This is a genomic window from Streptomyces regalis, from assembly GCF_001509475.1.
Lineage (GTDB): Bacteria > Actinomycetota > Actinomycetes > Streptomycetales > Streptomycetaceae > Streptomyces > Streptomyces regalis.
In genome coordinates, this window is the sequence record NZ_LLZG01000069.1 from 114,205 (window position 1) to 170,106 (window position 55,902).

Below are 55,902 nucleotides of genomic sequence, written 5' to 3' on the forward strand. Positions count from 1 at the left end.
GGCCTCGGTCGAGCAGAACCAGCGCGTCACGATGGACGCCACGCAGTCCAGCGCCCCCTGGGGCCTGGACCGCATCGACCAGACCTCGCTTCCGCTCTCCGGCACCTACACCTACCCGGACAGCGCGGGCAGCGGCGTGACGGTGTACGTCATCGACACCGGCGTCCGCATCACGCACCAGCAGATCAGCGGCCGCGCCTCCTACGGCTACGACGCCGTCGACGGCGACACCACCGCCTCCGACGGCAACGGTCACGGCACCCACGTGGCCACCACGATCGCGGGTTCGACCTACGGCGTCGCCAAGAGCGCGAAGATCGTGGCGGTCCGGGTGCTGAACAACAGCGGCTCGGGCACCACGGCGGGCGTGGTCGCGGGCATCGACTGGGTGACGGCGAACCACTCGGGTCCCTCGGTCGCCAACATGTCGCTCGGCGGCGGCGTCTCCACCGCTCTGGACACGGCCGTGCGCAACTCCATCTCCAGCGGCGTGACCTACGCCCTCGCGGCCGGAAACAGCTCCACCAACGCCTCGTCCACCTCCCCGGCCCGGGTCACCGAGGCCATCACGGTCGGCGCCACCACCAGCTCGGACGCCCGGGCCAGCTACTCGAACTACGGCTCGGTCCTGGACATCTTCGCGCCCGGCTCCTCGATCACGGCGGGCTGGTACACCAGCGACACCGCGACGAACACCATCTCCGGTACGTCGATGGCCACCCCGCACGTCGCGGGCGCGGCCGCGGTCTACCTGGCGGGCCACACCTCGGCCTCCCCGGCCGCGGTCGCCTCGGCCCTGACGAGCGGCGCCACCGCCAACGTGGTCACCAGCCCCGGCAGCGGCTCGCCCAACCGGCTGCTGAAGCTCGTCCCGTAACAGCACACCGCACGATCTGAGCAAACCGTTCCCCGGAGACGCCCGCCGTCTCCGGGGTACGTCTTGACGGCCCCCACGGAGCTGAGCCACATTGAAGCCCGGCATCCGGCGCTTCGGGGGGCAAAGTCGCCAATGCAGACCTTACGTATCAAGACAGCTTCATCCAGAGCCGAGGCTCAGGACACCGAGCGTGCGCGGCCAGGACCGGGGAGGGACCTGACGCCGCTGCTCGCGGGCGCCGCCACGGCGGTGGGGGGATTCGGCGCGGTGGTCGCGCTGGTCGACTCGGGCTCGCCGCTGCGCGGCCCGTTCACGCTGTTCTTCCTGCTCGCCGCACCGGCCGCGGCGATCGCCGCCGCGCTGCGCGGGCTGGAACCCTTCGGCCGGACCGTCGCCGCGGTTGCGGGCGCGGTCGTCGTCAACATGCTGGTGACCCAGGGCATGCTCGCCGTGCACCGGTGGTCGGTACGCGGCGGGATCGTGGCCGTGACCGCGATCAGCGCCGTCATTCTCCTGCTGGTTCTGCTGCGGCGGCTGCGCGGCCGTACGACGCGAAGGCGGACTGACTGACGTGGACATCAGCGTGTACCGTCCCGGCGAGCTCAGCTCCGCCGACCGGGCGGCGTGGACATCGATGCAGTCCAAGGCCCATCTGCAGGGTTCGCCCGAGCTGGGCAACCCCTTCCTGTCCCCCGAGTTCGCCCTCGCGGTCGGCCGCTGCCGGCGCGGGGTGCGGATCGCGGTCGTACGGGAGAGCGGCCAGCCGACCGCGTTCTTCCCGTTCCAGCGGACGGCGGCCGGTGTCGGCCGGGCCATCGGCCTCGGTGTCTCGGACGCCCAGGGGCTGGTGCACCGGCCCGGCTTCACCTGGGAGGCCCGGGAGCTGCTGAAGGCGTGCGGGCTCGCCGTCTGGGAGTTCGACCACCTGGTGGAGGGCCAGGCGGCGTTCGAGGCGGGGGCCTCCGGCACGTTCCCGTCCCCGGTCATGGACGTCGACCAGGGGTACGAGGCGTATCTGAAGCAACTCCGCGAGCAGTCACCGAAGTTCACGCGGACGACGCTCGCCAAGGAGCGCAAGCTGGGCCGGGACCACGAGGGCGTGCGGTATGTGCACGACGAGCGTGATCCGGCCGCGCTGCGCACGCTGATGGCCTGGAAGTCCGCGCAGTACCGCAGGACCGGGCGCAGCGACCGCTTCGCGCACGAGTGGATCACCCGGCTCGTGGAGCAGCTGTTCCACACGCGCTCCGAGCCGTTCGCGGGGATCCTGTCGGTGCTGTACGCGGACGGCAAGCCGGTCGCCGCGCACTTCGGGCTGCACACCGAGCGGGTGCTGGCCTGCTGGTTCCCGGCCTACGACCCGGCGTTCTCGAAGTACTCGCCGGGCCTGGTCCTGCATCTGCGCATGGCCGAGGCGGCCGCCGCCGACGGCATCGCCTATCTGGATCTCGGCCGGGGGCAGAAGGAATACAAGGACTCCCTGAAGACACGCGAGCTGATGGTGTCGGAGGGGTGGGTGACCCGGCGTCACCCGGTCGCGTTCGGACACCGGGCACGCCGTGCCCCGGTCCGGGCGCTGCGCAACACCGTGCAGACCCGGCCGGAGCTCTTCGAACCGGCGGACCGGCTCCTGAAACGTATGGGGAAGATCCGCTCGGTAGGCAGGTAACTCCGGTCAAACCAACAAAAACGTGAGGGCTCGTTCCAGCTCTTGCCATACAGGCTCAATCATCAATACCGTCGTACATCTCACGCGCAATCGGACTGTCGAAGCGGCTCTAGGGGAGGGCTCAAGGACCGCGACAGTCCCGGCGCGGAGCGCGGTAGGGGGGTGCTCGGTGACGGTGTCCGCATGTGTGACCGAGTCGTGCCGCGCGACCGGCTGCCGTTTTCCCGGTGGTCGGCCAGATTTGCCAGCTCACTACACGTACACGGAGAGACAGTTGTCCGTGCCGTGAGTGAGAACCCCCCTTTCGAACCGGACAAAGAGCCGGGCCGCCCAGGGGCGGGCGGTCCACCGGACGAGAGGGACCAGACTCATGAGTTCTGTTCTGCGCCCGGCGGTTGCCGAACAAGATCCGTCAACAGCCGGAAAGTACCGCCCTGTCTCCTCACACATGGCCATCGCGCCGCCGGTGAGCGTGGTGATTCCGGCCATGAACGAGGCCGAGAATCTTCCGTACGTCTTCAAGACGCTTCCGGACTGGATTCACGAAGTCGTCCTGGTGGACGGCAACTCCACCGACAACACCGTCGAAGTGGCCCGTGAGCTGTGGCCGGAGGTCAAGGTCGTGCGGCAGCGCGGCAAGGGCAAGGGGGATGCCCTGATCACCGGGTTCGAGGCGGCCACCGGCGACATCATCGTGATGGTCGACGCGGACGGCTCGGCCGACGGCCAGGAGATCGTGTCGTACGTCTCCGCGCTGGTCTCGGGCGCGGACTTCGCCAAGGGGTCCCGCTTCGCCAACGGCGGCGGCACGGACGACATGACGCCGATCCGCAAGCTCGGCAACTGGGCGCTGTGCACGGCCGTCAACCGCAAGTTCGGCGCCCGCTACACCGATCTCTGCTACGGATACAACGCGTTCTGGCGGCACTGCCTGGACAAGATCGACCTCGACTGCACCGGCTTCGAGGTGGAGACCCTGATGAACATCCGGGTCGTCAAGGCGGGACTGAAGGTGCAGGAGATACCCAGCCACGAGTACCTCCGCATCCACGGCACGAGCAATCTGCGGGCCGTGCGGGACGGGCTGCGGGTGCTCAAGGTGATCCTCAAGGAGCGCTCCAACCGGCGTGCCCTGCGCCGCCGCAGCGCCGAGGCGCACTCCCCGATGCTCGACTCGGTGCCCTCCGTGCACTCGGGTCACTCGGTCCGAGGAGAGGCGTCTTGAGCGGTCCCGACATCTCCGTCGTGATCTGCGTGTACACCGAGGACCGCTGGGAGGACATCCTCGCGGCGGTCTCCTCGGTACGGGCGCAGGCGTATCCGGCATTGGAGACTCTGCTGGTCGTCGACCACAACGAGGCGCTCCTGGAGCGGCTGACCAAGGAGTACAAGGACGCAGGGGACGAGGTGCGGGTGCTCGCCAACGCGGGCCCCCGCGGCCTGTCCGCCGGCCGCAACACCGGTATCGCCGCCTCGTACGGCGAGGTCATCGCGTTCCTCGACGACGACGCCGTGGCCGAGCGGGACTGGCTGCGGCACTTCGCCGCGGGGTATGCCGACCCGCGTGTCATGGCCGTCGGCGGGCGCACGGAGCCGATCTGGGCGTCGGGGCGCCGGCCTGCCTGGTTCCCGGAGGAGTTCGACTGGGTCGTGGGCTGCACCTACCGGGGCCTGCCGCGCGGCCGGGTGAAGGTGCGCAACGTCCTCGGCGGCAACGCCTCCTTCCGGCGTACGGCGTTCGACTTCGCGGGCGGCTTCGCCTCCGGCATCGGGCGCGACGGCGACCGGCTGCCGCTGGGCTGCGAGGAGACGGAGCTGTGCATCCGGCTCACCCGGGCCAGGCCCGACGCGGTGCTGCTGATCGACGACCGTGCGGTGATCCACCACCGGGTGCCCGGAGCGCGCGAGCACTTCCGGTACTTCCGCACGCGTACCTACGCCGAAGGTCTGTCGAAGGCGCTCGTGGCCCGAAGTGTGGGCGCCGACAAGGGACTTGAGTCGGAGCGCCGGTACACCACCCGGGTCCTGCCGGCCGGGGTGGCGCGCGGGCTGCGGGACGCCGTGCTGGCCCGGCCGGGCGGTGCGGGGCGGGCGGGCGCGATCGTCGCGGGGGTGCTGACGGCGGCCGGTGGGTACGTCGTCGGGAGTGTCCGGGCGCGCCGGGGCGGCGTTACGTACTCGGTGGCGGGGACCGACAGGGAAGCCGGCGAGGGGGAAGCCGGCAGCGAGGGGGGCATCAGATGAGCGACACGCGCGTGCCGATTCTCATGTACCACGCCGTCTCCACCGCGCCGAACGACGCCACCCGTGATCTGTCGGTGGCGCCGGAGGCGTTCGCGGAGCAGATGGCGCTGATCGGCGATCTGGGCCTGACTCCGGTCCGCACGGCCGATCTCGCGGCGCGCTGGCGCTCGGGCAAACCGCTGCCCGAGCGGCCGGTGCTGATCACCTTCGACGACGGCTACGAGGGCGTGCACCGGCACGCCCTGCCCGTGCTGGCCAAGCACGGCTTCCCGGCCACGCTGTTCGTCTCCACGGGCTGGCTGAAGGGCCCGCACGACACCGGCGGCGGCCTGGACACCATGCTCGACTGGGGCCAGGTCCGTGAACTCGCCGAGGCGGACGTCGAGATCGGCGGCCACAGCCACACGCACCCGCAGCTCGACCAGCTCCCGGACGGCCGGTTGCGCTCCGAGCTGATCCTGTGCAAGGAGATCATCAGCGACGAACTCGGCACCGTCCCGGCCTCGTTCGCCTACCCGTACGGCTACTCCAGCCGCCGGGTGCGCGAGGCGGTGCACGAGACCGGGTACGCCCAGGCGCTCGCCGTCAACAACGGCCTCGCGCGGCGGCGGCAGGGGCCGTACGCCCTCACCCGCCTCACCGTGCGCCGAGGCACCGGCATCGAGGAGTTCCAGCGGATGGTCGAGGGCCGTGCGATCAGCCGCACCTTCGCCAGGGACCGCGCCCTGACCAAGGGGTACGCCGTGGTCCGCAGAGCCCGACAGGTCCGCCGGAAGGCCATCCGTTCCCGTGTCTGACACGACGACCACGACCGAGCCCGCATCGACCGACGCGGCGGCGCCCGAGCAGTCGGGGCGCCGGCTTCGCCTGCCCGGCATGGGCGGGCCCTCCGGGGGCAGTCAGCTGTTCCGCAACGCCTACGCCCTGATGATCAACACCGGCATCTCCGCCGTGCTGGGGCTGGGTTTCTGGCTGGCCGCCGCCCGCTACTACTCCGAGTCCGCGGTCGGCCAGGGCTCCGCCGCGATCGCCGCGATGAAGTTCCTGGCGGGTCTGACCGCGGTGACGCTGACGGGCGCGCTGGCCCGCTTCATCCCGGTGGCGGGACGCAGGAGCTTCCGGCTGATCTTCCGGACGTACGCGGGCAGTTGCGTGGTCGTGGCGCTCGCCGCGGGCGTGTTCCTGCTGACGCTGGACCTGTGGGGGCCGTCGTACCGGTTCCTGGACGGGGCGCGGGGCGGGCTGTTCTTCGTCGTGGCCGTCGTCGCCTGGAACCTGCTGACGCTGCAGGACGGCGTGCTGACCGGGCTGCGCAGCGCGGTGTGGGTGCCGGTCGGCAACACCGTGTTCTCCGCGGTGAAGCTGGGTCTGCTGGTGGCCTTCGCGGTGGCGATCCCCACCGCCGGTGTCTTCGTGTCGTGGGTCGCGGCGATCGCGGTGTCGGTGCTGCCGCTGGGCTGGCTGGTGTTCCGGCGTCTGGTGCCGCGCCATGAGGAGGCGACCGAGGACCACGCCCGCCCGCCGTCCCTGAAGGAGATCGGGAAGTTCCTGGCGGGCGACTACACCGGCTCGCTGTTCTCGCTCGCCGTGGTCTATCTCATCCCGGTGATCGTGGCCGCGCAGGTCTCCGCCGAGGACAACGCGTACTTCTACATCACGGCCACGATCGGCGGCACGGTCAATCTGCTCGCCATCAACATGGGCGCCTCCCTCACGGTCGAGGGCTCGCACGACCCCGGTCGGCTGGCCGCCAACACCCGGGCCGCGCTGCGCCGCATGGCGCGGATCATGGTGCCGGTCGGCGCGATCCTGTTCTTCGGGGCGCCCTGGATCCTCGGCGTCTTCGGCCAGGGGTACGCGGACGCGGCGACCCCGCTGCTGCGCTGGTTCGCCGTCGGCGCGCTGCTGCGGGTCGTCATGGAGACGTACTTCGCGGTCCTGCGCGCACAGAGCCGCACCGCCGGACTGGCCTGGCTGCAGGGCCTGCTGTGCGCCCTGGTGCTCGGCCTGACGCTGCTGCTGCTCCCCCGCATGGGCCTGACCGGCGCCGGTGTCGCCGAGATCGTCTCCCTCGCGGTGATCGTCGCGATCGCCGCGCCCAAGCTGTACCGGACCGCGCGGGCGACGTCGGCCGAGGTGCCCGAGGACGCGGCCCCCGACGGTGACCTCGCCGACCTGGGGGCGCGCGAGGTGCCCGCAGGGGCGCGCAAGCGCATGCCCGGCTGGGCGCTCGACACCGACACCCTCACCCTCGGCATCCACGTCGACTTCGACCACCTGGAACGCCGGCCGGACGTCCGCCCCGGCCCGGGTACGCCGCCCACCGGCGCCCCGCCGGTCCCCCCCGAACGCCGGCCGGCCTGGGCCCGCAAGCCCGAGGTCGGGCTGCCGGTCGAGGACCGTGAGCCGGGCTCGGAGGCGTCGCTGGGGCCCGCCGAGGTGGACGCGCCGTTCGAGGCCGGGTTCGACGCGGGCATGGGCGACGAGGCCGTACCGGAGGAGCGCGAGGAGGCTGCCGTACGGGAGGAGGCCGTCGTACGGCAGGAGGCTGCCGTACGGGAAGAGCCGCCCATGCCCGAAGAGGCCGTACGACAGCCCGAGGCGCCCTCGCTCACCTGGCGTGAGCGCCTGCTGCCCACCCGCCTCGGGGTCGTCCTCGGCTGTCTGCTGATCGCCGCGCTGCTGCTGTACTGGGTGCCCGCGCTGCGGCTCGGCGAGAGCGATCTGGACGGGATGGGCGGGCTCGGGCTGATCTCCGTGCTGCCGCTGCCCACGCTGGTCGGGGCCGCGCTGCTGGCGGTGGTGTTCGCCTCGCTGCTGTGGCTGGGCCGCGAGCACAGGGCGCTGCTCCTGGTCACCCTGCTCGCGACGGTCGTGTCGCTGCACGCCCTGCCCGCGCTGATCGAGACCGAGCCGCGGTTCGCGACGGCCTGGCAGCACCTCGGCTTCCTCGACTACATCGACCGCACCGGGTCCGCCGTGCCCGACCTGGACGCCCGCTGGAGCTGGCCGGGCTTCTTCGCGGTGGTCGCGTTCGCCGCGAAGGCATGCGGGGTCAGCGACCTCACCGAGGTCATCCGCTGGTGGCCACTGGCCATGCAACTCCTCTACCTGGTCCCGATGTTCCTGCTCGTGCGCTCGATGCGGGCGAGCTGGCGCGCCAAGTGGACCGGCATCTGGATCTTCGTGCTCAGCGGCTGGGTGGGCCAGGACTACTTCTCGCCGCAGGGTTTTACCTACCTGCTGTATCTGACGTTTGCGGCGATCCTGCTGGTCTGGTTCCGCGCGCCGGGCGTGATCTGGACGAAGCGGCGGCCCGGCGAGGTCGAGGTCGAGCCGACGGACCGGCGCCAGCGGGCCGTCCTGCTGATGGTCGTGACGGGCCTGTTCGCGGCGAGCGTCCCGGCCCACCAGCTCACGCCGTTCGTGATGCTGGGCGTGCTGACGGCGCTCGTCCTGATCGGCAAGTCCGAACTGCGGGGCCTGCCCATCCTGTTCGGCGTCATGGTGACGGTCTGGATCGGCTTCCTGGCCGAGCCGTACTGGTCCGGGCACTTCGACGAACTCTTCGGCGGGGTCGGCGGCGTCGGCAGCAACGTGTCGTCCTCCGTCTCCGGCCGTATCGAGGGCGGCAGCTCCACCCACAAGCTCGTGCTGTACACGCGCGTGCTGCTGGCCGGCGGTGTGATGGCCTTCGCCTGCTGGGGCTGGTGGCGGCGGCGCTTCCACCGCTACCGGGAGCGTTCGCTGCTCGTCCTCACCTTCGTGCCGTTCCTGGGCTTCGGCATGCAGTCGTACGGCGGCGAGATGGCGCTGCGCGTCTTCATGTTCGCCCTGCCCGGCGCGGCCCTGCTCACCGGTCTCGCCTTCTTCCCGCGCACCGGCGTCACCGCGAAGGAGCGCGACAAGGACCGGGTGAGCCTCGCCCCGCTGGCCGCGCTCATGGCGGGCCTGGTGCTCATGGGCGGCTTCCTGGTGGCCCGTTGGGGCAACGAGCCGTTCGAGCGGGTGCGGCCCGGTGAGGTCGCCGCCATGGAGTACGTGTACGCCCATGACGACCCGAGCCTGCGGCTGCTGTGGCTGAGCAGCGACCCCGTCAACGACGTGACGCCGGCGATGCCGTGGGGCTCGCGGGACATGGAGAAGGTCGCGTACGTGCCGACGTTGGCGCCGACCGACCCGGTGCTGGTGTCGGGCCTGGTGAAGGCGCTCAAGGACGCGGGCCCGAACTCGTATCTGATGATCAACCGCGGTCAGGTCACCTATCTCCGGCTCGACGTGGGCTACTCGGCGACCTGGGAGACACGCCTGATCCAGAACCTGGACAAGCGGCAGGAGCTGAAGAAGGTCTTCGTCAACGCCGACGTGACGATGTACGCGCTGAAGAAGCAGGCGGCGGGTGAAGTCCCGAAGGCCGATCCCGGACCGATCGGGCCGCAGGTGACCTGGACGCCGTGGTCGGTGGTCGGCGGGCTCGCGGCTCTCGCGCTGATCGTGCTGCTGATGGCCCGCGAGGTCGTCAGGGTCGCGATGGCGCCGAGTGTGCGGCAACTGCGGTGGCTGCAGAGCAGCTTCTGGTTCTCGCTGCCGCTGCTGGCGGTGCTGTTGGCTTCATTGGTGCAGCGGTTCCTGACGATCAAATAGACGATCGCGCAGGCGATCACCCAGCGGTCAAGTGGCTCAGCGCTTGAGCCACTTGACCTCGTACGCCTGCAGCTCGACCTTCCTGCCGTCGACTTTCGCGCCGGTCTGCCGGTCCAGGGTGTTCACGACCAGGACCACCTTGCTCGTGCCCAGAACCCGGACCTCGGGCTTGTCCACGGACACCTTCCTGTACTCGGTGCCCGGCCGGAACTCCTTGCCGAACCGGGAGACCAGGTCGTACATCGGCAGCTTCTCGCCGCCCCCCGCGGTGTCGGTCGGCGTCCAAAGACAGCCGGCACACTCGGTGCCCGTCTCCTCCTCCGGGTTCCAGTAGAAGGCGGAGGAGGCGCCGCCCTCGGCCAACGCAATCAGTCCGGCGGCCTGGACGGCGACGCGGCGAGACTCGGACCAGCCCTTGCGGTCGTCGTTGCCGTCGGCGGGCTCGACGTAGTACTCGGCCCACCACAGCGGCAGGTCACCGGTCTGCCGCCGCACCCACTGTCCTACGTCCGTGAACTTGTCGGTGGCCGTGAACTCGTCGGGCAGCAGCTCGTCGTCCCGGGTGTAGCTGGAGCCGTCCACGACGACGAAGTCGGCGCCGGTCCTGTGCTCGTTCCAGTACGCGAAGGCGTCGACGGTGCGCTGGTCCAGGGCGCCCCAAGGGCCGGTGAGGGCCGTCGAGGCCTCCTCGGCGCGCGGGTCGACGCTGTCCATCACGAGGTAGGGCCCGCCGACCATGATCTCCGGGTTGACCTTCTTCAACGCCTTGTAGACGAGGTTGTACAGCTGGGTGTAGCCCTCGTGGTCCCAGCGGCCCTCGGCGTCGTTCCAGAAGCCCTTGAACTCGTTCCAGACGATGAAGTGCCGTACGTCCGGATAGCGCTTGGCGACGGTCACGGCCAGCGCGGCGAAGTCCTCGAAGTGCTCGGGCTCGGGCGCCGTCTCCAGCGCGGCCTGGCTCCAGTTCGTGTTGTCGACGCCGGCCTTGCCGCCCTTCATCCAGTCGGGGGCGCAGCACAGGGTGACGACCGGGGTGCTGCCGGAGGCGCGGATGAAGTCGATGCGCCGGTCCATGTCCTCGAAGTCGTAACGCCCCTTGACCGGCTCGGGGTTGTTCGCTCCCCAGCCCATGATGTGCTGGATCTGCGGCAGTCCCCCGGCGTCCGCGAGCCGCCCCTCGACGCGCTTCACGGCTGCGGCGGCGCCCTCGTCGGCGCTGTGCTGGGTGTGGGTGAACCCCCAGCCCACCTCCGGCTTTGTGGCGTCCGGCGTGGCGGTCGGGGTGCCGTGCACCTTGTCGCCGTCGCGTGAGGTGCCGTCGGTGTTCACGCCGTTGCCCGGAAGTGTGGCGAGGAGGGTCACGATCAGGGCCAGAGCCGTCGCGCCCACGCCGAGCAGCGCGGTGAGCCGCCACCGCCGTGCCCCCGAATTCCACCCATGACGTCCCATCAAGGACAACGGTAACGGGGGTGACAGCCGCTCGGGCGGGTTTCGCAACTACACGGTCCTGCAACAGGACGGAGGGGATACCACGGAAGCTTCGGGCACGGCACGCGTCGGGCCGGGCCCTGGCCCCAGGCATGGCCCGTTGGCGGGATGGACCACGGAAAGCGGGTGCACGGGCCCGCCGCGTGACGGATCATGGCCGCATGTCTGCGAACCCACACGACGCTCTGCCGATCCGGCTCAACGTCGACGACAGCGACTCGCCGTCCGACGTCGTCGACGCGCTGTTCCTCGGCCGCTTCGCGACGGGCGAGCAGCCGTACTCGCACGCGGCGAACATCGACCGCGTACGGTCCGGGGCGACGCTCCTGCCGCCGGGCGCCCGCGTGCTGCGCGCCGCCCGCGACGACGACCGCAGCGCGACGCTGGCGGAGGGCGAGGGCTGGACCCTGCTGATCTCCCGCTGGAACCGGGGCGCCGACGTCACGGTGACGGCGACCAGCGAGGAGCTGGCCGCGCGCGTGCTGGGCGAGGCCACGGACGGCGCGGAGGACGAGCCCGAGCCGCAGCCGGAGAACGTGACCATGGGCTTCTGGTACGTCTCCCCCAGGCGCGGCCCGCACCGCACCACCCGGCAGATCTCGGCGGGCACCTGGGACGAGGTTCGGGCCAACTACACCGCGCCGGTCGCGGACGCGATGGACCGCCTGATGAAGACGACGCCCGAGGACATCGCGGGCCGCTTGCTCCTGCTGCACGGCCCGCCGGGCACGGGCAAGACGTCGGCGCTGCGGACGCTGGCCCGCTCCTGGCGGGACTGGTGCCAGGTGGACTGCGTCCTGGACCCGGAGAGGCTGTTCAGCGACGTCGGCTACCTGATGGACATCGCGATCGGCGAGGAGGACTCGACGGGCAAGGGCCGCTGGCGGCTGCTGCTCCTGGAGGACTGCGACGAGCTGATCCGCGGCGAGGCGAAGCACACGGCGGGCCAGGCGCTGTCGCGCTTGCTGAACCTGACGGACGGCCTGCTGGGCCAGGGCCGCAACGTCCTGGTCGGCGTGACGACCAACGAGGACCTGGAGCGCCTCCATCCCGCCGTCGTCCGCCCCGGCCGCTGTCTGGCCCGCATCGAGGTGGGGGCGCTCACGCGCCGGGAGGCGGTGAACTGGCTGGGCACCGACGAGGGCGTCGGCCGGGAGGGGGCCACCCTGGCGGAGCTGTACGCGCTCAAGCGGGGCACCTCCCCGACGTCGCTGCCGGAGCCGCGGGACGAGGCGGACGCGGGGCTGTACCTGTAGCCCTCCGGTGCTTTCATGGTCGTATGACCCTGTTCGTCGGGACATCGGGGTGGCAGTACAAGGACTGGCGGGGTGCCTTCTACCCCGCCGATGTGCCCATGCGGCTGTGGCTGGAGGAGTACACGGAGCACTTCGCCACGGTGGAGATCAACAACGCGTTCTACCGGTTGCCGACACGGGAGAACTTCGAGGCCTGGCGCGACCGGGTACCGCGGGATTTCGTGGTCGCGGTGAAGGCGAGCCGCTACCTCACCCACATCAAGCGCCTCAAGGATCCCGAGGAGCCGGTCCACCGTCTGATGTCCCACGCGGCGGGCCTGGGCGACCGCCTGGGGCCGGTCCTCCTCCAACTGCCGCCGACCCTGCGCGCCGACCCCGACCTCCTGGATGCCTGCCTGGCCTGCTTCCCGTCCGGAACGCGGATCGCGGTCGAGCCCCGCCACGAGTCCTGGTGGGCATCCGAGACCCGCAAGGTTCTGGAGTCCCGGGGTGCCGCCCTGTGCTGGGCCGACGTCCAGGCCCGCCCGGTGACCCCCCTGTGGCGCACCACGGACTGGGGCTACGTCCGCTTCCACGAGGGCCGCGCCCACCCCTGGCCCCGCTACGGCCGACGCTCCCTGGAGACCTGGGTCGACCGCATCGCGACGACCTGGTCCGACGCCGAGGACATGTACGCGTTCTTCAACAACGACCCGGGCGGGGCGGCGGTGGAGGACGCGGTGGTCTTCGGGCGGGCGGCGACGCGAGCGGGCCTCACGGTCACCCGCACGCCGGAGATCACTGCACGCCGCTGACTACTCCCCGTAGGCCGCCCGCAGGGCATCCCGCACGGCCGCCGCCGCATCCGCCTCCGTCAGGCCGAGCCTGCGGGCCTTCTCCGCATACGCCTGCGCAGCCGACGCCAGCTCACGCTCCGCGGCCGAGCCCGCCGCGGCCACGAACGTGCCGTTGCGGCCCCGCGTCTCGATCACCCCGTCGCTCTCCAGCGCCCGGTACGCCTTGGCGACCGTGTTGGCCGCCAGCCCCAGCGACTGCGCCAGCCCTCGCACGGTCGGCAGCCGGTACCCGACCGGCAGCAGGCCCGATCGCGCCTGCTCGGAGATCTGCGCCCGCACCTGCTCGTACGGCGCGGCACTGTCGTCGATGTGGATCTTCAAGGTCACGCAGCGATTGTCCCGTACCTGCCGGAAAATAAGAGGCACCCCGGCGGATCTCCCCCGTAGCGTGCGCCGTGATGACTATTACCGTGCGCCCCCTCCGTCCCGAAGTCCGAGCCGACGTCGAGGGCTTCTCTCACGTCCGGCACCTCGCCCTGCCCTTCTTCGTGGTGACCCCGGACTCCATCGCCTACGACGTCGCCCACATCCACCCCGACGCCCAGTACCGGCCGCTGGTCGCGGAGGAGGACGGCGAGGTGATCGGCACGGCGCAGGTCGGGCTCGTCCACGACAGCCCGGATCCCGGCCAGGGCTATGTCAACGTGTACGTGCACCCGGAGCGCACCCGCCGCGGTGCGGGCACCCTGCTGGTCCGCACCGCCGAGGAGTACCTGGCCGAACGAGGAGCGACCAGGCTGTTCGCCTGGATCCTCGACGCACCGGGCAACCGCGCCTTCGCCGAACGGCACGGCTACCGCGAGGGCCGCTCCGCGCACTTCCTCCGCCTGGACCTGGCACACGGCACGCTGCCCCCGCTCCAGACGCCGCCCCCGGGCGTCGAGCTGCGCACGGCGGCCGACTTCGCGGACGATCCACGCCCACTGTTCGAGCTGGACGCGGAGACGGCGTCGGACGAACCCAGCGACGTCGCCTACGAGTTCACGGACTACGAGGCCTGGCTGGAGGAGACCTGGAACCACCCCCTCCTCAACCACGAGCTGACCTCCGTCGCCGTCGTCGACGGCCGCCCCGCCGCCTTCAGCGCGGCCCGCACGGACGGCGGCACCCGGTACGGCACCGTCATGACCGGCACCGCCCGCGCCTTCCGCGGCCGGGGCCTGGCCAAACTCGCCAAGAACGACGCCCTGCACCGCGCCCGCGCCGCCGGCCTCACGGAGGCGTTCACCGGCAACGACACCGGCAACGGCCCGATGCTCGCGATCAACAAGTGGTTCGGTTACGAGATCTGCGCGACGGAGGTGCGCTATGTCCGCGAACTCGGCTGACCAGGGACGTCTACTGGACGTGGTCCTGGTCAAGGGCGGCCGGACGAAGATCCGTTACGAGGCGGAACTGCTCTCCGACGACGGCACCCGCATCGCCGTCCGCGCCCCCTGGTCCGGCGCCGGGGTCCGCGACTTCGGCTTCGTCCGCTTCGAGCCGGGCGACGTCTTCACCGAGCACTACTGGCGCGACCGCTGGTACGCCGTCAAGGAGGTCCGCGACGCCACGGGCGCCCTCAAGGGCTGGTACTGCGACATCACCCGCCCGGCCACGCTGTCCGGCGCGGAGCTGGTCGTCGAGGACCTCGACCTGGACCTGTGGTGCTCGGCCGACGGCTCGGACGTACGCCGCCTGGACGAGGACGAGTTCGCCGAGAGCGGCCTCGGGCAGACGGATCCGCAGGCCGCCGCGGCCGCCGTATCGGCGCTGGACGCACTGGAGGCGCTGGCGCGCGGGGTCGGCCTCAGAGGGCTGCTGGAGTAGCCCCGCCCTGGTCAGGCCACCCCCGCCACGACCGCATACCGCTCGTCGTCCACCTCCTTCCCCCACAGCCGCGCGTCACCGGACAGTCGCTCCACGCGCACGTCCCGGGCGAGCGGTGCAAGGAGAGCGGTGAGCCGGTCCGCCGGTATACCGACCGTCGGCACGGTCGACCCCCACACGCCCTCGACCAGCACGAATCGTCCTCCCGGGCGCAGCAGCCCGCGCCAGTGCCGTAGGACACGGCCCGGGTCGGGCAGCGCCCACAGGACATGCCGTACGAGCACCACGTCGAACCGCTCCTCCCCCACCGGCGGCGCCGCCGCGTCGCCGACGAGGAACGCCGCGTCCCGCCCGGCGAGCTTGGCGCGGGCGAGGCCGACCATCGCCGGCGACCGGTCCACCCCCGTGACCCGGTGACCCTGTTCGGCCGCGAGGAGCGACAGGCTGCCGGTGCCGCAGCCGAGGTCGAGCACGTCGCAGGGGCGCTCGGGCAGCCAGGACCGCAACCGGGAGGCCCAGGCCTGGCGCACCTCGGGGTCGCGCAGGCCGTGGTCGGGCTCGTCGTCGAAGGAGCCGGCCTCCGCGTCCCAGTCCACATCCATACCCGCCCCTGTGATGGCGTGTTCACCGTTCGTCATGAGCCAAGAGTGACACCCGCCACTGACAGTCGAATCGTGACAGCCACCACTGACAGGACCAGCGGCGATGAGGAACTCTCGCCAAAAGGGTCTACCTCCGTGACACCGCGGAACTCGGTGGCCCTGAAGGAGGCAGCCATGCGCCGTGTGACCGTGCAGAAGCCCCTGAAGAGGAAGACGGACGCCCGCCGGCTCCGGGAGGAGGCGGACGAGTCCGCCTCGGGACGACCGGAGGTCCGCAAGGACATCGCGCGAACATGGTGGCCGGAGGGCTGAGACGCCCTGCCGGCCGCATGAAACAACTCAGCCGAGCCGCTTGCGGTAGTGGATGCGGTCGTACGGGCCCTCCACACGACGCTCGACGACCTCGTAGCCGTACCTCGGGTAGATCTTCTGGTTCTCCCACATCAGCGCGTTCGTGCAGAGCCTGACCTCGGGCAGACCGAGCGCACGCGCGCGTGCGTCCACGAAGTGCAGCAGCCGTCGCCCCACGCCCCTGCCGTGCGCGTCGGGGTGGACGGCGATGCTGTCGAGGAACAGATGGTCCTCGTGCACCTCGAGCACGACGAGCCCGATCACGGGCTCGCCCGTCACGAACACCTTCCCCTCGGCCACGTTCGCCGCGTGGTCCGCCTCCATGGGCACGGGCGCCCGTCCGATGCGCTCGATGTAGTGCCGGTAGGCGGCATCGGTCACGGCCTTCACTGCGCGTACGTCGGCGGCGACCGCCGGCCTGATGTCGTCGTCCGTCATACCGCGACGGTACCTACCTGATCGCAGTCCGAACACTCCCTTAAGGCGACCCTAAAGATCGCCATCACCCGCCTCCAGCAGGCGATTTCGCGGTTTCCTCGGGCTAGTTTCTGATCGCCCCCACGGGATTCACCCCACGCATCAGGACCCCCTTGAGGAGATCTTTCATGCCCGCACGCCGCAAGGCCGCCGCTGTCGCCACCCTCGGCCTGACCCCGCTCGCCCTGACCGCCCTCGCCACCGCCCCGGCCGCGGCGCACGGTTCGATGGGCGACCCGGTCAGCCGGGTCTCGCAGTGTTACGCGGAAGGCCCCGAGAGCCCGAAGTCCGCCGCCTGCAAGGCAGCGGTCGCGGCCGGCGGCACCCAGGCCCTCTACGACTGGAACGGCATACGCATCGGCGACGCGGCCGGCCGGCACCAGGAGCTGATCCCGGACGGCAAGCTGTGCAGCGCGAACAGCGACGAGTTCAAGGGCCTCGACCTGGCCCGCGCCGACTGGCCGGCGACGAGCGTGAGCAGCGGGTCGTACACCTTCAAGTACCGCGTGACCGCCCCGCACAAGGGCACCTTCAAGGTCTACCTCACCAAGGCCGGTTACGACCCGGCGAAGCCGCTGGCCTGGGACGACCTGGACCTGGCGAACCCGGTGGCGACGGCCACCGACCCGGCGGCCTCGGGCGGCTTCTACACCTTCTCCGGCACCCTGCCCCAGCGCTCCGGCAAGCAGTTGCTGTACGCCGTCTGGCAGCGCTCGGACAGCCCGGAGGCCTTCTACTCCTGCTCGGACGTCACGTTCGGGGGCGGTAGCGGTGGCGGCAGCTCGGACGGCGGCGGCAACAGCGGCGAGGCCGCCCCGGCGCCGAGCGCCTCCGCGCCCTCCGAGGAGCAGATCGAGGACGGTGCCGACAACTCGACGATCGAGCATCACGGCCACGGGGACCAGGACGCCAGTACGTCGGCGGAGCCGGTCGCCGCGGCCGACGAGGCGCAGTCCACCCCGGCCAACCGGCCGAAGGCGGCCGGCGCCACCGAGAACCTCGCCGAGACCGGCGGGGACAGCAGCACGGCGTATCTGGCGATGGGCGGTGCGGCGACCCTGGCGCTGGGGTCGGCGGTCCTGTTCGCGTCGGTGCGCAGGCGAGCGGCCGGCGCCGGTCGCCACGGCCGCTGAGCCAGGGCTCCGCGGCCGCCGGCATTCCGGGGCCTGACCGGCGGCTCAGGCCGGTCAGGCCCCGGAGGCGTGTTCCGCACTCATGCACTCACGTGCTCACGTGCTCACGTGCTCACGTGCTCAACTGATCACGGACGCACAGGTGGTGGGAGTGGCGCGGGCCGGGTCGAGCGCGTTGGCCACCTCGTGGAAGGCGATCCGGTCGGTCAGCCCCAGGAACGCGTGCTCGGATATGTCGACCGCGCACAGGTCCTGGATCAGGACGTTCTTCACGTCGGGCCCGTTCAGGAACTGACTCCGGTACGGCGTGACCACCTCGTCGTACTTGGTGGCGATGACCGTGTAGCGGACGCCGGGGACGGTGTCGCCGCCCGCGTTCAGCTTGTTCATGAACTCGGATCCGACGACCTGCTGGGCGAGCGCGGGAGTGGCGGTGCTGAGCAGGTCCTCCGCACCGGGGAAGTACGGCAGCAGGTTGGTGAGCCCGCCCAGGGTGGTGCCGTGGTTGTTGGGTGCGATGCCGACGAGGGCGTTCACCTTGGCGGCACCGCCGAGGAACTTGAGGTAGTAGCGGGGCATCATGCCGCCCTGCGAGTGACCGACGAGGTCGGCCTTGGCGGCGCCGGTCGCGGTGAGCACCTTGTCGACATAGGCGGAGAGCTGTTCCGCCGACTTGTCGATGGGGCCGAGGGCGTGGAAGAACGGCACGCCCTGCAGCTGGCCGTAGTCGAGGGAGAAGACGCAGTAGCCGCGGTTCTCCAGGTACGGCGCGAGTCCCAGCCAGTTGTCGACGGAGTTCGCGAAGGTGCCGTGCACGAGGACGACGGGCCGGGGATGGGCGGCGGACGGCTTACAGGAGTAGTCGTTCCATCCACTGTTCGAGGTCGCCGCCGCCTCGGCCGCCTGGGCGGTGGTGGCGGCGGGGACGACGGCGACCGCGGTGGTCAGCAGCAGTGCGGCGAGTGGTCTGAGCGCTCGTTTCCAGGGCAGCATCGTGTGATCTCCTTGCGGCTCAAGGGAGGTGCGACGGCCTTACGCCCTGTGATCCGGATCACGAGGATGCTGTTCACTCGTCAAGTTACGGGCGAGTAGCACAGGTGTGAAGTTACGCGTCAGTAAAAACTTCCAGTGATAGTAAAGGGCGGTTCACAACCGCCGACGAACCGTCACCAGGTAGGCCTGATGGGCCCACAGGGTGCGATACGCGCCAACTGCCCGAGCATCGCCCGCACTTCACCCTCACCGAGCACATCGACCCAAGCCCGCACGGCATCGGCGGCAGCCTCCTCGGCCGCACGGGTGCAGGCCCACCCCCGCCCGGTCAGCACGACCAGCCGGGCGCGCGCGTCATCGGGATGCGGCCGGCGCTCGGCATAGCCCTTGCGCACGATCTCGTCGACCAGCTGACTCGCCGCCTGCTTGGTCACGCCGAGATGGGCGGCGAGGTCGGTGACCGTCGCACCGTTCGGTGCGAGCCGGGCGAACGCGAAACCGTGCGCGGGCCGCATCCCCTCGAAGCCCCGGGCGACCACACCGTCATTGATGCGTTGCGTGAGCTCACCGGCGACGGCGAGCAGGGCGGCGGACAGGGCCATGGCTTCGGAGTTCTGCACGGAGGCATTGAAACACCCTTGACGAAATGGTCAAGCAGGTTGACCATAGCTTCACGTAGTCAAGCCACTTGACCATCTCGTCCGTCCGCACACGCCAGGAGGCACCCGTGCCCGTGATCCGCGCATCCGAAGCCGTCACCCACGAAATCCACGGCGCCCGCTTCGTCTCGTACGCCACCCCCCGCACCGGCAGCAAGGAGCTGTGCGCCTGGCGCGGCGAGATCCCGGCAGGGACCAAGGCACCCGCACACACCGTCAACCGGGAGGAGATCCTCCACCTCCTCGACGGCGAGCTGCTGATCACCCTCGACGACCGCACCGACCGGATCAGGGCCGGCGACACCCTGATCATCAACCCCGGCGCGACCCTGGCGGTCGAGAACCCGACCGACCGGACCGCCGTCACCTGGGTGACCACCTCCATCGGCCTGGCCGCGGAGCTGGCCGACGGTACGCGCATCACGCCGCCGTGGGCCAACTGACGTACGTGTAAAGGGAATTACGCCGCCAGCGCCCCCGGCATCACCGCATGCTGGTGGGAGGCGCGCTCGGCAGGGTCGAGGCCCTCGGCGCGCAGGGCGAAGGCGCGGACGCGGGCGCGCTGGAGGCCGAGGGCGTCGTACATGCCGTAGGCCGCCCTGGTCAGCGCCGCCGAGTGGGCCGTCGGCTCCTTCAGCGTACGGCTGCGGGTCGTCGAGATGGGGGTCCCCCCGCTCGAGCCTGTTCGAGAGTGGGGGAGGTCGGCGTAGCGGGTGGTGAGGGTCAGGGTGCGGCAGACCGTCAGAAACCGTGGGCGCCGCCTACGCGGAGCTCATACAGGAGCTACGCAGGACGGCGGAGCAGCGATGCACGCCGCCTGGGAAGCACCGGCCATCGAGACCGACACCGCTGTGAACATCCCGCCGGCCGTGATCGATCTCAGTGCGCTGCAGCACCTCGAAACTGCGTGCATCGATGCCGTCCGGGCACACCTGCGTGCCCTTACACCGTGGTGGTATCGATAAGGCCCGATCAGGCCGACCGCCTTGAGGGTGGTACCGCTCTCGGGAAGCGTCTGATCATGCGACATGGATCGCCGCCGCTCCTGCCGGCTGCACCGCCTCCGTACCGAACCGGTCTCGGGCGCGATCGGCGGCGGCCTCGAGGCGGCGGGCTTTCTCGTCGGTCGGCTCGAAGAGCAGTTGACGGGAGGCCCGTTCGGCGGCGATCAGGTTCTCCGCCCGTAGGGAGATCGTTCGGACGCGGGCGCGCTGAAGAGCGAGTCGGTCATGGAGGTCATAGGCGAGTGCTGTCAGAGAGCGTGTGTGGGCGGTTGGTTCGTGCAGCTTGCGGGTGCGAGTTGTCGTCGAGCGGTCTGCGTAGCGGATGGTGAGAGTGAGGGCGCAGGCCACCTGGGACTCGCCGCGCAGCCGTAGGCCGAGGCGGTCGGTGAGTGCGAGCAGGGCGGCGCGCTGCCGGTTCCGGTCCAACTCGTCCTGGGTGAAGTGGTGTTCGACGCTCATCGAGCGGGGCGGGGCCGAGGGGATCACTGGAGTGGGATCGAGGCCGCGGGCCACGTCGTGGAGGTGGCGTCCGGCGGTGACGCCCAGGATGCGCTGCAGCGTGCCGAGTGGTGCGGCGGCGATCCTGCCGACGCTGTCCAGGCCGTACGAGGACAGGGTGCGGGCGGTCGCCGGTCCCACGCCCTGCAGGGCGGCGGTGGGCTTCTTCGCGAGGAAGGCGGTGACTGTGTCGATGTCGTCGGGCAGGGTGCGGACTGCCGAGGGCGGACCGTCGGCCGCGACCATGCGGGCGAGCAGTGGGTTCGCAGCGACGCCGACCGTCGAGCGGAGCCCGTACAGCCCACCGGTGCGCGCTCGGATGCGCTCGGCCAGTGCCGTGGCGTCCGTACCGAAGTAGCGCAGGCTGCCGGAGACATCGGCCAGTGCGGCATCCGGTGGCAGTGCCTGCACCAGGGGGGTGTACTCGGCCAGCAGGGTGAGAAGACGGCTGTAGAGCTGCTCGTCCTGGAGATCGTGGAAGTGGATGTAAAGGATGTTCATCCTGCGCTCCCGGGGCTCTGGTGCCACAGCTTGCGGCTCTGTTTGACGGATTCGCCGGGCGGCTGCAGATCCGCCCAGGGATGCAGTGCGTAGCCGGTTTCCAGTTGGAGGCTGCGGCTGCCCGCGGCTCTGCCTGATGGTGAATCGGCCTGGGTGAGTCGTTCCGTCACCGCCGACAGGCCGTCTTCGCGGCGCAGCTCGGCCAGTTCGGTGAGATCCCAGGCGGCGGAGCCGGTCACCGACAGCGCCTTCCCGCTGCCTCCACCACGGCGCTGTACCACTCCGCGTACGAGCAGCAGCCAGGAATGGAAGACGGTGTGCGCGCAGGCCTCGTGGCTGTCCTCGAAGAACGCGCAGTCCACCAGGCCTGTCGTATCGTCGAGCGTGGTGAAGATGACACGTTTGCCGGAGCGGACCGGCGGGGTCTGAACGGCTCCTTTCGCGCCGGCGACCAGCACTACCTGGCCGTGTGGCAGGTCTTTCAGCCGCTTCGCGGAGGTGACGCCGAGTTCCTCCAGCAGCTCCCGGTGGTCGCCCATGAGGTGGCGGGAGGCGTCCATGCCGAGCACCCCGAGCTCGGCTCCGAGCCGTTCGGCGTCGTCCAGGTCGGGCAGACCGACGGGGGCGACCGCACTGTGGGCCGCGCCCACCTCTCCCAGTGTCAACTGGCCCTGCGCAGAGCTCCGCTGGCTGCGATGCAGCTCGGCAAGGTGCAAAAGCAAGTCGCGACGGTTGCGGCCGAAGGTGTCCAACGCACCGACCTGGGCGAGGCGTTCGGCGACGGGTCGGGATGGCCGGGCCCGGGAAGCGAAGTCCTGGAGCGAGCTGTAGGGGCGCCCCGTGACGATTCGCGCTGCTTCGCTCTCGCTCATCCCCCGCACGTCACAAAGAGCGAGCCGGATCCCGTGGACGGGTCGACCACCCTCCACATCAGACACCAGTTCGATTCGATAGGCGGCATCCGACGCATTCACATCCAACGGCAGGATCGGTACGCCCCGCCGCCGGGCATCCGCGAGCAGCAGCCGCTTCGGATACATCCCCGGGTCGTGCGTAAGAAGCCCTGCGTAGAAGGCGGCCGGATGATGAGCCTTCAGCCAGGCCGACTGGTACGAGGGCACCGCGAAGGCCACCGCGTGCGCTTTGCAGAAGCCGTACGCCCCGAACGCCTCGACGATCTCCCAGGTGCGCTCGACGACCTCCTCCTCGTAGCCGCGCCTGCGTGCCTCCTGCGCGAACCACGCCCGTACTCGTCCGACCTGGTCGGCGTTCGACAGCGCTCGCCGCGTGTAGTCGCCGAAGGCCGGGGTGCAGCCGGTCATGACCGACAGGATCCGGATGATCTGCTCATGGAAGACCACGACGCCGTACGTCTCCCGCAGCGCGGGCTCCAGGTCAGGGTGCGGACAGCGGGGTGCCTGGCGCCCGTGCCTGGACTTGATGAACGGATCCACCATGTTGGCCGCAACAGGTCCTGGCCTGAAGAGCGAGATGTCGACGACGAGATCGTGGAAGGTCTCGGGCTGCAACCGGGCGATGAGGTCGCGCTGGCCGGGTGACTCGGTCTGGAAGCAGCCCAGGGTCTGCGAGGACTTGATCAGCTGGAACGTCTTCGGGTCGTCCGGCGGCACTTGGGCGGCGTCGTCCAGGTCGATACGACGCCCGGTGGTCCGCTCGATCTCGGCGACGGCGTGCGCCATGGCGGACTGCATGCGTACGCCGAGCACGTCGAGCTTGAGCAGCCCGAGGTCCTCCACGTCCTCCTTGTCGAACTGGGACATGGGGAAGCCCTCGCCGCTGGTCGGCACGACCGGGGTGCGGTGCAGCAGCGTCGCGTCGGAGAGCAGGACACCGCACGGGTGCATGGCGATGCCGCGCGGGAGCGCATCCAGAGCCTCGACCAGGTCCCACATGTGCGGGCCGTACGACTCCGGGTCAATGCCGCGCAGCTCCGGCAGTTCCTGCAGGGCGGCGCGGGCGTCCCGGGCCCGGATATGAGGAAACGATTTTGCAAGCTTGTCCACCTCGGCTGGGTCCAGACCGAGGGCAAGGCCGACATCGCGCACAGCGTGCCGCACCCGGTAGGTCTCCGGCATGGACACGGTGGCCACCCGCTCCGGGCCGAAGCGGTCGAGGATCGCCCGGTAGACCTCCAGGCGGCGGGCGGACTCCACGTCGATGTCGATGTCGGGCAGTTCCGTGCGCCGGTCGGACAGGAAACGCTCCATGAGCAGACCATGCTCGACGGGATCGGCAGTGGCGATCCCAAGGAGATGGTTGACCAGGGAACCCGCGCCGGAGCCGCGGGCGGCGACCCGGATGCCGAGTTCACGGGTGTCGGCGACGACCTGGGCGACGGTGAGGAAGTACGAGGCGTACCCCAGTCTCTCGATCAGACGCAGCTCGTCTTCGAGTCGCTCCCAGCGGTGGCGGTCGCGGTCGTAGCGGTGCAGCAGCATGGCGGCGGCGCACTTCGAACGCAGCACCCGCTCGGGAGTGCGCCGGTGGGCGCCGACGAGCCCCGGCTCGGGGAAATGCACACGCCCGAGTCCCAGGTCGTCTTCGGGGTCGACACGGCATGCGGCGGCGGTCTCTTCGGTGACCTCGAGCAGTCGGCGGGCGGTGTTCACACGGTATCCGGCAGCCTCGGCGACCTGCTCGGCGAGGCGCGCCATGTCCGTTGCCGGCTTGAGCCACCGCTCGCCACAGTCGCGCTCACCACGCGGATCGATCGGCACGAGGCGGCGCGCGGAATCCAGGACATCCGCGACCGGGCCCTGACCTGGGTCGACATAACGTACGGCGTTGCTCAGGACGGGCGTGATCCGCTGGTCGGCGGCGAAGCCGAGGGCACGGGCTGCGAGCCGCAGCGAACCGGAGCCGGTGCCACTGCGGCCATGGCAGACGACCTCGATGCGCAGCGCCGCGTCCCCGTACCGCTCCCGCCAGGGCGCGAGCAGCTGGGCGGCGCGGTCCGGACGCCCAGCAGCCAGGGCGCGGCCGACGTCCGAGGTGGGGCCGAGCAGCACGGTGAGATGCTCCCCGCCAAGGGCGTCCCAGAGCAGCAAGGGACGCCGGTCTCCGGCGGTGTCCGCGTGCGCGGCACTCACCAGCCGGCACAGCTCGGCCCAGCCGCGGGCACCGTCCCGGGCAAGGAAAATCACGCGCTGGGCCGACTCGTCGACGAAGGCGCCGCCGCGAGCCGGTGTGCGTCGCCGCTCTGTGCGTCCAGCCACTTCGGGAGGCGCCTCCACCGCGAGATCCACTCCGAACAGAGGGCGGACACCGGCCCGACCTGCGGCCTTGGCGAAACGAACGGCCCCGCCGAGGGTGTCCCGGTCGGTCAGAGCGACCGCGTCCATTCCCCGCTCGGCGGTCCGCTCCGCAAGCTGCTCGGGGTGCGAGGCGCCGTACCGCAGGGAGAACCCGGAGACGGCGTGCAGATGCGTAAAACCGCGCACCTGGACCACCTCGCCACTGACTGCCCCCTATCCCGCATTGCCACTCCGGTCCCTCCGGGGTGATGACACCACCTTAGACCAGCATCGAACATTTATACGATTCGAAGAGGATGCCGTCGCCGAACACCCGGGAGGCCTGTGCACCCCCACGCGGAGCCGGGCCGACGAGTGCCAGGCGTCCCTCACCTGCCGGGATCAGGAACATGTGACCAGCGATTATCACAGAGTGTAACGATGCCTTCGGGCTACTTGTCGTGCGGTCACTCGTCGGTGTCGCAGGTGATCCAATGCTCAGGAACGAGCGCTTCGCCGTTGCTGCGCCTCCGACATGCCCGGACAGCGCTGCGGAAGGGCTCGTCGTCGAGGTCGGCGTGTTCGACGACTATGACCTGAAGGCCGCCCCGGAATGCCTCGACGCTTGCCTGGATCGTCTTGTAAAGGTCGAGGAGGGTGGCGCGGGCGGTTCCGAACCCACCGTCGCGTGTCTCATCGGGAAATCCGGCTTGCGAGGGCTGGTCGAGGATGAGGAAGCGCGCGGGACGGGGCTATTGATCTCGGCGAACCACTCGTGCAGGCTCAACATGGTCGCTGGTAGCCCAGATAGTTCTGCCCGCTTCCATCTCGGACATCTTGGTGGGCCGCGGTCGGGTGTCGGCGATGAGCGTCAGCGCCTGCGGATCGAGTCGGAGCTGCTGAGCAGGTCCTCCTGGACGGTGCTGGCGAGCGCGCCATCTCACCAGCACCCTTGAGCCAGGCCTCACCGGAGTCCAGCTCCTTGGTGGAGTCGATGGGCACGAGCGGGCGCGCGGCGTCCAGCACATCGGCGACCGGCCCCAGACCAGGATTCGCGTACCGGACGGCATTGCTCAGCACGGGCCACACCCGCTGCTCGGCGGCGAAGCCGACGGTACGGGCGGCCAGCCGCAACGACCCCGGACCGGCGCCCTGCCGCCCATGCCATACGGCCCCCAGCCGCAGGGAGTCCCCGTAGACCTCCCGCCAGGACCCGAGCAGCCTGGCCGCCCGATCGGGACACCCCGCGGCAAGCGCACGCCCGACATCGGACCCGGGCCCGAGCAGGACGATCAGCCCGTCCCCCGGTTGTCCCCCGGGACAGCATCGGCGGCCCCTCCCCACCATGCACAGCTCCCCACCATGCGCAGCCGAAACGATTCGGCACAGATCGGCCCACCCCGGGCCCCATCCCGGGCAAGAAAGGTGACACGAGGCATCGACTCATCGACAAAGGTGCCACCTCGCACCGGAACCCGACGCCCCCGCCCCACAGACTCCCCCACCTCCGAGAGCCCGAACTCCTCCACGGCCGGCTCCACGCCGAACAGCGGACGCACGCCCGTCGCCGCACAGGCCTTGGCGAAACGCACCGCACCCCCGAGCGAGTCCCGGTCGGTGAGCGCCAGCGCATCCATGCCCCGCTCGGAGGCACGCTCGGCCAGCCGCTCCGGGTGTGAGGCGCCGTACCGCAGGGAGAACCCGGAGACGGTGTGCAGATGCGTGAAACCAGGCACACGCACCTCCCGACTCATGAGCCCGAGGCCGGCCGAACACCAGCCCTCGAACATCTGCTCCCAACCCTCCCACCCCCACCACAGACCATTTCCGGACCGCTTCTCGAACATCCGCACGACATCCGTTCGGCCGCCTCCCACCTGCACAAACGCCCGACGGCCCGGACCGTGGGGGCATGACGCAGACCACGGGCGCCAACCCCCCACACCGCTCCTTCATGGCCGAGGTGAAGGACGCCGTCACCCCCCGAGCCACGCTGCTCGTGACCGGCGTGGTCGCCCTCGCTCTGCTCTTCATCGCCTCCTACGTGGGCGCGCTCCACGACCCGAAGCCCAAGGACGTGCCCTTCGGGGTCGTGGCACCCGAGGTGGCCGCCCGACAGACGGTGGACCGACTGGCAAACCTGCCCGGCGACCCCCTGGCCCCGCGCACAGCGGCCGATGCGGCAACAGCCCGCAAGCAGATCCTGAACCGCGACATCGACGGCGCCCTGCTGGTCGACCCGACCGGCACCACGGACACCCTCCTGGTAGCCACTGGAGGCGGCAGAGTCCTGGCCACCACCCTGGAAACACTCCTCACCACCCTGGAGAAATCCGAGGCCCGCACCCTCCGCACCATCGACGTGGCCCCCGCCGACCCGCACGACGCCAACGGGCTCACGTCCTTCTACGTGACCGTGGGCTGGTGCGTAGGCGGCTACCTCTGCGCGTCGATCATGACGATCAGCTCGGGCGCCGGCCGCCCCACCCCGAGACGCTCGGTGATCCGCCTCCTCGCCATGGCCCTCGTCGCCCTCATCGGCGGACTCGGCGGCGCCCTGATCGTCGGCCCGATCCTGGGCGCGCTACCCGGCAGCATCGCCGCCCTCTGGGGCGTCGGCGCCCTGATCATCTTCGCGGTGGGCGCGGCCACACTCGCCTTCCAGGCCCTCTTCGGCCTGGCCGGCATCGGCCTGGTCATCCTGATCATCGTCATCCTGGGCAACCCGAGCGCAGGCGGCGCCCTCCCACCCCCACTGCTCCCCCCGTTCTGGAGAGACATCGGCCCGGCACTCCCCCCGGGCGCGGGAACATGGACAACCCGCTCGATCGCCTACTTCAAGGGCAACGACACGACCGGCTCGCTCCTGGTCCTCTCGGCCTGGGCAGCGGCAGGAATCGCGATCACGCTACTGGCGGCCCGACTACGAGGCAGGACGCCCAAGGCGCCGTAGAGACACACGGCCGAACGCACCCGCACCCGCGTACGGCGGCCCCAACGCACCCGCAGGCGCTACGCGCACCCCCACCGGACGGCAACGGGCCGCCGCAGGCATACGACCACAACCCGCACCCGGCAACAACGCACAGCCAACGCGAAAGTCCCGCCCCTCACACACGGGGCGGGACTTCACAAAGCGACGAACCGTCAGCCGATCTCAGTACCCGTGGCCGACAGCGCCTCGGTCACCGGCTGGAAGAACGTCTCCCCACCGGAGGTGCAGTCACCGCTGCCACCAGACGTGAGCCCGATCGCCTTGTCACCGGAGAACAGCGAGCCACCACTGTCACCGGGCTCGGCGCAGACGTCGGTCTGGATCAGCCCGTTGACGATGTCACCGTTGCCGTAGTTCACCGTGGCGTCCAGCCCGGTGACCTTGCCGTCGTGCACCTGAGTGGTCGACCCGCTGCGGGTGACCGACATGCCGACGGTGGCCTCGGCGGCACCGCTGATGGCCTGCGAGGAGCCGTTGTAGAGGTTGACCTCGCTCGGGTGGTCGACCTCGGCGGTGTACTTGACCAGCCCGTAGTCGTTGTCCGGGAAGCTGGACGTCTCGTTGGTGCCGATCTCGTTGCCGCTGGAGTCCGACCAGGTCGAGATGCCCTCGGTGCAGTGCCCGGCGGTCAGGAAGAACGGCTCACCGCCCTTGACGACGTTGAAGCCGAGCGAGCAACGCCCACCGTTACCGGTGATGGCGTCACCACCCGCGATGAAGGGCTTGAACTCCCCCTTCGTCCGCTTGAGTTCCGCCGTGGCGCCCAGCCCGTCGACGACCTTGTCGAGCTTGGCCCACTCGGCGTCGGACACCGTACGGTCGGCGGTGACGACGACCTTGTTGGTCGCCGGGTCCGTCACCCAGGCGGTGCCGGGGATGGTCGCGTCCTGCTTGAGCGTCGTACGGGCGCTCTTCAGCTCGGCGAGGGAGTTCTCGACGACCCGGGCCTTGGCGCCGGCCGCCTCGACGGCGTCGGCGGCGGCCTGGTCGAGGACATTCACGACAAGGTTCTTGGTCTGCGCGTCGTAGTAGGTGCCCGCGGCATCGGCGCCGAGGTCCTTCGCCAGCGTCGAGGCGAGCTTTCCGGCCGCGCCGATCGACAGGGTCTTCGGCGCAGACGTCTCAGGCGTCTCGCTGGCGTTCGCAGTCTGCAAGGTCACTCCCGCGGCAACCAGTGCGGCGATGCCCGCACCTGCCACGGCGGCACGCCGCTTGGGTATGCGTCGGTGCTTCAACTTACGTCCTCCTGTGGGGGGTCGGTCCGAAAGGTTGTGGGGACCTCACGAACCGGAAGGCGTACGGCAACGAAGGCGGCTCACAACAAATGCCGCGTCCGGGCCGGTTGAACAACGCTCACTATTCCGATGCCTACAGGGAGCGCACAAGGTCGAGTTCCGGACGCGCGTAGAACACGGTTGCACGCCCCCACTGCCTTGACCGTGCACAGTCAGACCCCAGTTCTTCGCACAGCAAACACCGCGAGCAAGCAATCCATAGGCAGCGCGTAAGGTCTACTCCTGTCTTGAATTCGACCCTTCGCGGCCCGAATCCAAGCGGGGCCCCAGAGGCGGAGGTTCCTCCCGAACGGCCTGCGACCGCCCGGAACCGGGGGCCTCGACCTGCGCCCCTTTCTCCAAAAACCGCAACAACTCCACCGGAATCGGCAGCACCAACGTGGAGTTCTTCTCGGCCGCCACCGCCATCACCGTCTGCAGCAGCCGAAGCTGAAGAGCAGCGGGCGCTTCGGCCATCTGATGAGCGGCCTCGGCCAGCTTCTTCGACGCCTGCAACTCCGCGTCGGCGTTGATCAGCCGCGCCCGCCGCTCCCGGTCGGCCTCCGCCTGCCGGGCCATCGACCGCTTCATGGTCTCGGGCAGCGACACGTCCTTGATCTCCACCCGGTCGATCGTCACACCCCACTCGACAGCCGGGCTGTCGATCATCAACTCCAGCCCCTGGTTGAGCTTTTCGCGGTTGGACAGCAGATCGTCCAGCTCACTCTTCCCGATGATGGACCGCAGTGACGTCTGCGCCATCTGCGAGACCGCGAACCGATAGTCCTCCACCCGCACGACCGCCTCGGCCGGCGAGGTCACCTTGAAGTAGACGACGGCGTCGACCCGCACGGTGACGTTGTCCCGCGTGATCCCCTCCTGTGCGGGCACGGGCATCGTCACGATCTGCATGTTCACCTTGCGCAGCTTGTCGACGCCCGGAACGATCATGGTGAACCCGGGCCCGCGCACCTGGGGCCGGAGCTTCCCGAGACGGAAGACCACGCCCCGTTCGTACTGCTTGACGACCCGCGCGGCCGCCGTCACATACACCGCACCGGCGGACGCGAGCGTCACTCCCGCCGCCACCAGCTCCTCGACCATCACGACCCCCCGGGGTCCGACGTGGGCGCGCTACAGGGGCGTACTGCCTGCACTTCGACGGTAACCCCACGACGCGACCAAGGGCGAGCCCCCGCACGACAGTTGCGTGCGGGGGCTCACATGCTGCTGACTGCAGGTCAGGCCATACAGATCAAGCCAGGCAGATCACGCCGGCCGGGTACCGGCGTCCGACCGACTGTCAGTAGACGCTGACGCCATAGGCGCTCAGGGCCTCCGTGACCGGCTGGAAGAAGGTCGTGCCGCCGGAGGTGCAGTTGCCGCTGCCGCCGGAGGTCAGACCGTAAGCGGTGCCGTTGCTGCCGTAGAGCGAACCGCCGGAGTCGCCGGGCTCGGCGCAGACGGTGGTCTGGATCAGACCGCCGACGACGTCGCCGCCGCCGTAGTTGACGGTCGCGTTCAGGGCGGTGACCCGGCCGCTGTGCGTACCGGTGGTGGAGCCGTCCCGGATGACGGTGGTACCCACGCTCGGCGTGGCCGCGCGGGTGATGTCCACACCGTTCGCGGTGCCGGGCCGGCTGACGGACCCGGAGTACCGCACGATGCCGTAGTCGTTGCCAGGGAAGCTGGAGCCGGCGGTCGAGCCGATGACCGTGGTGCGGCCGGAGTTGGAGTACCAGGTGCCGGCGCCGTCGGTGCAGTGGCCGGCGGTCAGGAAGTACTGGTTGCCGCTGCTGTCCTGGACGTTGAAGCCGAGCGAGCAGCGCCAGCTACTCGCATAGATGGCGTCGCCGCCCTGGATGAACTTGCTGAACTTGCCGACGGTCCGCTTGATCGTGAGCGCGTCGGCATTGCTGCCCGCCTGCTCCTTGATCTTCGCGATCTCCGCCTGGGAGACCGTGCTGTCGACGGTCACGGTGACGCGGTTGGTCTTGCTGTCGACCGCCCAGGCGGTGCCCGGGATGTCGGCCTTCAGCACTGAGCCGCTGGCGCTCTTGAGCTCGGCGGCACTGAAGGTGGTGGGAGAGTCCGCGGCGCTCGCGTTGGGGATCGCGATCGCGGCTGCGGCCACGAGGCCGGTGGAAACGGCGATCAGCCGGGTCCGTCTCGCAATGCCACTGCGGGGGGTGGTGCGCTTGATCCTCACGTTTCGTTCCCTCCAAGGGAAGTCGGGGGCCCGCGTGGGGTCGGGGCCCGTGAGGCGCAGTCAGACGGCCGCACGTCCGGATTCCGAACATGCCGTGCCCCTGACAAGCGCTGAGGGGGAGTATTCGGCCGAACGGCGGGTAGCCGCAAGGGCGCCTTTCGGCCGTCAATCTTTGAACGACCTGTGCGAGTTGGCCGTCTCTGCCCCTGTCAGCGCCCTTGCCGACGCCCTTGGGGAAGGGAGAGGCCGATTGAAGTCGGCCATCACGCGGCCCTCGACGTCGGGCGCGGCGGGCCGCAGGAACCGGAAGCGGTAACTGCCGTCGCCGCTGGTGGCATCGGTGAAGACGGCCCGCGGACCACGGCGTTCCCGACGCGCACGGTGCGGTGCACGCCGTACGGCGCGGCCTCACTACCCGGAACGCCCGGCGTGCCTCGGAAGCGGGGTCGAAGTCGCGCGCGCCCCACGCCCCCTCGCGCACCGACACGACCATCCGGAGCTCCCCGTACGCCACCCACCGCCCGGGGATGTCCGGAAGTCGCCTCTCCGAAGCCAGGGCCTAGCAGCCGTCGCAGGGGCATCAGCAGTCGCAGCCGTCACAGTCGCAGTCGCAGTCGCGACAGCAGCCCTCGCGCTTCTTGCGGGACCACGGGCCCTCGTACTCCTTCGCGCAGCACAGCTTGCAGGTGCAGCACAGCAGCCAGAACATCCCGCAGCCGGCCCAGAACCCACGCCGCCCCTTCGGCGGCTGTGCGGCCGGCCCACCATCGAACCCCCCGAAGTCACCACCGCCACCGCCACCACCATGGCCGCCATGGCCGCCACCACCGGGCGCTCCCCCACCGCCCGCGTACGGGTTCCCGCCGACATACGGGTTCTGGCCGGCATACGGATTCTGCGGCGGCTGCCCCTGCCGTGGCGGCTGCCCATAGGGCCCCGCCTGATGCGACGCACACATCGGCACCGTGCCGAACGCCCGGTCCACCGACCGTCGCAGCTCGTGCACGAGCAGCAGATGCGCGAGCTTGGCGCCCGTGCTGTGTTTTTCTGGGGAGACCCCAGACCCCCAGGCGACCTCGCGCAGCGCCAACCGCACCCCCTGCACGGCATCGTCGGCAAGCCGCCGCGCCTCGATCAGCGAGGTCCCCGTCGCGGTGAGCGGGTTCCACGCACCCGAGGCGGCGTCGGCCGCCTGGTCCTCCACGGCGTCCAGGAGGTGCGCCAGCCGTCCGAACAGGCGCCCGGCCTCGGCGAGCGGCTGGGCGTTGTGCGGCCGTCCGGCCAGGATCGCGGTGTGCGCGAAGGCGGCGGCGGTCGCCGTCTCGGTCGGTTCGGTGACCGCGAGGATCGGCGTGCCGGGCCCGGCGAGCGCCTCGATGCCGACCTGTCGGTCCACGGCGTCGACGAGTACGGCAGTGTCGAACCCGACGGCCGACCCGGTACGGGCACCTGCCGCACCCCAGCCGGCGGCCACCCGGCGCGCAGCAAGGGCCACCGGCTTACGGGCCAGCAGCCCGTCCCCGTCGGCCACATGGTCACGCACCTTGGCCGAGGCAAGCACCAGCGAGACGGCCGCGGCGAGCCGGGCGCCCTCACCCTGTGCGACGGACGCGGTCCGCATCCCGCGCAACGCGCACGGTCCCGCCGTACGCCGCAATCCACTGCTCTTCTCTGCCTGAGCCTCCGCCAGAACGGAGATGAGGAGCCCGTCGTAGTTCGTCACGATCCGCGCGAACTGACCGTGGTCCCCGCGCAACGAGAGGCACAGTCCGCACAAATGCGCCATCCATTGACCGGCGAGCTTCTCTCCGAGCCGATGACGACAGGGCCTGACGATTCCGAACACGACGTTCCCCCGAGGTTCTTACGACGTTCCTGCGACGCTTCCTGTGACGCTGAGCTGCCGCATCGTACCGACCGGGATACCGGCCGGGGTATCGATCGCGAGGACCGCCTCGTTCACCCGTACGCACCCCGCCTCACCCATACGCCGCGAAGAATCATATTTCACTCACAGTCAGCAGCCGTACGTGGCATGCCCCTTGGGGGACACGGGCTCTCGACGGATTCGCTGTGCACCAGTACCGTCACAAACCCCCCGCGCGGCGTCTATCCACTTGGCACGACGTCCGCATCATGGATGACCATAGGGATGCGGAATGTAAGAGAGACCGCTGTGAGAGGAGGCGTCCATGGGATCGGTGCGCAAGGCGAGTGCCTGGCTGGGCCTCGTTGACGACAACGATGACGAGCGTTACTACGACGACGACTACTCTGAAGGGACCGAGCCCGGGGATGCCTGGGTCACCGACCCGCGGGTCAAGGTGGCCACGGATGTCGCCGAGGAGAAGGGCCGCCGCATCGGCACGGTCACTCCGGACAGCTTCCGGGACGCCCGCGCCATCGGCGAGCTCTTCCGGGACGGGGTTCCGGTCATCATGAACCTCACGGCCATGGAGCCGGCCGACGCCAAGCGCGTCGTCGACTTCGCGGCGGGGCTCATCTTCGGTCTGCGCGGCTCGATCGACCGCGTGTCCAACCGCGTGTTCCTGCTGACTCCGGCCGACACGGAGATCATCAGCGGGGAGGCGTCGCAACACCGCACGGACGGCTTCTACAACCAGAGCTGAGGCAGGGCCGCTCGCCGGCCCTGCCCCCTGGTGGGGATCAGCGGAAGGCGTCGAGCCCGGTGAGCGCCTTGCCCAGCACGAGCTGGTGCATCTCGACGGTGCCCTCATAGGTGAGCACCGATTCCAGGTTGGTCGCGTGCCGCATCACGGGGTATTCGAGCGAGATCCCGTTGGCACCGAGGATGGTCCGCGCCGTACGGCAGATGTCGATGGCCTCGCGGACGTTGTTGAGCTTGCCGAAGCTGACCTGCTCGGGACGCAGGCGGCCGGCGTCCATGCGGCGCCCCAGATGATGGGCGAGCAGAATCCCCTTGTGCAGTTCGAGGGCCATGTCGGCGAGTTTGGCCTGGGTGAGCTGGAAGCCACCGATCGGCCGACCGAACTGCTCCCGCGACTTGGAGTAGTCGACGGCGGCCTCGAAACAGGAGCGCGCCGCCCCCATGGCACCCCACACGATCCCGTAGCGGGCATGCGAGAGACAGCTGAGCGGCCCCTTGAGTCCGACCACCTCGGGCAGCACGGCATCGGCGGGCAGCCGTACGTCGTCGAGGACGAGTTCACTGGTCACGGAGGCGCGCAGCGACAGCTTGTGCTTGATCTCCGGGGCGGAGAACCCGGCGCTGTCGGTCGGCACGACAAAGCCGCGGATCCCGTCGTCGGTCTGCGCCCACACGACGGCGACCCCGGCCACGGAGCCGTTGGTGATCCACATCTTCCGTCCGTTGAGCACCCAGTCGGAGCCGTCCTTCTTGGCGTACGTCCGCATGGAGGCCGGGTCGGACCCGTGGTCGGGTTCGGTCAGCCCGAAGCACCCGATGACCTCCCCGGAGGCCATACGGGGCAGCCACTCCTGCTTCTGCGCCTCACTCCCGAAGCGATGAATGGCGTACATGGCGAGGGACCCCTGCACGGAGACCAGGGACCGGATCCCGGAGTCGGCGGCCTCCAGCTCCAGACAGGCGAGCCCGTACTGCACCGCGGACGCACCGGCACACCCGTACCCGTCGAGGGACATCCCGAGAGCGCCGATCTCCCCGAGTTCCCGGGCGATCTCACGAATCCCCGGCAGCTCGCCCTTCTCGTACCACTCGGCGACATGGGGCACCACCCGATCCGAGGCCCACTCCCGCACGGTGCTCCGAATCGCCAGGTCCTCGGGGTCGAGGAGATCGTCGATGCCGAGAGGGTCGGCGGGATCGAACGGGGGCAACTTCGAGGACGCGGACATGGGACACCCTCCGGCTCCGGCAACGATTAAAACTAGCGCCGCTAGTTACGGCTCGGGGCTGACGCTACGACGCGGTGCCGCGCACGTCCAGTACAGCCCCCGCGCACCGCAAGCTCGTCAAGCGGAGACGCGGGACTCCGCGACTTCCCTGGGCTTGGGCAACTCCACCGCAGGCGCCTCACACTGCATGACCCGCGGCAACCGCAACGCCATCAGCGCACCCAGCAGCAGCAGAACCGCACTCACCAGCAACGTCACATGCAGCCCGTGCACAAAGCAGTCCCGGGCCGCCCGCTGCAGAGCAACCCCCGCGGGCCCGCCCAGCTGCGCTGCAACGTCGTAGGCCTCGCCCAACGAGTGCGAAGCCGCCGCGGAGGCCGACGCCGGAACACCCGACACGTTCGCCAGCCCGGGGGCATACGCCGCGTTCATCACGCTGCCCAGCAGCGCGATGCCGATGCCCGCGCCCAGCTGGTACGACGTCTCGCCGATCGCCGCCGCCCCACCGGCCTGCTCCGGCGGAGCCTCGCTCAGCATCGACTCGTACGCCCCGAAGAGCGTCGTCTCCAGGCCGAAGCCCAGCAGCACGAACCCGGACAGCAGCAGCGCGGGATTGTCCTCGCCGCCCATGGCCGTCAGCAGCAGCACCGCGACAGCCGTCAGACAGAAACCGAAGCACACCATGCGCCGTGGCCCGAACCGCCGCAGCATCCGCGCGCCCGCGAGGCCGGACGCCATCGCCGCGAACGTCAGCGGCAGCAGCCGTAGCCCCGTCTCCAACGGCGACAGCCCCAACACCAGCTGCAGATACTGCGCCGCGATCAGCTCGAGCCCCACGAGCGCGAGCATCGCCAGCACGATGCACCCGACGGACGTACTGAAGGCCGGCCGGGCGAACATCCGCAGGTCCACCAGCGGATACTCCCGGCGCCGCTGCCGTCGCACGAAGAGAATCAGCAGCACCGCACCGATCACCAGCGGCGCCACGGTGAACACGCTGGCCACCGCCTCGCCGCCGCCGAGCCGCTTCACGCCCAGTACGACGCCGAACAGACCGGCCGCCGCCATCAGCGCGCCGACCACGTCCCAGGGTCCCTTGCCGTCACCCTTCGACTCGGGCAGCAGCAGTCGTCCCACCGGGAGGCTGACCAGCATCAGCGGGATGTTGACCAGGAAGACCGAGCCCCACCAGAAGTGTTCGAGGAGGAAGCCGCCGAGCAGGGGCCCGACCGCCGCGCCCACCGCGGCCACCGCGCTCCAGATGCCGATCGCGAGGGCCCGCTCGCGCCGGTCGGGGAAGACCTGGCGCAGGATCGACAGGGTCGCGGGCATGATCATCGCGCCGCCGACGCCGAGCAGGGCGCGGGCCAGGATCAGTACCTGTGGGTCGTGCGCGAGGGCCGCGAGGCCGGAGGCCAGACCGAAGAGGCCGTATCCGAGCAGCAGGACCCGTCTGCGGCCCACGCGGTCACCGAGCGTGCCGAAGAGGATCAGCAGCGAGGCGCAGACCAGCGGATAGATGTCGACGATCCAGAGCAGTTCTATCGCGCCGGGCCTGAGGTCCTCGGTGACGGCGGGCACCGCTACGTGCAGCACGGTCGCGTCGACGGCGACGAGGAGCAGGCTGACGCACAGGACGACGAGGACGACCCAGCGGTTGGCACCGGCCCCGGCCGCCCGACGGCGCAGCGCAGCGGCGGCCGTGGTCGTCCCGGACATGTACGTACCTCCCAGATGTTCCCTCGCCCCGGCGGGCTCACAGGGTGGGGACTCCCCGTGACTCGGCCGGAGAGGAGCGGTGGTCTCCGGCCCGCGCAACGAAGGGCGAGTGACTCGTCAGAGTACGCGAGTCCGCGTCGGTGCCGAGTGGCGGACCTCTCAGACTCCGCACAGAACGCGTGTGGCGTACGCCACGTCCAGCCGGGCCCTCGCCACGTCCGCCCCTGCTCGGACCCGCGCCGGCGCGGTGAGCTCCAGGGGAATTCCATCCCATGATTCGGTTAACGAATTCATAAGCAGTGAAAAACGAACCGTCAGAATGATCAAAGGAATTGAAGGATACAGCGCCCGACGATTACGGATTCCTTGGAAATAAACCTCCTCCTGAGAGGAATCCCACATCACATCGTCATCACAAAGCCGTGGAATCGCCCTTGAACTGCGCTCACTCGCTGTAACGTCGATTGGGTGTGTACCGAACGAAAGCTGACCCGTCTGGACCGGGTCTTCGCCAGGCTGGACCGGGAACCAGAACGTCCGGCCCACATCGATGTGCCGCGGATGACTCCGCACAGGATCGTGCTGCTCGCCGCGACCCTGGCCTTCTACGGGGCCATCGTGTGGGCCGTCGTCATCACCTCGTGGCTGGTCCGGCTCGACTGGCAGGTCATGTTCTTCCGTCCGTACCAGCAGTGGGCGGAGATCCACGCGTTCGTCGACTACTACGTGGTGCTCGGCCAGCGCGGCCCGACCGCCGTGATGGTCGCGGCCTGGCTGGGCTGGCGTTCCTGGCGGCAGCACACGCTGCGGCCGCTGCTCGCGCTCGGCGTCTCGCTGCTCCTGCTGAACATCACCGTCGGCGCCGCCAAGCTCGGCATGGGGCGCCTCGGACCGCACTACGCGACCACCATCGGCTCCAACGAGATGGGCCTGGGCGGCGATATATTCCCCAGCGGCCACACCGCCAACGCCGTGGTGACCTGGGGAATTCTGGCGTATCTGGCCTCGACTCCGAGAGCGCGCCGCTGGCTGTCGGCCCTGTCGGCGGTGACCTCGCTGGGCGTCGGCCTGTCCACCGTCTACCTCGGTACGCACTGGCTGAGCGACGTTCTGCTCGGCTGGGCCGCCGGCCTGCTGATCATGCTCGCCCTGCCGTGGTTCGAGCCGCTGATCGCCCGCTCCGAGAGCTTGATCTTCGACCTGCGCGACCGCTTGCGCGAGCGTCGGGCCGGCGCCGTTTCCGTGCCGACCGCCACCCCGGTCGGCGCCCCGGTGCTGCTCAAGCCGCGTGCCACGCCCGCCGACGACGAGGTGGCGGCACGCGAGGCGACCTCCGCGCCCCGCTCGCCCCGGGCGCCGGTCTATCTGGCGCCTGGCCCGCACACGACCCGCGCGGAGCGCACTCCGGTCACCCCGGTCGGCAGTCGACGCCCGCCGCACACGGACCGCACCACCCGCGGCGCGGCCCCGGCGGCCCGCCCGCTGGCGGGCGGCTGACTCTCCTGGACAGCGGGTTCGGTACGCACGACCACCCCGCAGCACGACGGCCCCGGTTCCTCGACAGGAGCCGGGGCCGTCGCCCTGTGTCAGCCTTTCGTCAGCCCTTCCAGGCCCGCGCCACCTGGCCGTCCTTGACCTCGAAGTTCAGCCGTCCGGCGCGGTACTCCATGGTGATGATCGCCCCCGGCGGCAGCGAACGCACCGTTGACCATCCTCGGTCACGGGCCAGTCGCTCGGCCCGGTCGGCGTCGAGACCGACATATGCGTCCGGGCTGTCCTGGGGTTCGGCAGGGGGTTTCGGAATGGGTGCCATGTCGCCACGCTAGGGCCTGAGCGAAGGATCGGGCCAGAGCGGACCGGGAACCCTTGTAACGACCATCCAGGTCACACGTCCCCCTCCGGTCACGCTTTTGTCACAGAATCACGACACGCGTTTCGGCTAATCCTCGTCACACGGACGGGCGGTTCCGTAGGCCTTCCGCAGGCATTCGATCGTAATTTCCGCGTGTCGCACCGACGGGGCCAATAACCCGCCGGAAAAGTTCCCGGGGAACTGCCCCCGGACCCTTTTCCGCTCCGATTGCGCGTGGCCTTCGGGAGCCGGTGGCGCACAGAAAGTACATGGTCCTGCCACAGAACCTCCATATGCCCCCTGTCGGAGCGCTGCCGACGCGAGCATCATGGCGTGAGCTCGCGTCGGGGCGTGCGGCGCGGGCTTTCAGCGGGCCCGGGGCGCTACGAGCGAAGGGGCGAGCGATGGGGACGCAGACCGTACGGGCGACGGCACGGCCCGAGCGGACCAAACAGCCCGGACGAGTGGTCGTCGACTGGTTGACCACCACCGACCACAAGAAGATCGGCCATCTCTACCTGATCACGTCGTTCGTGTTCTTCCTGGCCGGCGGGGTGATGGCCCTGCTGATGCGGGCCGAGCTCGCCCGCCCGGGGCTGCACATGCTGAGCAACGAGCAGTTCAACCAGCTGTTCACCATGCACGGCACGATCATGCTGCTGCTGTTCGCGACCCCGAGCTTCGCGGGCTTCGCCAACGAGCTGATGCCGCTGCAGATCGGCGCCCCGGACGTGGCCTTCCCCCGGCTGAACATGTTCTCGTACTGGCTGTTCCTGTTCGGCGGCCTGATCGTGATGGGCTCGCTGATCGTGCCGGACGGGCCGGCCGCCTTCGGCTGGTTCGCCTACGCCCCTCTCAACAGCCTGGAGCGCTCGCCCGGGATTGGCCCCGACCTGTGGATCATGGGCCTCGCACTGGCGGGCTTCGGCACGATCCTCGGCGCGGTCAACTTCATCACCACGATCATCGGGATGCGCGCCCCCGGCATGACGATGTTCCGGATGCCGATCTTCGTGTGGAACACCCTCTTCACATCGATCCTGATCCTGATGGCGTTCCCGGTGCTGGCCGCCGCCCTGCTGGTGCTGGAGGCGGACCGCCGGTTCGGCTCGGTGGTGTTCGACGCGGGCAACGGCGGGGCGCTGCTGTGGCAGCACCTGTTCTGGTTCTTCGGGCATCCCGAGGTGTACATCATCGCGCTGCCGTTCTTCGGCATCATCAGCGAGATCATCCCGGTCTTCTCGCGCAAGCCGATGTTCGGCTATCTGACGCTGGTCGCGGCGACGATGGCGATCACCGGTCTGTCGATCGTGGTGTGGGCGCACCACATGTTCGTGACCGGCGCAGTCCTGCTGCCGTTCTTCTCCTTCATGAGCTTCCTGATCGCGGTGCCGACGGGCGTGAAGTTCTTCAACTGGACCGGCACCATGATCAAGGGCTCGCTGTCCTTCGAGACCCCGATGCTGTGGGCGACCGGCTTCCTGGTCACGTTCCTGTTCGGCGGGCTGACCGGGGTGATCCTGGCGTCGCCGCCGATGGACTTCCACGTCTCCGACTCGTACTTCGTCGTCGCCCACTTCCACTACGTCGTCTTCGGCACCGTCGTCTTCGCGATCTTCGCCGGGTTCCACTTCTGGTGGCCCAAGTTCACCGGGAAGATGCTCGACGAGCGGCTGGGCAAGATCCACTTCTGGACGCTGTTCGTCGGCTTCCACACCACGTTCCTGGTGCAGCACTGGCTGGGCGCGGAGGGCATGCCCCGCCGGTACGCCGACTATCTCGCCGCCGACGGCTTCACGGCGCTGAACACGGTCTCGACGATCGGCGCGTTCCTGCTCGGCATGTCGACGCTCCCGTTCCTCTACAACGTCTGGAAGACCGCGAAGTACGGCAAGAAGGTCGAGGTCGACGACCCCTGGGGCTACGGCCGCTCCCTGGAGTGGGCGACCTCCTGCCCTCCCCCACGGCACAACTTCAGCTCGCTGCCGCGGATCCGCTCCGAATCCCCGGCGTTCGATCTGCACCACCCGGCGCACGCGTGGGAGGCTCCGCAGCCCGAGCGGCCCTGAACGCCAGGCGTACGCGCGCGTGGAGACGCCCTGGGAGTCAGTCGCCTGATGACTCGGGGCTGCGGGCATCGCGGGCGAGTGCGGGTTCGTCGGGGTTGATCGCGCCCGCGCGGCGGAGCCGCACATGTCAGAGCCCCGCGGCCCGAGGGCCTGTCCGGCGGATCAGGCCGGCTGCAAGAAACAGTGCAGAACGGCCGAGCCTAGCCGTGCCTGGTGCGTGCAGCTGCAAGACGGAGGAGCCGTGTCGATCAGCCGCTACCGCGGCGGGCGACGCGATGGGGGTCCCCCTCTGAGGGAGCGCGTGCCAGGCACCGCCCAACAGGCCGGACATGCAGGCCCGGACCGCATCCACCGGATGCTGAACCGAATCGAGTGGGACGCCGACGAGGTACTCGATGACGTGCGCGACTACGTCGTCGAGCACCTCGGCGATCCCGAGGCCGTCCTGACCGTGGACGACACCGGCTCCCTGAAGAAGGGCATGCGGTCGGCCGGAGTTCAGCGACTCACTCCGGAACCGCCGGGCGGGCGGAGAACTGCCAGATCGGCGTCTTCCTCACCTATGCAACCCCGCGTGGACGGACGCCGATCGACCGACGGGTGTATCTGCCCACGTCCTGGATGGAGGACCGCGAGCAGTGCCGCCGGGCCGGCATCCGTGACGAAGTCGCCTTCGAGACGAAGGTGGCCATGGCCAAGGCCACGAAGTGCTGCCGAAGAACGTCGAAGGCACCCGGGCCAAGCTGAAGCGCCTGGTCAGACTCGGCATCCTCACGGGGCAGGGCGCGGCGTGGCCGTGATCAAGGTTTTCCCTTCATCGGGGCGGGGCCTCCGGGCCGGGAAGTGTGGCCAGGTACCCCCTCCAGCCACCGAATGAGGTGATGTCGCGGGCGCCCTCGACGGCTTCGGGTTCGCAGAGGAAGCCGGTCACGAAGCTTCCGTCCGCGAGCTCCAGGCTTCCGAGTGCCATGGGGCGGGGCAGCGCCGCGAGGAACGCGCCGAGTCCCTCGGCGGGCAGTTGCCACACCTCGGCCTCGATCGCGCCGCCGCCCGCGCCGGCCCGGACCAGCCCTGGCTTGGCAGGCGTGGTGTTCAGCGCGTACAGCCGGTAGGCGGGTGCGGTCGTGGTCCTCCGTACCAGCCGTCCGCCCAGGGAGAGCAGTTGGCCGTTCAGGGGCTGCCCGGACAGATGGGCACCGACCACGGCGAGCCGCAGGGGTGGGGCGGTGAGCAACTGGGCGATGTGTGCGAGCCGTTCGTCCGTGAACGCGCTGCCGATCAGCATGACCCCGAACGGCCGCCCCTTCACCTCACCCGCGGGGACGGCGACCGCCGCCAGGTCGAACAGGTTCGTCGAGTTGGTGAACCGGCCGAGCCGGGCGTTGGCGCCCAGTGGGTCGGCGGCGACTTCGGCGATGGTCGGGTGACCCGGTGCCGTGGGCAGGAGCAGCGCGTCCGCGTCGCCCAGTGAGGCCAGGGCCCGGGAGCGGAGGGAGGCCAGCTTCTCCTGGTCGGCGTAGAGCCGGTGGGCCGGGATGTCCCGGGCCCGGGAGATGATCCCGGCCACGGTCGGGTCGAGGTCCTCCGAGCCCGCGTGCGCGTCGATGAAGGAGCCGACGGCGGTGTAGCGCTCGGCGACGAACGCGCCCTCGTACAGCATCGTCGCCGCTTCGGTGAACGGCGCCAGATCGACGGGCAGCAGTTCGGCGCCCGCGTCGGCGAGCCGCAGCGCGGCCGCCTCGAATGCCTCGCCCCAGCCCTTGTCCAGCTCGCCGAGCTGTTCGAGCCCGGGGACGGCGATCCGCCACGGGCCGGGGCGGCGCTGTTCCAGCGGCGGGAGGTCGCGCCCCGCCGGTGCCGCCATGACCGACAGCGCCCGCTCGGCCTCCAGGAGCGTACGGGCGAAGACCGTCACGCAGTCGAGCGATGCGCAGGCCGGGACGACGCCCTGGGTGGGGACCAGGCCGCGCGTCGGCTTGATCCCGACGATGCCGTTGAACGCGGCGGGGACGCGGCCGGAGCCCGCCGTGTCCGTGCCGAGCGCGAAGTCGGCGATGCCGAGCGCGACCGAGACCGCCGAGCCGGCCGAGGAGCCGCCCGACACATACGCGGGGTCGATGGCGTTGCGGACCGCGCCGTAGGGGCTGCGCGTGCCGACCAGGCCGGTCGCGAACTGGTCGAGGTTCGTGGTGCCCAGGACCACGGCGCCCGCCGCCTTCAGACGGGCCACCGTCTGGGCGTCGGCCTCCGGCTCGTACGCGTAACCGGGGCAGGCGGCCGTTGTCGGCAGGCCCACCACGTCGATGTTGCCCTTGACCGAGAACACCGTCCCGGCCAGCGGCAGCCGTTCACCGGCGGCGGCCCTTGCGTCGACCCCGGCGGCGTCGGCCTCCACATCGGCCTGCGGGCGCAGGCCGATCCACATCTCGGGCCGGTCCACCTGTGCGATGCGCGCGTACGCGGCCCGTACCCGCTCCACTGCGGTGATCATGCGGCTGCCTCCACGGTCTCGACGGGAGCGAGTACGACGAGCGCGGTGCCCGCCTCGACCTGGCTGCCCGGCTTGGTCAGGATCTCGGCGACGACGCCGTCGGCCGGCGCCGGGACACGGGACTCCATCTTCATCGCTTCGAGCACGGCCAGCTGCTGGCCCGCACGGACGCGCTGCCCGATCTTGACGTTGACCTGCCACACCGAGGCGGCGAACTCGGCCTCGACCAGGTGGCCGCCCTCGGGGACCTCGATGTCGGTGGCCGGAGGGGCGACGTCGGCGACCGCCTCCGCACGCGCGAACTCGCCCGCCGCCTCCCAGGCCTCGCGCTCGGCGCCGAAGGCGGCGCCCTGCCTGGCCCGGAACCCGGCGATCGACTCGGCGTTCTCGCCGAGGAACTTCTGGTACTCCGCGAGGGAGAAGGTGCCGTCCTCGGTTCTCGGCATGAAGCGGCCGGACGTGATGTCCGCGCGCAGCTGAAGGAGTTCGTCCGCCGCTACGGGGTACCACCTGATCCGGTCGAAGAAACGCAGCAGCCAGGGCCTGCCCGGCTCGAAGGCGCCGCGCTGCTGCCAGGGCGACCACACCTGCGTGGTGCGGCCGACGAACTGGTAGCCGCCCGGGCCCTCCATGCCGTAGATGCACAGGTACGCGCCGCCGATGCCGACCGAGTTCTCCGCGGTCCAGGTGCGGGCGGGGTTGTACTTGGTGGTGACCAGCCGGTGCCGCGGGTCCAGCGGCGTGGCGACCGGCGCGCCCAGGTACACATCCCCGAGACCCATGACCAGGTATTCGGCGTCGAAAACCGTGCGGTACACCTCGTCGACCGTCTCCAGGCCGTTGACGCGGCGGATGAACTCGATGTTCCACGGGCACCACGGGGCGTCGTCGCGCACGCCCGCCATGTAGCGGGCGATGGCCTCGCGGGTCGCCGGGTCGTCCCAGGACAGCGGCAGGTGCACGATCCGGCTGGGCACCACCAGTTCGTCGGTGGCGGGGAGTTCCTCCTCCACGCGCAGCGCGATCTCGAGGAGCTTCTCCTGCGGCAGGACGTCGGGGTCCGTCTGGACCTGGAGCGAGCGGATGCCCGGGATCAGGTCGACGATGCCGTCGACCTGCCGCCCGGCCAGCGCCTCGGCGAGCGCGTGGATCCGCATGCGCAGCGCCAGGTCGAGCTGCATCGGCCCGTACTCGATGAGGAGGTTGTCGTCGCCGCTGCGCCGGTAGGTGACCGACGGGCGGGCCTCGCTCTCGCCCAGCCGGGCGAGGATGCCGCCGTCGACGATGGCCTCGCGGTCGGCACTCGGGTGCGCGGCCGGGTTCCGCCGCAGCCGGGTGGCGGCCTGTGCGGTCACGGGGACGAAGCGGACGGTGTCGCCGGGCCGGAGCTGTCCGAGCTTCCAGCGTTGTCCGGTGACGACCGTCGCGGGGCAGACGAAGCCGCCGAGGGAGGGCCCGTCGGGGCCGAGGAGGACGGGCATGTCGCCGGTGTAGTCGACGGCGCCGACGGAGTACGGCGTGTCGTGGATGTTGGACGGGTGCAGGCCCGCCTCGCCGCCGTCCGTACGCGCCCAGCGCGGCTTGGGGCCGACCAGACGGACGCCGGTGCGCGCCGAGTTGAAGTGCACCTTCCACTCAGCGGCGTAGAAGTCGCGGATGTCGTCCTCGGTGAAGAACTCGGGGGCGGCGTGCGGGCCTTCGACCGCGCCGATCCGCCACTCGCCTCCGAAGAGCGGACGCCGGCCGAGGGGGACGACGGAGGTCTCGTGGCGCTGCTCGCCGCCGTGCAGGACATCGCCCGCGCGCAGGGCGCGGCCGCCGTGCCCGCCGAACCGGCCGAGGGTGAAGGTGGCCGCGCTGCCCAGGAACTCCGGTACGTCCAGGCCGCCCGCGAACAGCACATAGGTACGCAGGCCGTGTTCGTCGGGAGCGCCGACGGCGAGGGTCTGCCCGGCCTCGACGGTGACCGGTTCCCACTGCGGCACGGTGGTGCCGTCCACCGTCACCTGTGCGGGGGCACCGGTGACGCAGATCGTGGTCGGGTGGGTGAACCGGAGGGAGGGGCCCTGGAGGGTGCATTCGAGGCCGGGCGCGCCCTCGTCGTTGCCGAGCGCGGTGTTGCCGAGCCGGAAGGACAGGTCGTCCATCGGTCCGCACGGGGGGACGCCGACCTGCCAGTAGCCGGTGCGTCCGGGCCAGTCCTGCACGGTGGTCAGGGTGCCCGGCGCGATGATGTCGATGCGTGGTGTCGGGTCGCTGATCGTGGTGAGCGAGGCGGTGGAGTGGGTCGCCTCGCGCATGTCGGCGTCCCTGAGCGCGGCACGCACCAGGCCGAGGTTGGTCTCGATGCCGTCGACGTGGGTCGCGGCGAGCGCCACCTCCAGCTTGCGATGCGCCTCGGCGCGGTCGGCGCCATGCGCGATGACCTTCGCGAGCATCGGGTCGTAGGCGGTGGTGACCTCGGTGCCGGTCTCCACCCAGGTGTCGACGCGGACGCCCTCGGGGAAGGCGACGCGGGTCAGCAGGCCCGCGCTCGGGCGGTGGTCGTGGGAGGGGTCCTCGGCGTAGATGCGGGCCTCGACTGCGTGGCCCTTGGGGGCGGGGGGCTCGGTGACGACCGCGGTGTCGCCCTGCGCGAGGCGCAGCATCCACTCCACGAGGTCGACGCCGTAGATCTCCTCGGTGACCGGATGCTCGACCTGGAGGCGGGTATTGACCTCCAGGAAGTACGCCTCCTGGCGGGCCGCGTCGTAGACGAACTCGACCGTGCCGGCCGAGCGGTACTGCACCGATGCGCACAAGTCCCGTGCGGAGGCGGCCAGTTCGTGGCGGACGTGATCCGGAAGGCCGGGTGCCGGGGCCTCCTCCAGGACCTTCTGGTTGCGGCGCTGCAGCGAGCAGTCGCGGTCGCCGAAGGTGACGACCTTGCCCTGGCCGTCGCCGAAGACCTGTACCTCGACGTGGCGGGCGCGCTCGACGAGCCGCTCCAAGAAGACGCCTGCGGAAGAGAAAGAGGCCGCGGCCACGCGCTGCACCCGCTCCCATGCCTCGGTGAGGTCGTCGGCGCCGTGGCACGCCTGCATGCCGATGCCGCCACCGCCACCGGTCGCCTTGAGCATCACCGGGTAGCCGATCTCCTCGGCCGCTGAGAGGGCAGCGGTCACATCGGGCAGCAGCCCGGTGCCGGGGGCGAGCGGCACGCCCGCCGCCTGCGCGGCGGCGCGCGCGGTGTGCTTGGCCCCGAACAGTTCGAGCTGTTCGGGTGTGGGGCCGACGAAGACCAGACCCGCGTCGGCGCAGCGGCGTGCGAAGTCAGCGTCCTCGGACAGGAAGCCGTAGCCGGGGTGGACGGCTCCGGCGCCGGTGTCCTTGGCGGCCTTCAGCACCAGACCGGCGTCGAGGTAGGACTCCTTGGCGGGCGCGGGGCCGAGTCGTACGGCCTCGTCGGCCAGCCGGACGTGCTCGGCACCGCGGTCCGGGTCGGAGTAGACGGCGACCGTGCGCAGGCCGAGTGCACGGGCGGTGCGGATGATGCGCGCCGCGATCTCGCCGCGGTTGGCGACCAGCAGGGTGTCGAACGTCATGGCTCAGCTCTCGTCCGGCTCGGTGATCGTCATCTGCACGGCGCTGGGGTCGAATCCGTTGCAGGGGTTGTTGATCTGCGGGCAGTTGGACAGCAGCGCGATGACGTCGGTCTCGGCGCGCAGCACGACCTTCAGGCCAGGGGCCGATATGCCGTCGACGATGCCGAGGGTGCCGTCCTTCTCGACCGGCACGTTCATGTACCAGTTGATGTTGGAGACCAGGTCGCGTTTGCCCAGGCCGTGCTTGCTGCCCTCGGCGAGGAAGTTCTCCACGCAGGCGTGCTGCGAGAAGGTGTGGTGGCCGTAGCGGAGGGTGTTGGACTCCTTGGAGCAGGCGCCGCCGACCGTGTCGTGCCGCCCGCAGGTGTCCTCGACGACGGTCATCAGCGGGGTGTGCTCGTTGGACAGCAGCACCGAGCCGGTGGTCAGGAAGATGTTGCCCTGGGCCTGGATGGTGTCGGGGGCGCTGTAGCGCACGGAGGTGTCGTGCGCGTCGTAGACGAGGAAGTCCGCTGCCTGGTTGCCGTGCAGGTCGGTGATGGTGAGCAGCCGGCCCCTGCGGACGATCGCGGACCAGGCGGCGCGGGCGGGGACGGTCTCGTCGGAGACGACGCGGCCTGCGGCGTACGGGCTGGTGGTGGCGGTGGTCATGCGATCCCCCGGACGGTGAGGTACTCGGCGGTGTTCAGGAAGGCGCGGCGGCCCTCTGGTGTGGCGTCCCACAGCGCGTCGCCGGCAGCGGTCGGCCCGGCTCGGTACGCGAGGACCTCGAGACGTCCGCAGCTGTATGCGGGGCGCGGGTCCAGCGGGTGCGGGACGTTCGCGAGGAGGACGGTGACGTCCTGTTCGGCGCGCAGTGTGACGGCCTTGCCGGCGCCGGCGGACCCGGTGAACTCGGTGGTGCCGTCCTCGGCGATCCGCACGCCCTGGAAGAAGGAGACGGACGGCGGGAGGTCACGCGGGGCGAGGCCGTTCTTGAGGGCGGCGAGCTTGAACAGCTCACGCCCGGCGGGGGAGGCGGACTGCGGGGTGCCGTCCCCGTACCGCTCGACGTTGCGCGCAAGGGTGGAGGTGCCGGTGAGGGCGTCGTGCCGGCCGGAGGTGTCCTCGGTGACGGAGGCGAGGACCCGGCCCTGGTCGGACAGGAGCAGGTGGCCGGCCCCGAGGTAGGCGTTCCAGAGCACCTTGACGGTGTCGGCGGCGTTCAGCCGCTCCCAGGGGCGGTCCGCGCTGTACAGCAGGACGTGCGCGCACGCGTCGCCGGAGAGGTCGGTCAGCCGCACTTCGGTGCCGCGGGCGAGGACCTTGTGGGTGTAGTTGCCGCCCGCCACGGTCTCGGCCCACACGATGTCCTCGCCGGCGATGCCCTCGGGCGGCGCCGGCCAACTGCTCGCGGGGAGTACGGGCATGGCGTCGACCGTCGTGCCCTCCTGGGCGCGGGCATGGTCGCGGGCGCCATAGGCCGACGCTGTCACTGACGCTGTCGCCACGGCTGCGCACCTCCTGCTGATGGGTAATTTCTGTCGTGCGATAGAAATTACTGCCCGGCCGAGTCGGGGTCATTGCACGTGCATTTCGGGGCAGTTACCGGAAACTCACCCCGGGAGCTCGCCTCGAAGCGGGCCCCCGGGCCTGTGCGATGATCGTTGGGTGAGCACCACCAGAAGAGTCGGCCGCCCGCGCGCCCAGAAGCGTCCGGAGAGCGGGCTCCAGCCGCGCGAAGAGGTCCTGGCCGCGGCGGCCGAGCTGTTCACCACCCACGGCTACACCGCCACCACCACCCGCGCGGTCGCCGAGCGGGCCGGCCTGCGCCAGGCCTCGATGTACCACTACTTCGGCGGCAAGGAAGCGATTCTCGCGGCGCTGCTGGAAGGAACCGTCCGTCCCTCGCTGGAGATCGCACAGGAGCTGGTGTCCCGTACGGAGGCGGCCGCGGAGGCGCGACTGTGGGCGCTGTGCCACTCCGATGTGATGCTGCTGTGCAGCGGCCCGCACAACCTCGGGGCGCTCTACCTGCTGCCCGAGGTACAGGCGGAGCGTTTCACCGACTTCCACCGGTTCCGCAGGGAGCTCAAGGCGTCCTACGGTGAGCTGCTGACGGCCACGGAGCCGGGGGCGGCGCTCGGCGCGGAGGACCTGGCGCTCCGCACGGACCTGCTCTTCGGCCTCACCGAGAGCGTGATCCTCATCCGCCGGACCGGCCCCGACCGGGATCCGCAGGCCCTTGCACCGGCGACGGCCGATGCGGCGCTGCGGGTGGCGGGAGTTACGGAGCATGCCCTGACGCGGCTGCGTCGCGAGGGCGGTCGACTCCTCGCGACGCAGCAGGGCTGACCAGCACACATACGCCGGCGTGGCCGCGCCGGGCGGGTCAGGGTGCCGGAGCCGGGGCTGCGGGGCCGTCGGCCTGCGGACTCGTCTCCTCCTTGGCTGCCTCGTCGCCGTCGAGCGCGGCGGCGTCGGCGGCGGGCGCGGGTCCGCTCAGCAGCGCGGTCACGACATAGGCGAGCAGCGAGGCAGCGGGCGCCAGGAAGGTCGGCCAGCCGTCGAAGTCGGCACTGATCAGGCTGTTGCGGATGTGGAGCAGTTCGTTGTCCGCGCCGTAGATGGTCGGGGTGAGCACAAAGAGCGACAGCCGGACCACCGTTCCGGCGCAGATCGCCGCCAGCGCGGCGACGCCCGTACCGCGCCGCCAGAAGTGCCCGAGCACGAAGGGCACCAGCAGAGCCGCGAGCATCACATCGAAGGCGAGGCTGAGCAGGATGCCCGTCTGCGGCACCCGCAGCGCGACGACGACCGCCAGCAGCACGACCGGGAGCATCGCCAGCCGAGTGGCGCGCAGCAGCACGTCCTTCCCCCCGGGGGCCGACCCTCCGGGGGCCGAGTGGCCGGTGGAGCGGATGCCTGCGATGTTGCGGGCCGCCACGGCGCCGGTTCCCAGGATCGCGCCGTTGGCGGTGGAGCACGAAGCGGCGACGATCGCGGACAGCACCAGAATCGCCAGCCCGGTCGGAGCGTAACTGTCCAGCAGGGTGAACAGCACCGGCCCCTCACCCGCGGCATCACCGAGGATGCCCACCGCGGCCAGGGCCACCAGCGAGAACGGAATTCCCACCAGCAGCGTCCCGGCCGCGCCCAGGTAGCACGCCCGGCGGGCGGTCTGCGGGGAGCGGGCAGAGAAGATCCGCTGCATGAAGTCGATGGCCACGATGTCACCGACGCCCAGCGCGAGGAGCGTGGCCCAGTTGATCACTGCGCCGTTCTCACTGGAGGTGAGCTGCGCGAGGTCGAAGGCGCCCATGCCCTCGGGAATGGTGATGCCGTAGTTGACCGCCACCCAGAGGAAGAGGGCCGCCGTGGCCACGAGGGTGATCACCATCTGTACGGCGGCGGTGTAGGCGTCGGAGAACATCCCGCCGGTGACCGTGTAGGTCAGCACGATGCCGACGATGAGCAGCACGCCGACGGTGTAGCTGGTGCCCAGGAAGCGCTCGAAGAGGAAGCCGCCGGCGACCAGGTTGCCCGCAAGGAGAATGACGTAAGCCACGATCATCATGTACGAGGAGGCGACTTCCACGGCCCGGCCGAAGCGGCGCCGGTAGAAGTCGGGCAGCGTGAGGAGCTTCGCGCGGTTCATCGGCTCGGCGAAGAACAGGCCGGTCAGCAGCAGGCACACCGCCAGACCGACCGGCAGCGCGGCACCGGCCCAGAAGCCGAACTGGAAGCTCAGATCCGTATTGCCGAGCGTGGCGTTGGTGTCGACGGCCTGGCCCATCAGGCCGGCGGCGACGAGCGGCAGTCCGAGCGTACGCCCGGCCACCAGGTAACGGGCGCTGTCCCCGTCGACTTTGCGAGCCGCCAGCAGCCCGATCAGCATGACGATGAGGACGCTGGCGCCCACACCAAGAATGATCATTTGCCGCGCCTTCCCGGGAGGGGAGCCTAATTTCTGTCGTTCGGCAGAAATTAGGGGCGTGGTGTGAGAAGCGGCGTACCCAAACGGTTTCGCGGCCGTTACGGTGTGCTCACCGCGGCGTTGTTGCCAGCTGTAGGACGTTGATGGGACGCGTGCGCAACTCACCGGCGCGGGGTGGAAGTTCATCGAGCCGTTCTTGCCCATCGGCAGGTCCGGTCCGTATCCCGAGCGGCTGCGTGAGCAGCTCGAGGGGGATCTGGACAGGTCCTCCTCGAGGCACGCGCTCAGATACAGCCGTCGGTCGATCGGCGTCCGTCCACGCGGGGTTGCATAGGTGAGGAAGACGCCGATCTGGCAGTTCTCCGTCCGCCCGGCGGTTCCGGAGTGAGTCGCTGAACTCCGGCCGACCGCATGCCCTTCTTCAGGAAGCCGGTGTCGTCCACGATCAGGACGGCCCCGGGATCGCCGAGGTGCTCGACGACGTAGTCCCGCACGTCATCGAGTACCTCGTCGGCGTCCCACTCGATTCGGTTCAGCATCCGGTGGATGCGGTCCGGGCCTGCATGTCCGGCCTGTCCGGCCAGCGTCCAGCCGTTCTTCCGTTCCAACGGAGCGATCAGCCTGACATCAGCAAGGTCCCCACCCACAACCACACCAACGACCAACCTGGCCAGCAGTCAGGACAAGCACCGTTGCAGCGCTAAGGGGGTTGCCGGTACTCGGCATTCGACGCTGAGGTTGCCCTGGCGGGTCTCGTACGGGACTCGAGAAGCGAGCGAATGCACTTTCATGGCGCCCGGCGCCAAGCGATGAGGTTCCCCCTCCGTCACGCGCGCGTACGCGTCCCAGTGGCCCTCCGGCAGGGCGACGCTGCTGGGGAGTGCGGCGCGTAGACGGCCGGTGGTGGCAGGGGTGAGGGGCAGGGTGACCTCCTCGTGGCCCTCGCGGTGGCGCAGGACCAGGTGGGCCGCCTCGGTGACACCGGCCGAGGTGACGTCGAAGGTCAGCCCGCCGGCCGAATCCGCGATGCAGTCGGCGCGCAGTGGTGCGGCGTGCGACACGGGCGTCGTCATGCGGTGCGGTTCCTCCTTCGGCGTTCGGCTCGGTCAGTTGGACCGGCGATGCGGCCTTTTGGTTGCCCGTCACGGTTGGTACGACAGCTGCGGCACCTCGAAACACGTGCTGTTCATGTCTCCTTGGGAGACCCAGCCCCTGCCGTCCTCCCAGCGGGCCACCGACAGACAGGTCCGGCGGCTCTTCGGCGGCTCGGCCAGCCGCTCGAACCGGACCGGGAGGAGCAGGCCGTCGGCGGTGTATCCCTGGCTGCGGTTCATGAAGTCGTCGACGCACGCGCGCGTGATGCCCTGGGCGGCACACGACGTCGCCGCGTCCGTGAACCACCTCGCCGCCGCCCAGCCCTCCAACTGCCACTGGGAGTGCGCCTTCAGCCCCTTCGTGGCGTCCCGGAACTCGCGTACGGCGTCCTGGTCCGTGTCCTGGTGGTTGCGGGACGATCCGGTCGCCCACAGGGCGTTGCGGCAGCGCGGGGAGTCCTTGTAGTCCTCGGCGACGGTGGACGTCCAGTTCTGTACGTTCGTGACCTTGGCGGTGACCTCGGCGCCGACGTCGTCCATCGCCTTGCACAGCCGGGCGTTGCCGTGGCTGTCGATGGCGTCGAAGACGAGGTCGGCGCCCTGCTCCTTCAGATCGGCCGCCGCCGCACGGAAGTTGGGCAGCGCGAAGTCGACCTGCTCGGTGACCACCTTGTAGCCCTCGGCCTTCAGGCCCCGCTCGACGAGCCGGGCGTAGGCGGCGGACGCGGGCTGGTTGTAGGAGACGACGGCGGCCGTACGGGCGCCGTGCGCGCGCTTGAAGTAGCGGTAGACCTCGGTGCCGCCGTACTGCTTGCCGTCCCAGCCAGTGGTGCCGTCGCGGGGCGCGAGGCTGCCGTAGATTCCGTACAGGTGCGGGTGGGTGTCGTAGGCGGCGCCGATGGGCTGGCCGCCGATGTCGGGCACGCGCGCGTGTGAGACGCGCGAGGCGCCGACGTAGTCCAGAGCGGTGGTGGCGACCAGGGCGATGACGTCGTCCTCGTCGATCAGCTCGTGCACGCACTCGTTGTTGCCGACGCCGCTGCCGCCGTCGTCGCATTCGCGCACCTCGACCGGGCGGCCGTCGATGCCCCCGCGCGCGTTGAGGCGGTCGAAGAAGGCCTTGGCGCCGTCGCGCGGGCCGGTGAAGGCACTGCCGCCGACGGGGCTGGTGGCGCTGGTGATGATGCCGACGCGGACCGGGGTGCGGTCCGCCGCGGGCGCCGAGGGCGTGCCGCGGTCGCCGTGCTCGAAGTCGCTCTCCGGCAGCCGGCTGCCGCACGCCGCACTCAGAGCCAGTACCACCACGGCGATCGCCGCCTCAGCACCCCGGGATCGGCGACCCATTGCCGCTCAGCTGGACCAGCGCGCACAGCGTCTTGGCGGACACCTTCCAGGTGCCGTCCTGTTCGACCGCGGTCCCGGAGGCGTTCGGCAGAGCGGTCGCGCCCTTCAGGGTCAGGTCGTACGTCACGTTCGCCTCGGTCGGCGAGGTGAACTCGACCTTGGAGACCTTCGCCTGGACCTGCCCACCGCGCTCGTCACCGCTGAACGCCTGCAGGACCGGCGCCATCTGCTCGCCGTTCTCCAGGACGGTCTGCTTGTCCTTCAGGGACGTCTCCGGGTCGAAGAACTTCTGCCAGTTCTGCTTGATCTCCGTCTCGGCAGCCCCCGCATCGGCGGGCGCCGTAGCGGCCGGCGACTGCTCGGTCTGCTCGACAGTCGGCGTCGGCGGCGTCTCGTTGCCACCGCCTCCCTCGTCGTCACTGCAGGCCACGAGGGCCGGGGCGAGGAAGAGAAGCAGGGCGGCCGCCAGCGCGGTCCCCCGTCCCGCCGCCCGTGGGCGCCTCCTGTGTGCGTTGCTCCGCCTGAGGTCGCTCCCGAGAACCATCTGGCTCACCACCGGGTGTCGGTCCGGGCCGTGTGCGCCCGGTGCTTTCAGGGTCAGCTTGCAGGAGGCATAGTGCAAGTCCATTGGCAGACATGGAATAGGGACAGGCACATGCGCAGAAACCCGATGTGCATGCACCGAAACCCGACGTGTGGGAGCCAGCGATGCGGACAGCCCGACTGCGGACCGTGCACCCCGTCCTCTGGGCCGGCTGGGCCGCGCTCGCGGCGGGCGCGGTGCTGTGCGTCATCGGCTGGTACGGCATCTCCGGCGAGCGTTTCGCCGAGCGGCAGCTGCCGTACCTCGCCTCCTGCACGGTTCCCGGCGCCGCGCTGATCATCGCCGGGGCGGTGCTGCTCACCCACGGCCGGGGCGCGCTCGCCGCCGCGCGCGTGGAGGAGCTGTACGGCCTTCTGGTGGCCGCCGAGCCCGCCGAGGCGGCGGAGTCCGGGCAGGCCGCTGCGGCGCCGCGGGCGGTCAGCGGGGATCTGCTGATGGTGCCCGGCGGCACCCTGTGGCACCGCGCGGACTGCCCGCTGGTCGCCGGGAAGGCGGAGGCGGTTCCGGTCGATGCGAAGCTGGTGAGGAGCGGCGAACTGGGCCCCTGCCCGATCTGTGAGCCCGCCGAGGCGGACGACTGAAGCGGATGACTGATGTCCTCCCTGACGTACGACCTCACCCTGGCCGGACTGTCGGTCGGCAGCGCCGCCGCGCTCACCGGGATCGGCCTGATCGTGACGTACCGCGCGACCGGCGTGCTGAACTTCGCGCACGGGGCAATCGCGGTGGTGTGCGCGTATGTGCTGCGGCAGTGCGTGGTGGAGTGGGGCTGGCCACTGTGGGCTGGCGCGACGGTGACGCTGCTGGTCCTCGCGCCCGGCATCGGGATGGTGCTGGAACGGTTCGTCTTCCGCCCCCTCGCGGTCCTGGGCAGCGACCCGGTGCAGACCCTGGTCGCGTCCATCGGCGTGTTCGTGCTGCTGGTGGGCGGAGCGGCGCTGCTGTGGGGCCAGGGGGCACGGGACGACGCGCCGGAACTGGTGTCGGCGGATCCGTGGGGACAGCTGGCGGTGGCCCTGCTGCTGGCGGCCGGCGTCGGGACGGTCACCCGCTGGACACGCTTCGGCCGGGAACTCCGTGCCGTGGTGGACGACCGCCGACTGGCCGTCCTGGGCGGCATCGACGCGGACCGGGTGGCGGCGGCGGGCTGGGCGTTCGGCTCCTTCACGGCGGGTCTGACGGGCGTGCTGCTGGCGCCGTACGTCCGCCTGGACCCGTACGGCATGCCGCTGCTGGTCATGGAGGTGGTCGCGGTGGCGGTGGCCGCCCGGATGCGCAGCCTGCCGGTCGCGGTGGTGACAGCGCTGGCCATCGGCGTGGCCCAGAGCCAGCTGACGCGCCTGCACCCCTCCGGCTGGAGCGCGCCCCTCCTGCAGGCCGTCAGCACGAACCTCTTCGTCGTGGCCCTGCTGATCGCCGCCCTGGCCCTCCCCCGCGTCGGCACCCGCGACGCCCTCCCGCGCACGGCCACCGCGCGCGTGCCGACGCCGCCGGGCGCCTGGATCGTGGCGGCGGTTCTCTTCCTGCTCCCCCTGGGCTTCGCGGGCTCGGACCTGCATACGTCGGTGCAGGTGCCGGCGCTGGCCGTGGTGCTGCTCTCGCTGGTCGTCGTCACGGGCCGCGGCGGCCAGATCTCCCTCGGGCAGGCGGCGTACGCGGGCCTGGGCGCCCTCTTCACGGCCCTCCTGGCAGCGGGCCGCTTCCCCGGGCTGCCGCGCCTGCCGGAGCTCGCCGCCCTCGCGCTGGCGGTCGTCCTGGTGGCCCCGCTGGGCCTGCTCACCGGCTGGCCGGCGATCAGCCGGCGGGGCCTCGCACTGGCACTGGCGACCTTCGCGGTGGGCGTCGGCGTGAGCCGCTTCGTCTTCGCCCAGCCGTACGCGATCTCGGGCCTGTCGCTGGGCCGCCCGACAGGCTTCGAGGGCGACCGCGCGTACTACGTCCTGGAACTGACCCTCCTCGCGGCCGCCCTGCTGGCCACCTGGCTGCTGCGCCGGGGCCGCACGGGCCGGGCCCTGGCGGCGATGCGGGACCACGAGTCGGGGGCGTCGGCGGCAGGCGTCCAGGTGCCCTCCCTCAAGCTCCTGGCCTTCGTCGCGGGCGCCGCCCTCGCAGCCCTGGGCGGCGGCCTGCTCGGCATGGGCCTGCGCGCCTTCGACCCGGCCGCCTACGACCCCGTCCGCGGCCTCCTGTGGTTCGCGGCGGTAGTGGTCCTGGGCGCCGACAGCACCCTGGGCGCACTGGCCGCGGCAGCGCTCCTGGTAGGCCTCGACGCGGGCGCCCGGGGCGGGGTGGCGGCGGCGCTGATCGGCGTACTGGCGGTGCTGGTGGGCCGCTTCCCCGGGGGACCGTACGAGGCGCTCCGTACGGCGACGGGGAGGCTGCGGTCGCGGCGGAGGGCGAGGCTCACGGCGTTGGGGGCGCGGGCGCAGAGGCGACTGCGGCCGCTGGAGCGAGAACCTGCGTCCCGGCCGACCCCGGCGGGGGCGACGAGCCTCGCAGCCGCCGACGGCGCTCAGCCCTCACAGGGGCCACTCGCACCCGACGACGATGGCCGCACGGGCGGTGCGGGTAGGAACCCGAACGCGGCCGAAGGCCGCG

45 protein-coding genes and 5 pseudogenes (1 of these 50 only partly in view) are annotated in these 55,902 nt (G+C 70.5%); 22 read left to right on the forward strand and 28 right to left on the reverse strand.

From position 1 onward, the window contains the following. From ADL12_RS12320 to ADL12_RS54935, 7 genes are all read left to right on the forward strand, one after another. Positions 1–877: the 3' portion of a S8 family peptidase gene (locus tag ADL12_RS12320; protein ID WP_062701507.1), read on the forward strand. 329 nt of this gene lie to the left of the window's left edge; the window shows 877 of its 1,206 coding nt (coding positions 330–1,206); its start codon lies beyond the left edge, outside the window; the stop codon is at positions 875–877. Positions 878–1,009: 132 nt separating this feature from the next. Then, positions 1,010–1,447 carry a hypothetical protein gene (locus ADL12_RS12325; RefSeq protein WP_244187875.1) on the forward strand — a complete coding sequence of 146 codons (438 nt, stop codon included), beginning with the start codon at positions 1,010–1,012 and terminating at the stop codon, positions 1,445–1,447. A 1-nt stretch (position 1,448) separates the two neighbouring features. Then, positions 1,449–2,546 (forward strand): GNAT family N-acetyltransferase, encoded by a 1,098-nt coding sequence (locus ADL12_RS12330; protein ID WP_062701510.1) that lies wholly within the window; start codon positions 1,449–1,451, stop codon positions 2,544–2,546. 370 nt (positions 2,547–2,916) lie between these two features. Next, the gene (locus ADL12_RS12335; RefSeq protein WP_062701512.1) at positions 2,917–3,771 is read left to right on the forward strand and encodes a glycosyltransferase family 2 protein; all 855 of its coding nucleotides are present in this window, start codon (positions 2,917–2,919) and stop codon (positions 3,769–3,771) included. Continuing rightward, positions 3,768–4,790, forward strand: a complete 1,023-nt coding sequence (locus ADL12_RS12340; RefSeq protein ID WP_062701514.1) for a glycosyltransferase family 2 protein — start codon at positions 3,768–3,770, stop codon at positions 4,788–4,790. The genes ADL12_RS12335 and ADL12_RS12340 overlap by 4 nt, the downstream gene beginning before the upstream one ends. Beyond that, complete coding sequence (locus ADL12_RS12345) at positions 4,787–5,587, forward strand: polysaccharide deacetylase family protein (RefSeq protein WP_062701516.1); 801 nt, start codon at positions 4,787–4,789, stop codon at positions 5,585–5,587. Before ADL12_RS12340 ends, ADL12_RS12345 begins: the two co-directional genes overlap by 4 nt. Then, positions 5,580–9,434: a lipopolysaccharide biosynthesis protein gene (locus tag ADL12_RS54935; RefSeq protein ID WP_062701519.1), complete on the forward strand. Its 3,855-nt coding sequence runs from the start codon at positions 5,580–5,582 to the stop codon at positions 9,432–9,434. Before ADL12_RS12345 ends, ADL12_RS54935 begins: the two co-directional genes overlap by 8 nt. A gap of 36 nt (positions 9,435–9,470) precedes the next feature. Here ADL12_RS54935 and ADL12_RS12355 read toward each other — a convergent pair whose 3' ends face one another. Continuing rightward, positions 9,471–10,883: a GH39 family glycosyl hydrolase gene (locus tag ADL12_RS12355; protein ID WP_062701521.1), complete on the reverse strand. Its 1,413-nt coding sequence runs from the start codon at positions 10,881–10,883 to the stop codon at positions 9,471–9,473. A gap of 200 nt (positions 10,884–11,083) precedes the next feature. Between ADL12_RS12355 and ADL12_RS12360 the strand changes: the two genes are divergently transcribed. Together ADL12_RS12360 and ADL12_RS12365 are read left to right on the forward strand one after the other, a co-directional pair. Next, positions 11,084–12,178: a DUF5925 domain-containing protein gene (locus tag ADL12_RS12360; RefSeq protein WP_062701523.1), complete on the forward strand. Its 1,095-nt coding sequence runs from the start codon at positions 11,084–11,086 to the stop codon at positions 12,176–12,178. A gap of 23 nt (positions 12,179–12,201) precedes the next feature. Further along, the gene (locus ADL12_RS12365) at positions 12,202–12,972 is read left to right on the forward strand and encodes a DUF72 domain-containing protein (protein ID WP_062701526.1); all 771 of its coding nucleotides are present in this window, start codon (positions 12,202–12,204) and stop codon (positions 12,970–12,972) included. Here the strand turns inward: ADL12_RS12365 and ADL12_RS12370 are convergent, their stop codons facing one another. Then, complete coding sequence (locus tag ADL12_RS12370) at positions 12,973–13,341, reverse strand: GntR family transcriptional regulator (protein ID WP_062701528.1); 369 nt, start codon at positions 13,339–13,341, stop codon at positions 12,973–12,975. 71 nt (positions 13,342–13,412) lie between these two features. Here ADL12_RS12370 and ADL12_RS12375 point away from each other — a divergent pair, with 71 nt between their 5' ends. Both ADL12_RS12375 and ADL12_RS12380 read left to right on the forward strand, forming a co-directional pair. Further along, positions 13,413–14,342 (forward strand): GNAT family N-acetyltransferase, encoded by a 930-nt coding sequence (locus tag ADL12_RS12375; RefSeq protein ID WP_062701530.1) that lies wholly within the window; start codon positions 13,413–13,415, stop codon positions 14,340–14,342. Continuing rightward, a complete protein-coding gene (locus ADL12_RS12380) occupies positions 14,323–14,823 on the forward strand; it encodes a ribonuclease FAU-1 family protein (RefSeq protein ID WP_062701533.1) in 501 nt (166 codons plus the stop codon). Before ADL12_RS12375 ends, ADL12_RS12380 begins: the two co-directional genes overlap by 20 nt. 11 nt (positions 14,824–14,834) lie before the next feature. On the opposite strand, the gene ADL12_RS12385 is transcribed toward ADL12_RS12380, so the two are convergent. Then, positions 14,835–15,461 (reverse strand): class I SAM-dependent methyltransferase, encoded by a 627-nt coding sequence (locus tag ADL12_RS12385; RefSeq protein WP_062701535.1) that lies wholly within the window; start codon positions 15,459–15,461, stop codon positions 14,835–14,837. A 138-nt stretch (positions 15,462–15,599) separates the two neighbouring features. Here ADL12_RS12385 and ADL12_RS52640 point away from each other — a divergent pair, with 138 nt between their 5' ends. Continuing rightward, complete coding sequence (locus tag ADL12_RS52640; RefSeq protein WP_107119892.1) at positions 15,600–15,737, forward strand: hypothetical protein; 138 nt, start codon at positions 15,600–15,602, stop codon at positions 15,735–15,737. A gap of 27 nt (positions 15,738–15,764) precedes the next feature. On the opposite strand, the gene ADL12_RS12390 is transcribed toward ADL12_RS52640, so the two are convergent. After that, complete coding sequence (locus ADL12_RS12390) at positions 15,765–16,214, reverse strand: GNAT family N-acetyltransferase (RefSeq protein ID WP_062701537.1); 450 nt, start codon at positions 16,212–16,214, stop codon at positions 15,765–15,767. Positions 16,215–16,381: 167 nt separating this feature from the next. Here ADL12_RS12390 and ADL12_RS12395 point away from each other — a divergent pair, with 167 nt between their 5' ends. After that, the gene (locus tag ADL12_RS12395; RefSeq protein WP_062701539.1) at positions 16,382–17,386 is read left to right on the forward strand and encodes a lytic polysaccharide monooxygenase; all 1,005 of its coding nucleotides are present in this window, start codon (positions 16,382–16,384) and stop codon (positions 17,384–17,386) included. 120 nt (positions 17,387–17,506) lie between these two features. Here ADL12_RS12395 and ADL12_RS12400 read toward each other — a convergent pair whose 3' ends face one another. Beyond that, positions 17,507–18,379: an esterase/lipase family protein gene (locus ADL12_RS12400; RefSeq protein WP_062701541.1), complete on the reverse strand. Its 873-nt coding sequence runs from the start codon at positions 18,377–18,379 to the stop codon at positions 17,507–17,509. Between the two features lie 173 nt (positions 18,380–18,552). After that, positions 18,553–18,999 (reverse strand): MarR family winged helix-turn-helix transcriptional regulator, encoded by a 447-nt coding sequence (locus ADL12_RS12405; RefSeq protein WP_062701543.1) that lies wholly within the window; start codon positions 18,997–18,999, stop codon positions 18,553–18,555. Positions 19,000–19,106: 107 nt separating this feature from the next. Between ADL12_RS12405 and ADL12_RS12410 the strand changes: the two genes are divergently transcribed. Further along, entirely contained in the window at positions 19,107–19,481 is a 375-nt protein-coding gene (locus ADL12_RS12410) for a cupin domain-containing protein (protein WP_062701545.1), read from the forward strand. A gap of 17 nt (positions 19,482–19,498) precedes the next feature. Here ADL12_RS12410 and ADL12_RS50185 read toward each other — a convergent pair. The 5 genes and pseudogenes from ADL12_RS50185 to ADL12_RS50195 form a co-directional block, all read right to left on the reverse strand. Further along, positions 19,499–19,777, reverse strand: a pseudogene (locus tag ADL12_RS50185) (DinB/UmuC family translesion DNA polymerase); the annotation flags it as partial. Positions 19,778–20,057: 280 nt separating this feature from the next. After that, positions 20,058–21,041 carry a DNA polymerase Y family protein gene (locus ADL12_RS12415; protein ID WP_062701548.1) on the reverse strand — a complete coding sequence of 328 codons (984 nt, stop codon included), beginning with the start codon at positions 21,039–21,041 and terminating at the stop codon, positions 20,058–20,060. After that, on the reverse strand, positions 21,038–24,502 hold the full coding sequence (locus tag ADL12_RS12420; RefSeq protein WP_062701607.1) for a DNA polymerase III subunit alpha: 3,465 nt from the start codon (positions 24,500–24,502) through the stop codon (positions 21,038–21,040). The genes ADL12_RS12415 and ADL12_RS12420 overlap by 4 nt, the downstream gene beginning before the upstream one ends. A gap of 260 nt (positions 24,503–24,762) precedes the next feature. Next, the gene (locus ADL12_RS58440; protein ID WP_079051993.1) at positions 24,763–25,026 is read right to left on the reverse strand and encodes a DUF3732 domain-containing protein; all 264 of its coding nucleotides are present in this window, start codon (positions 25,024–25,026) and stop codon (positions 24,763–24,765) included. Between the two features lie 205 nt (positions 25,027–25,231). Continuing rightward, a pseudogene (locus ADL12_RS50195) lies at positions 25,232–26,031 on the reverse strand (PHP domain-containing protein); the annotation flags it as partial. 176 nt (positions 26,032–26,207) lie between these two features. Here ADL12_RS50195 and ADL12_RS12435 point away from each other — a divergent pair. Continuing rightward, positions 26,208–27,248 carry a DUF3533 domain-containing protein gene (locus tag ADL12_RS12435; RefSeq protein ID WP_062701554.1) on the forward strand — a complete coding sequence of 347 codons (1,041 nt, stop codon included), beginning with the start codon at positions 26,208–26,210 and terminating at the stop codon, positions 27,246–27,248. 194 nt (positions 27,249–27,442) lie between these two features. Here ADL12_RS12435 and ADL12_RS12440 read toward each other — a convergent pair whose 3' ends face one another. The 5 genes and pseudogenes from ADL12_RS12440 to ADL12_RS12455 form a co-directional block, all read right to left on the reverse strand. After that, positions 27,443–28,525: a S1 family peptidase gene (locus ADL12_RS12440; protein ID WP_062701555.1), complete on the reverse strand. Its 1,083-nt coding sequence runs from the start codon at positions 28,523–28,525 to the stop codon at positions 27,443–27,445. 276 nt (positions 28,526–28,801) lie between these two features. After that, the gene (locus ADL12_RS12445) at positions 28,802–29,668 is read right to left on the reverse strand and encodes a slipin family protein (protein ID WP_062701557.1); all 867 of its coding nucleotides are present in this window, start codon (positions 29,666–29,668) and stop codon (positions 28,802–28,804) included. A gap of 199 nt (positions 29,669–29,867) precedes the next feature. Next, positions 29,868–30,773 (reverse strand): S1 family peptidase, encoded by a 906-nt coding sequence (locus ADL12_RS12450; protein ID WP_062701559.1) that lies wholly within the window; start codon positions 30,771–30,773, stop codon positions 29,868–29,870. A gap of 219 nt (positions 30,774–30,992) precedes the next feature. Then, positions 30,993–31,287: pseudogene (locus tag ADL12_RS56375) on the reverse strand (DUF1684 domain-containing protein); the annotation flags it as partial. A 66-nt stretch (positions 31,288–31,353) separates the two neighbouring features. Further along, complete coding sequence (locus tag ADL12_RS12455; RefSeq protein WP_208614523.1) at positions 31,354–32,619, reverse strand: DUF5685 family protein; 1,266 nt, start codon at positions 32,617–32,619, stop codon at positions 31,354–31,356. Positions 32,620–32,965: 346 nt separating this feature from the next. On the opposite strand from ADL12_RS12455, the gene ADL12_RS12460 reads away from it, so the two are divergent. Beyond that, positions 32,966–33,403, forward strand: a complete 438-nt coding sequence (locus tag ADL12_RS12460; protein ID WP_062701561.1) for a cell division protein SepF — start codon at positions 32,966–32,968, stop codon at positions 33,401–33,403. Positions 33,404–33,440: 37 nt separating this feature from the next. On the opposite strand, the gene ADL12_RS12465 is transcribed toward ADL12_RS12460, so the two are convergent. Beyond that, positions 33,441–34,631 carry an acyl-CoA dehydrogenase family protein gene (locus ADL12_RS12465; RefSeq protein ID WP_062701563.1) on the reverse strand — a complete coding sequence of 397 codons (1,191 nt, stop codon included), beginning with the start codon at positions 34,629–34,631 and terminating at the stop codon, positions 33,441–33,443. A gap of 117 nt (positions 34,632–34,748) precedes the next feature. After that, positions 34,749–36,350 carry an MFS transporter gene (locus ADL12_RS12470; protein ID WP_062701564.1) on the reverse strand — a complete coding sequence of 534 codons (1,602 nt, stop codon included), beginning with the start codon at positions 36,348–36,350 and terminating at the stop codon, positions 34,749–34,751. A gap of 468 nt (positions 36,351–36,818) precedes the next feature. Between ADL12_RS12470 and ADL12_RS12475 the strand changes: the two genes are divergently transcribed. Beyond that, complete coding sequence (locus ADL12_RS12475) at positions 36,819–37,847, forward strand: phosphatase PAP2 family protein (RefSeq protein ID WP_062701566.1); 1,029 nt, start codon at positions 36,819–36,821, stop codon at positions 37,845–37,847. Between the two features lie 100 nt (positions 37,848–37,947). Here the strand turns inward: ADL12_RS12475 and ADL12_RS12480 are convergent, their stop codons facing one another. Further along, the gene (locus tag ADL12_RS12480; protein WP_062701568.1) at positions 37,948–38,163 is read right to left on the reverse strand and encodes an I78 family peptidase inhibitor; all 216 of its coding nucleotides are present in this window, start codon (positions 38,161–38,163) and stop codon (positions 37,948–37,950) included. A 443-nt stretch (positions 38,164–38,606) separates the two neighbouring features. Here ADL12_RS12480 and ctaD point away from each other — a divergent pair, with 443 nt between their 5' ends. Then, complete coding sequence (gene ctaD, locus ADL12_RS12485) at positions 38,607–40,271, forward strand: aa3-type cytochrome oxidase subunit I (RefSeq protein WP_062701570.1); 1,665 nt, start codon at positions 38,607–38,609, stop codon at positions 40,269–40,271. A 313-nt stretch (positions 40,272–40,584) separates the two neighbouring features. Continuing rightward, positions 40,585–40,973: pseudogene (locus ADL12_RS50210) on the forward strand (IS701 family transposase); the annotation flags it as partial. Positions 40,974–41,085: 112 nt separating this feature from the next. Here ADL12_RS50210 and atzF read toward each other — a convergent pair. The 4 genes from atzF to ADL12_RS12505 are packed head-to-tail and all read right to left on the reverse strand — an operon-like array spanning position 41,086 to position 47,836. Then, positions 41,086–42,762, reverse strand: a complete 1,677-nt coding sequence (gene atzF / locus ADL12_RS12490) for an allophanate hydrolase (protein ID WP_062701572.1) — start codon at positions 42,760–42,762, stop codon at positions 41,086–41,088. Then, positions 42,759–46,346, reverse strand: coding sequence for an urea carboxylase (uca, locus tag ADL12_RS12495; protein ID WP_062701574.1), 3,588 nt, complete (start codon positions 46,344–46,346; stop codon positions 42,759–42,761). The genes atzF and uca overlap by 4 nt, the downstream gene beginning before the upstream one ends. A 3-nt stretch (positions 46,347–46,349) precedes the next feature. Further along, positions 46,350–46,997 (reverse strand): urea amidolyase associated protein UAAP2, encoded by a 648-nt coding sequence (locus tag ADL12_RS12500; protein ID WP_062701576.1) that lies wholly within the window; start codon positions 46,995–46,997, stop codon positions 46,350–46,352. Further along, complete coding sequence (locus ADL12_RS12505) at positions 46,994–47,836, reverse strand: urea amidolyase associated protein UAAP1 (protein WP_062701578.1); 843 nt, start codon at positions 47,834–47,836, stop codon at positions 46,994–46,996. Before ADL12_RS12505 ends, ADL12_RS12500 begins: the two co-directional genes overlap by 4 nt. A 160-nt stretch (positions 47,837–47,996) precedes the next feature. Here ADL12_RS12505 and ADL12_RS12510 point away from each other — a divergent pair, with 160 nt between their 5' ends. Beyond that, entirely contained in the window at positions 47,997–48,680 is a 684-nt protein-coding gene (locus ADL12_RS12510; RefSeq protein ID WP_062701580.1) for a TetR/AcrR family transcriptional regulator, read from the forward strand. Between the two features lie 37 nt (positions 48,681–48,717). Here the strand turns inward: ADL12_RS12510 and ADL12_RS50215 are convergent, their stop codons facing one another. The 5 genes and pseudogenes from ADL12_RS50215 to ADL12_RS12535 form a co-directional block, all read right to left on the reverse strand. Continuing rightward, complete coding sequence (locus ADL12_RS50215; protein WP_079051995.1) at positions 48,718–50,262, reverse strand: high affinity choline transporter 1; 1,545 nt, start codon at positions 50,260–50,262, stop codon at positions 48,718–48,720. Between the two features lie 255 nt (positions 50,263–50,517). Next, positions 50,518–50,882 (reverse strand): annotated as a pseudogene (locus ADL12_RS12520) (IS701 family transposase); the annotation flags it as partial. 57 nt (positions 50,883–50,939) lie between these two features. After that, on the reverse strand, positions 50,940–51,335 hold the full coding sequence (locus tag ADL12_RS12525; protein WP_062701582.1) for a hypothetical protein: 396 nt from the start codon (positions 51,333–51,335) through the stop codon (positions 50,940–50,942). Positions 51,336–51,404: 69 nt separating this feature from the next. After that, complete coding sequence (locus ADL12_RS12530) at positions 51,405–52,700, reverse strand: ABC transporter substrate-binding protein (protein WP_062701584.1); 1,296 nt, start codon at positions 52,698–52,700, stop codon at positions 51,405–51,407. Then, positions 52,675–53,244: an MTB12 C-terminal domain-containing protein gene (locus tag ADL12_RS12535; RefSeq protein ID WP_062701610.1), complete on the reverse strand. Its 570-nt coding sequence runs from the start codon at positions 53,242–53,244 to the stop codon at positions 52,675–52,677. The genes ADL12_RS12530 and ADL12_RS12535 overlap by 26 nt, the downstream gene beginning before the upstream one ends. A gap of 164 nt (positions 53,245–53,408) precedes the next feature. On the opposite strand from ADL12_RS12535, the gene ADL12_RS12540 reads away from it, so the two are divergent. Together ADL12_RS12540 and ADL12_RS12545 are read left to right on the forward strand one after the other, a co-directional pair. Further along, entirely contained in the window at positions 53,409–53,885 is a 477-nt protein-coding gene (locus tag ADL12_RS12540) for a hypothetical protein (protein ID WP_062701586.1), read from the forward strand. A gap of 12 nt (positions 53,886–53,897) precedes the next feature. Continuing rightward, positions 53,898–55,902: ABC transporter permease subunit (locus ADL12_RS12545; RefSeq protein WP_062701588.1), on the forward strand; the 2,005-nt coding region annotated here is incomplete at its 3' end.

Excerpts from the sequence above, each read along its gene's own strand:
- ADL12_RS12325 (WP_244187875.1), top strand. The coding sequence starts at position 1,010 with ATGCAGACCTTACGTATCAAGACAGCTTCATCCAGAGCCGAGGCTCAG.
- ctaD (WP_062701570.1), top strand. The coding sequence starts at position 38,607 with ATGGGGACGCAGACCGTACGGGCGACGGCACGGCCCGAGCGGACCAAA.
- uca (WP_062701574.1), bottom strand. The coding sequence starts at position 46,346 with ATGACGTTCGACACCCTGCTGGTCGCCAACCGCGGCGAGATCGCGGCG.
- ADL12_RS50215 (WP_079051995.1), bottom strand. The coding sequence starts at position 50,262 with ATGATCATTCTTGGTGTGGGCGCCAGCGTCCTCATCGTCATGCTGATC.
- ADL12_RS12500 (WP_062701576.1), bottom strand. The coding sequence starts at position 46,997 with ATGACCACCGCCACCACCAGCCCGTACGCCGCAGGCCGCGTCGTCTCC.
- ADL12_RS12375 (WP_062701530.1), top strand. The coding sequence starts at position 13,413 with ATGACTATTACCGTGCGCCCCCTCCGTCCCGAAGTCCGAGCCGACGTC.
- ADL12_RS12480 (WP_062701568.1), bottom strand. The coding sequence starts at position 38,163 with ATGGCACCCATTCCGAAACCCCCTGCCGAACCCCAGGACAGCCCGGAC.
- ADL12_RS12395 (WP_062701539.1), top strand. The coding sequence starts at position 16,382 with ATGCCCGCACGCCGCAAGGCCGCCGCTGTCGCCACCCTCGGCCTGACC.
- ADL12_RS12445 (WP_062701557.1), bottom strand. The coding sequence starts at position 29,668 with ATGGTCGAGGAGCTGGTGGCGGCGGGAGTGACGCTCGCGTCCGCCGGT.
- ADL12_RS12530 (WP_062701584.1), bottom strand. The coding sequence starts at position 52,700 with ATGGGTCGCCGATCCCGGGGTGCTGAGGCGGCGATCGCCGTGGTGGTA.
- ADL12_RS12435 (WP_062701554.1), top strand. The coding sequence starts at position 26,208 with ATGACGCAGACCACGGGCGCCAACCCCCCACACCGCTCCTTCATGGCC.
- ADL12_RS12415 (WP_062701548.1), bottom strand. The coding sequence starts at position 21,041 with ATGAACATCCTTTACATCCACTTCCACGATCTCCAGGACGAGCAGCTC.
- ADL12_RS12465 (WP_062701563.1), bottom strand. The coding sequence starts at position 34,631 with ATGTCCGCGTCCTCGAAGTTGCCCCCGTTCGATCCCGCCGACCCTCTC.
- ADL12_RS12355 (WP_062701521.1), bottom strand. The coding sequence starts at position 10,883 with ATGGGACGTCATGGGTGGAATTCGGGGGCACGGCGGTGGCGGCTCACC.
- ADL12_RS12365 (WP_062701526.1), top strand. The coding sequence starts at position 12,202 with ATGACCCTGTTCGTCGGGACATCGGGGTGGCAGTACAAGGACTGGCGG.
- ADL12_RS12360 (WP_062701523.1), top strand. The coding sequence starts at position 11,084 with ATGTCTGCGAACCCACACGACGCTCTGCCGATCCGGCTCAACGTCGAC.
- ADL12_RS12335 (WP_062701512.1), top strand. The coding sequence starts at position 2,917 with ATGAGTTCTGTTCTGCGCCCGGCGGTTGCCGAACAAGATCCGTCAACA.
- ADL12_RS12470 (WP_062701564.1), bottom strand. The coding sequence starts at position 36,350 with ATGTCCGGGACGACCACGGCCGCCGCTGCGCTGCGCCGTCGGGCGGCC.
- ADL12_RS12400 (WP_062701541.1), bottom strand. The coding sequence starts at position 18,379 with ATGCTGCCCTGGAAACGAGCGCTCAGACCACTCGCCGCACTGCTGCTG.
- ADL12_RS12380 (WP_062701533.1), top strand. The coding sequence starts at position 14,323 with ATGTCCGCGAACTCGGCTGACCAGGGACGTCTACTGGACGTGGTCCTG.
- ADL12_RS12535 (WP_062701610.1), bottom strand. The coding sequence starts at position 53,244 with ATGGTTCTCGGGAGCGACCTCAGGCGGAGCAACGCACACAGGAGGCGC.
- ADL12_RS12390 (WP_062701537.1), bottom strand. The coding sequence starts at position 16,214 with ATGACGGACGACGACATCAGGCCGGCGGTCGCCGCCGACGTACGCGCA.
- ADL12_RS12460 (WP_062701561.1), top strand. The coding sequence starts at position 32,966 with ATGGGATCGGTGCGCAAGGCGAGTGCCTGGCTGGGCCTCGTTGACGAC.
- ADL12_RS12385 (WP_062701535.1), bottom strand. The coding sequence starts at position 15,461 with ATGACGAACGGTGAACACGCCATCACAGGGGCGGGTATGGATGTGGAC.
- ADL12_RS12345 (WP_062701516.1), top strand. The coding sequence starts at position 4,787 with ATGAGCGACACGCGCGTGCCGATTCTCATGTACCACGCCGTCTCCACC.
- ADL12_RS52640 (WP_107119892.1), top strand. The coding sequence starts at position 15,600 with ATGCGCCGTGTGACCGTGCAGAAGCCCCTGAAGAGGAAGACGGACGCC.
- atzF (WP_062701572.1), bottom strand. The coding sequence starts at position 42,762 with ATGATCACCGCAGTGGAGCGGGTACGGGCCGCGTACGCGCGCATCGCA.
- ADL12_RS12540 (WP_062701586.1), top strand. The coding sequence starts at position 53,409 with ATGCGGACAGCCCGACTGCGGACCGTGCACCCCGTCCTCTGGGCCGGC.
- ADL12_RS12525 (WP_062701582.1), bottom strand. The coding sequence starts at position 51,335 with ATGACGACGCCCGTGTCGCACGCCGCACCACTGCGCGCCGACTGCATC.